At 71.5% G+C, this 56,303-nt stretch carries 57 protein-coding genes (2 of these 57 cut by a window edge); 31 read left to right on the plus strand and 26 right to left on the minus strand.

From position 1 onward, the window contains the following. The 3 genes from AW274_RS31030 to AW274_RS31045 all read left to right on the plus strand — a co-directional run. Positions 1-241: the end of an aldo/keto reductase gene (locus AW274_RS31030; protein WP_062439685.1), read on the plus strand. It extends 731 nt beyond the left edge of the window; only the last 241 of its 972 coding nucleotides appear in the window; its start codon lies beyond the left edge, outside the window; it ends in the stop codon at positions 239-241. A gap of 294 nt (positions 242-535) precedes the next feature. Further along, the gene (locus tag AW274_RS31040) at positions 536-1,537 is read left to right on the plus strand and encodes a hypothetical protein (RefSeq protein WP_062439692.1); all 1,002 of its coding nucleotides are present in this window, start codon (positions 536-538) and stop codon (positions 1,535-1,537) included. Positions 1,538-1,641: 104 nt separating this feature from the next. Continuing rightward, positions 1,642-4,263 carry an SCO7613 C-terminal domain-containing membrane protein gene (locus AW274_RS31045; protein ID WP_157520816.1) on the plus strand — a complete coding sequence of 874 codons (2,622 nt, stop codon included), beginning with the start codon at positions 1,642-1,644 and terminating at the stop codon, positions 4,261-4,263. Here the strand turns inward: AW274_RS31045 and AW274_RS31050 are convergent. Then, positions 4,226-4,621 carry a hypothetical protein gene (locus AW274_RS31050; protein WP_083975099.1) on the minus strand — a complete coding sequence of 132 codons (396 nt, stop codon included), beginning with the start codon at positions 4,619-4,621 and terminating at the stop codon, positions 4,226-4,228. The two genes, AW274_RS31045 and AW274_RS31050, sit on opposite strands and share 38 nt — an antisense overlap. Positions 4,622-4,642: 21 nt before the next feature. Here AW274_RS31050 and lhgD point away from each other — a divergent pair, with 21 nt between their 5' ends. From lhgD to AW274_RS31065, 3 genes are read left to right on the plus strand one after another with little or no spacing between them, the layout of a single operon-like run. Then, the gene (gene lhgD / locus AW274_RS31055) at positions 4,643-5,797 is read left to right on the plus strand and encodes an L-2-hydroxyglutarate dehydrogenase (RefSeq protein ID WP_062439697.1); all 1,155 of its coding nucleotides are present in this window, start codon (positions 4,643-4,645) and stop codon (positions 5,795-5,797) included. A gap of 33 nt (positions 5,798-5,830) precedes the next feature. After that, positions 5,831-6,535 (plus strand): response regulator transcription factor, encoded by a 705-nt coding sequence (locus AW274_RS31060; protein ID WP_062439699.1) that lies wholly within the window; start codon positions 5,831-5,833, stop codon positions 6,533-6,535. Between the two features lie 4 nt (positions 6,536-6,539). After that, positions 6,540-7,931: a sensor histidine kinase gene (locus AW274_RS31065; RefSeq protein ID WP_062439703.1), complete on the plus strand. Its 1,392-nt coding sequence runs from the start codon at positions 6,540-6,542 to the stop codon at positions 7,929-7,931. Here the strand turns inward: AW274_RS31065 and AW274_RS42760 are convergent. Continuing rightward, a complete protein-coding gene (locus AW274_RS42760) occupies positions 7,928-9,244 on the minus strand; it encodes an efflux RND transporter periplasmic adaptor subunit (RefSeq protein ID WP_062439706.1) in 1,317 nt (438 codons plus the stop codon). The genes AW274_RS31065 and AW274_RS42760 overlap by 4 nt on opposite strands. Before the next feature lie 119 nt (positions 9,245-9,363). Between AW274_RS42760 and AW274_RS31075 the strand changes: the two genes are divergently transcribed. The 10 genes from AW274_RS31075 (at position 9,364) to AW274_RS31120 (ending at position 20,427) form a co-directional block, all read left to right on the plus strand. Next, positions 9,364-10,413, plus strand: coding sequence for an efflux RND transporter periplasmic adaptor subunit (locus AW274_RS31075; RefSeq protein ID WP_232320536.1), 1,050 nt, complete (start codon positions 9,364-9,366; stop codon positions 10,411-10,413). Then, positions 10,410-11,138, plus strand: a complete 729-nt coding sequence (locus AW274_RS31080) for an ABC transporter ATP-binding protein (protein WP_062439713.1) — start codon at positions 10,410-10,412, stop codon at positions 11,136-11,138. Before AW274_RS31075 ends, AW274_RS31080 begins: the two co-directional genes overlap by 4 nt. Beyond that, entirely contained in the window at positions 11,135-12,391 is a 1,257-nt protein-coding gene (locus tag AW274_RS31085) for an ABC transporter permease (protein ID WP_062439717.1), read from the plus strand. The genes AW274_RS31080 and AW274_RS31085 overlap by 4 nt, the downstream gene beginning before the upstream one ends. A 20-nt stretch (positions 12,392-12,411) precedes the next feature. Next, a complete protein-coding gene (locus AW274_RS31090; RefSeq protein ID WP_157520817.1) occupies positions 12,412-12,945 on the plus strand; it encodes a hypothetical protein in 534 nt (177 codons plus the stop codon). Further along, a complete protein-coding gene (locus AW274_RS31095; RefSeq protein ID WP_062439724.1) occupies positions 12,942-13,628 on the plus strand; it encodes a response regulator transcription factor in 687 nt (228 codons plus the stop codon). The genes AW274_RS31090 and AW274_RS31095 overlap by 4 nt, the downstream gene beginning before the upstream one ends. Beyond that, entirely contained in the window at positions 13,625-15,142 is a 1,518-nt protein-coding gene (locus AW274_RS31100) for a sensor histidine kinase (protein WP_062439727.1), read from the plus strand. Before AW274_RS31095 ends, AW274_RS31100 begins: the two co-directional genes overlap by 4 nt. A gap of 375 nt (positions 15,143-15,517) precedes the next feature. Continuing rightward, positions 15,518-15,673, plus strand: a complete 156-nt coding sequence (locus tag AW274_RS40675; RefSeq protein ID WP_157520818.1) for a hypothetical protein — start codon at positions 15,518-15,520, stop codon at positions 15,671-15,673. A 51-nt stretch (positions 15,674-15,724) separates the two neighbouring features. Then, a complete protein-coding gene (locus AW274_RS31110) occupies positions 15,725-17,440 on the plus strand; it encodes a GTPase family protein (RefSeq protein ID WP_062439736.1) in 1,716 nt (571 codons plus the stop codon). After that, entirely contained in the window at positions 17,437-19,023 is a 1,587-nt protein-coding gene (locus AW274_RS31115; RefSeq protein WP_062439740.1) for a GTPase, read from the plus strand. The genes AW274_RS31110 and AW274_RS31115 overlap by 4 nt, the downstream gene beginning before the upstream one ends. Before the next feature lie 69 nt (positions 19,024-19,092). Continuing rightward, positions 19,093-20,427: a Fic family protein gene (locus tag AW274_RS31120; RefSeq protein ID WP_062439743.1), complete on the plus strand. Its 1,335-nt coding sequence runs from the start codon at positions 19,093-19,095 to the stop codon at positions 20,425-20,427. Here AW274_RS31120 and AW274_RS31125 read toward each other — a convergent pair. Next, positions 20,424-21,491 carry an SPFH domain-containing protein gene (locus tag AW274_RS31125; protein WP_062439746.1) on the minus strand — a complete coding sequence of 356 codons (1,068 nt, stop codon included), beginning with the start codon at positions 21,489-21,491 and terminating at the stop codon, positions 20,424-20,426. The two genes, AW274_RS31120 and AW274_RS31125, sit on opposite strands and share 4 nt — an antisense overlap. Before the next feature lie 83 nt (positions 21,492-21,574). Between AW274_RS31125 and AW274_RS31130 the strand changes: the two genes are divergently transcribed. Continuing rightward, complete coding sequence (locus AW274_RS31130; protein WP_083975101.1) at positions 21,575-22,417, plus strand: RNA-guided endonuclease InsQ/TnpB family protein; 843 nt, start codon at positions 21,575-21,577, stop codon at positions 22,415-22,417. A 49-nt stretch (positions 22,418-22,466) separates the two neighbouring features. Here AW274_RS31130 and AW274_RS31135 read toward each other — a convergent pair whose 3' ends face one another. The 6 genes from AW274_RS31135 to AW274_RS31160 are packed head-to-tail and all read right to left on the minus strand — an operon-like array spanning position 22,467 to position 27,731. Beyond that, positions 22,467-22,898 carry an NfeD family protein gene (locus AW274_RS31135; protein ID WP_062439751.1) on the minus strand — a complete coding sequence of 144 codons (432 nt, stop codon included), beginning with the start codon at positions 22,896-22,898 and terminating at the stop codon, positions 22,467-22,469. A gap of 44 nt (positions 22,899-22,942) precedes the next feature. Further along, the gene (locus AW274_RS31140) at positions 22,943-24,052 is read right to left on the minus strand and encodes a L,D-transpeptidase (RefSeq protein ID WP_062439753.1); all 1,110 of its coding nucleotides are present in this window, start codon (positions 24,050-24,052) and stop codon (positions 22,943-22,945) included. A 10-nt stretch (positions 24,053-24,062) separates the two neighbouring features. Then, the gene (gene fahA, locus AW274_RS31145) at positions 24,063-25,160 is read right to left on the minus strand and encodes a fumarylacetoacetase (RefSeq protein ID WP_062439756.1); all 1,098 of its coding nucleotides are present in this window, start codon (positions 25,158-25,160) and stop codon (positions 24,063-24,065) included. Continuing rightward, the gene (locus AW274_RS31150; protein ID WP_232320538.1) at positions 25,157-25,903 is read right to left on the minus strand and encodes a hypothetical protein; all 747 of its coding nucleotides are present in this window, start codon (positions 25,901-25,903) and stop codon (positions 25,157-25,159) included. The genes fahA and AW274_RS31150 overlap by 4 nt, the downstream gene beginning before the upstream one ends. Continuing rightward, positions 25,900-27,057, minus strand: coding sequence for a homogentisate 1,2-dioxygenase (locus AW274_RS31155; RefSeq protein ID WP_062440628.1), 1,158 nt, complete (start codon positions 27,055-27,057; stop codon positions 25,900-25,902). Before AW274_RS31155 ends, AW274_RS31150 begins: the two co-directional genes overlap by 4 nt. A 38-nt stretch (positions 27,058-27,095) precedes the next feature. Next, the gene (locus tag AW274_RS31160; protein WP_062439760.1) at positions 27,096-27,731 is read right to left on the minus strand and encodes a helix-turn-helix domain-containing protein; all 636 of its coding nucleotides are present in this window, start codon (positions 27,729-27,731) and stop codon (positions 27,096-27,098) included. 18 nt (positions 27,732-27,749) lie between these two features. Between AW274_RS31160 and AW274_RS31165 the strand changes: the two genes are divergently transcribed. Genes AW274_RS31165 through AW274_RS31180 form a run of 4 tightly spaced genes read left to right on the plus strand, consistent with a single transcriptional unit; the run spans position 27,750 to position 30,010 of the window. Continuing rightward, a complete protein-coding gene (locus tag AW274_RS31165) occupies positions 27,750-28,847 on the plus strand; it encodes an NAD(P)/FAD-dependent oxidoreductase (RefSeq protein ID WP_198169502.1) in 1,098 nt (365 codons plus the stop codon). Positions 28,848-28,860: 13 nt separating this feature from the next. Next, positions 28,861-29,199: a hypothetical protein gene (locus AW274_RS31170; protein WP_062439766.1), complete on the plus strand. Its 339-nt coding sequence runs from the start codon at positions 28,861-28,863 to the stop codon at positions 29,197-29,199. Positions 29,200-29,225: 26 nt separating this feature from the next. Beyond that, positions 29,226-29,564: an ArsR/SmtB family transcription factor gene (locus tag AW274_RS31175; protein ID WP_062439768.1), complete on the plus strand. Its 339-nt coding sequence runs from the start codon at positions 29,226-29,228 to the stop codon at positions 29,562-29,564. Next, a complete protein-coding gene (locus AW274_RS31180; protein ID WP_062439770.1) occupies positions 29,561-30,010 on the plus strand; it encodes an SRPBCC family protein in 450 nt (149 codons plus the stop codon). The genes AW274_RS31175 and AW274_RS31180 overlap by 4 nt, the downstream gene beginning before the upstream one ends. Before the next feature lie 54 nt (positions 30,011-30,064). Here AW274_RS31180 and AW274_RS31185 read toward each other — a convergent pair whose 3' ends face one another. Then, entirely contained in the window at positions 30,065-30,271 is a 207-nt protein-coding gene (locus tag AW274_RS31185) for an EF-hand domain-containing protein (protein ID WP_062439771.1), read from the minus strand. 73 nt (positions 30,272-30,344) lie between these two features. Between AW274_RS31185 and AW274_RS31190 the strand changes: the two genes are divergently transcribed. Continuing rightward, positions 30,345-31,013, plus strand: coding sequence for a response regulator (locus tag AW274_RS31190; RefSeq protein ID WP_062439772.1), 669 nt, complete (start codon positions 30,345-30,347; stop codon positions 31,011-31,013). Between the two features lie 100 nt (positions 31,014-31,113). Here the strand turns inward: AW274_RS31190 and AW274_RS42765 are convergent, their stop codons facing one another. The 3 genes from AW274_RS42765 to AW274_RS39640 all read right to left on the minus strand — a co-directional run bounded on the left by AW274_RS42765 (position 31,114) and on the right by AW274_RS39640 (position 35,661). Further along, positions 31,114-32,190 (minus strand): cellulose binding domain-containing protein, encoded by a 1,077-nt coding sequence (locus AW274_RS42765; RefSeq protein ID WP_269750634.1) that lies wholly within the window; start codon positions 32,188-32,190, stop codon positions 31,114-31,116. A gap of 85 nt (positions 32,191-32,275) precedes the next feature. Next, positions 32,276-33,235, minus strand: a complete 960-nt coding sequence (locus AW274_RS31200; protein WP_062439775.1) for a ketopantoate reductase family protein — start codon at positions 33,233-33,235, stop codon at positions 32,276-32,278. Positions 33,236-33,465: 230 nt separating this feature from the next. Further along, positions 33,466-35,661, minus strand: a complete 2,196-nt coding sequence (locus tag AW274_RS39640; protein ID WP_062439778.1) for a glycoside hydrolase family 5 protein — start codon at positions 35,659-35,661, stop codon at positions 33,466-33,468. Between the two features lie 389 nt (positions 35,662-36,050). Here AW274_RS39640 and AW274_RS31210 point away from each other — a divergent pair, with 389 nt between their 5' ends. From AW274_RS31210 to AW274_RS31240, 7 genes are all read left to right on the plus strand, one after another. Then, positions 36,051-37,400 carry a cytochrome P450 gene (locus AW274_RS31210; protein WP_198169503.1) on the plus strand — a complete coding sequence of 450 codons (1,350 nt, stop codon included), beginning with the start codon at positions 36,051-36,053 and terminating at the stop codon, positions 37,398-37,400. Then, complete coding sequence (locus tag AW274_RS31215; RefSeq protein ID WP_062439784.1) at positions 37,397-38,191, plus strand: terpene synthase family protein; 795 nt, start codon at positions 37,397-37,399, stop codon at positions 38,189-38,191. The genes AW274_RS31210 and AW274_RS31215 overlap by 4 nt, the downstream gene beginning before the upstream one ends. After that, positions 38,188-39,684 carry a prenyltransferase/squalene oxidase repeat-containing protein gene (locus tag AW274_RS31220; RefSeq protein WP_232320540.1) on the plus strand — a complete coding sequence of 499 codons (1,497 nt, stop codon included), beginning with the start codon at positions 38,188-38,190 and terminating at the stop codon, positions 39,682-39,684. The genes AW274_RS31215 and AW274_RS31220 overlap by 4 nt, the downstream gene beginning before the upstream one ends. Positions 39,685-39,822: 138 nt before the next feature. Then, on the plus strand, positions 39,823-42,075 hold the full coding sequence (locus AW274_RS31225) for a sensor histidine kinase (RefSeq protein WP_062439790.1): 2,253 nt from the start codon (positions 39,823-39,825) through the stop codon (positions 42,073-42,075). Beyond that, complete coding sequence (locus AW274_RS31230) at positions 42,072-42,485, plus strand: roadblock/LC7 domain-containing protein (RefSeq protein ID WP_030452108.1); 414 nt, start codon at positions 42,072-42,074, stop codon at positions 42,483-42,485. The genes AW274_RS31225 and AW274_RS31230 overlap by 4 nt, the downstream gene beginning before the upstream one ends. Then, the gene (locus tag AW274_RS31235; protein ID WP_030452107.1) at positions 42,482-42,841 is read left to right on the plus strand and encodes a DUF742 domain-containing protein; all 360 of its coding nucleotides are present in this window, start codon (positions 42,482-42,484) and stop codon (positions 42,839-42,841) included. Before AW274_RS31230 ends, AW274_RS31235 begins: the two co-directional genes overlap by 4 nt. Further along, positions 42,822-43,406 carry a GTP-binding protein gene (locus tag AW274_RS31240; protein WP_062439793.1) on the plus strand — a complete coding sequence of 195 codons (585 nt, stop codon included), beginning with the start codon at positions 42,822-42,824 and terminating at the stop codon, positions 43,404-43,406. The genes AW274_RS31235 and AW274_RS31240 overlap by 20 nt, the downstream gene beginning before the upstream one ends. Here the strand turns inward: AW274_RS31240 and menD are convergent. The 11 genes from menD to AW274_RS31295 all read right to left on the minus strand — a co-directional run bounded on the left by menD (position 43,376) and on the right by AW274_RS31295 (position 52,879). Continuing rightward, positions 43,376-45,025 carry a 2-succinyl-5-enolpyruvyl-6-hydroxy-3-cyclohexene-1-carboxylic-acid synthase gene (gene menD, locus AW274_RS31245; RefSeq protein WP_083975107.1) on the minus strand — a complete coding sequence of 550 codons (1,650 nt, stop codon included), beginning with the start codon at positions 45,023-45,025 and terminating at the stop codon, positions 43,376-43,378. The genes AW274_RS31240 and menD overlap by 31 nt on opposite strands. Next, a complete protein-coding gene (locus AW274_RS31250; protein WP_062439798.1) occupies positions 45,013-45,891 on the minus strand; it encodes a 1,4-dihydroxy-2-naphthoyl-CoA synthase in 879 nt (292 codons plus the stop codon). The genes menD and AW274_RS31250 overlap by 13 nt, the downstream gene beginning before the upstream one ends. A 6-nt stretch (positions 45,892-45,897) precedes the next feature. Beyond that, positions 45,898-47,082: an isochorismate synthase gene (locus AW274_RS31255; protein WP_063813752.1), complete on the minus strand. Its 1,185-nt coding sequence runs from the start codon at positions 47,080-47,082 to the stop codon at positions 45,898-45,900. Beyond that, the gene (locus AW274_RS31260; RefSeq protein WP_062439799.1) at positions 47,082-47,885 is read right to left on the minus strand and encodes a class I SAM-dependent methyltransferase; all 804 of its coding nucleotides are present in this window, start codon (positions 47,883-47,885) and stop codon (positions 47,082-47,084) included. Before AW274_RS31260 ends, AW274_RS31255 begins: the two co-directional genes overlap by 1 nt. 78 nt (positions 47,886-47,963) lie before the next feature. Further along, positions 47,964-49,094, minus strand: coding sequence for an amidohydrolase family protein (locus tag AW274_RS31265; RefSeq protein WP_062439801.1), 1,131 nt, complete (start codon positions 49,092-49,094; stop codon positions 47,964-47,966). 45 nt (positions 49,095-49,139) lie between these two features. Continuing rightward, entirely contained in the window at positions 49,140-49,409 is a 270-nt protein-coding gene (locus tag AW274_RS31270) for a DUF6510 family protein (RefSeq protein ID WP_062439803.1), read from the minus strand. 2 nt (positions 49,410-49,411) lie between these two features. Then, positions 49,412-50,134, minus strand: a complete 723-nt coding sequence (locus AW274_RS31275) for a ferredoxin reductase (RefSeq protein WP_157520819.1) — start codon at positions 50,132-50,134, stop codon at positions 49,412-49,414. Next, positions 50,127-50,726 carry a sulfite oxidase-like oxidoreductase gene (locus tag AW274_RS31280; RefSeq protein WP_062439805.1) on the minus strand — a complete coding sequence of 200 codons (600 nt, stop codon included), beginning with the start codon at positions 50,724-50,726 and terminating at the stop codon, positions 50,127-50,129. The genes AW274_RS31275 and AW274_RS31280 overlap by 8 nt, the downstream gene beginning before the upstream one ends. Before the next feature lie 10 nt (positions 50,727-50,736). Beyond that, on the minus strand, positions 50,737-51,537 hold the full coding sequence (locus AW274_RS31285; protein ID WP_062439807.1) for an isocitrate lyase/PEP mutase family protein: 801 nt from the start codon (positions 51,535-51,537) through the stop codon (positions 50,737-50,739). A 13-nt stretch (positions 51,538-51,550) separates the two neighbouring features. Next, on the minus strand, positions 51,551-52,465 hold the full coding sequence (locus tag AW274_RS31290) for an SDR family NAD(P)-dependent oxidoreductase (RefSeq protein WP_062439817.1): 915 nt from the start codon (positions 52,463-52,465) through the stop codon (positions 51,551-51,553). 36 nt (positions 52,466-52,501) lie between these two features. Beyond that, positions 52,502-52,879 carry a hypothetical protein gene (locus AW274_RS31295; RefSeq protein ID WP_157520820.1) on the minus strand — a complete coding sequence of 126 codons (378 nt, stop codon included), beginning with the start codon at positions 52,877-52,879 and terminating at the stop codon, positions 52,502-52,504. 155 nt (positions 52,880-53,034) lie between these two features. Here AW274_RS31295 and AW274_RS31300 point away from each other — a divergent pair, with 155 nt between their 5' ends. Then, the gene (locus tag AW274_RS31300; protein WP_062439828.1) at positions 53,035-53,931 is read left to right on the plus strand and encodes a sulfite exporter TauE/SafE family protein; all 897 of its coding nucleotides are present in this window, start codon (positions 53,035-53,037) and stop codon (positions 53,929-53,931) included. Positions 53,932-53,934: 3 nt separating this feature from the next. Here the strand turns inward: AW274_RS31300 and AW274_RS31305 are convergent, their stop codons facing one another. Beyond that, positions 53,935-55,323, minus strand: coding sequence for a PepSY-associated TM helix domain-containing protein (locus AW274_RS31305; protein WP_062439831.1), 1,389 nt, complete (start codon positions 55,321-55,323; stop codon positions 53,935-53,937). Positions 55,324-55,355: 32 nt separating this feature from the next. Beyond that, positions 55,356-55,895, minus strand: a complete 540-nt coding sequence (locus tag AW274_RS31310; protein ID WP_062439834.1) for a hypothetical protein — start codon at positions 55,893-55,895, stop codon at positions 55,356-55,358. A gap of 285 nt (positions 55,896-56,180) precedes the next feature. On the opposite strand from AW274_RS31310, the gene AW274_RS31315 reads away from it, so the two are divergent. Beyond that, positions 56,181-56,303: the 5' end (the start) of a CLIPPER-2 domain-containing protein gene (locus AW274_RS31315; protein ID WP_157520821.1), read on the plus strand. It continues 4,554 nt past the right edge of the window; only the first 123 of its 4,677 coding nucleotides appear in the window; it begins with the start codon at positions 56,181-56,183; its stop codon lies off the right edge, out of view.

A 56,303-nucleotide genomic window follows, 5' to 3' on the forward strand; every position in this document is an offset into this window, starting at 1 on the left:
CCAGATCGAGCAGTGGGAGGCTTTCTGCGACGACCTGGGCGAAGACCCCGCCAACGCGGGTCTCGCCTGGCTCCTCCACCAGAAGGCCGTCACGGCCCCGATCATCGGCCCCCGCACCGCCGACCAGCTCAACGGCTCCCTGCGCGCCTTGGAGATCAAGTTCGACGACAAGGCCCTGGCCCGCATCGACGAGATCTTCCCCGGCCCCGGCGGCACCGCCCCCGAGGCTTACGCCTGGTAGCAACAGAGTCCGGTGCGGCATCCCGCCGCACCGAACTCCGTGCGGGGCATCTGCCGCATGGACTCCGTGCGGGGCATCTGCCGCATGGACTCCGCGGGGGGCATCTGCCGCATGGACTCCGTGCGGGGCATCTGCCGCATGGACTCCGCGGGGGGCATCTGCCACATGGACTCCGCGGGGGCGCCTGCCACATGGACTCCGAATGGGCACCTGCCACACGGACTCAAAGTGGGGATTTGAGCGCCCGGCCCGCCGTGCCCGAGGGGTGGGCTCCAGACAGGGCAGGATGGTCCCATGGGGTGGACATATCGGGGGATCGGGCTCGCGTTGCTGGTCGTGGTCCTGTGGGCGGTGCCGGCGCAGGCCGACGACGATGAGCTCTTCGAGTTCGCCGATCCCCGGATCACCGAGTCGAGCGGGCTGGCCGTCTCTCCGACCCATCCCGGCATCGTCTACACCCACAACGACAGTGACGCGGGAGCCGTCTTCTACGCCGTCGACTCCAAGACGGGGAAGACCAAGGCCGCGTACACAGTCACGAATGCCGAGGCCCGCGACTGGGAGGGTATGGCGGCCTACCGCGATTCGTCGGGGCGCGGGGTGTTGTTCTTCGGTGACATCGGCGACAACCTCGACGGAGCCTGGCCCGACATCTCCGTCTACAAGGTCACCGAACCTGCCCGGCTGCGCAGTGGCAGCGTCTCGGCGGTGAGGTATCGGTTCCGGTACGCCGACCAGGCGCGGAACGCCGAAGGTCTCATGGTCGACCCCCGGAACGGCCGTCTCTACGTCGTGACCAAGGAGTTCGACGGGCTCGTCTACGCCGCGCCCAAGCAGCTGCGGACCGATCGGGTGAACGTGCTGAAGCGGGTGGGGTCGGCTCCGACCATGGCGACCGACGCCGCCTTCGCGCCGGACGGGTCGAGTTTCGTGATCCGGACCTACTTCTCGGCGACCCTCTACCGGAAGATCGATGAGGAGATCTCGGGGGTGGCGATGCCCATGTTGCGGCAGGCGGAGTCGATCACCTACGCGGCTGACGGGAAGTCGTTGCTGACGGGGTCGGAGGGTGGGCGCAGTCCGGTCGTGCGGGTGCCGTTGCCGGAGAGTGCGGTGCCCAGTCCGTCGCCTTCGCCGACGTTGTCCGAGGCGCCCGAGGCCAGTCCGGCGGCGGCGCGGCCGGTGTCGGCGGAGTCGCAGGGGGCGAACACCGGGCTCATGATCGCGTTGTGGCTCGGGGTGGCCGTGGGGGCGGTCGGGATCATCGTCGGGATCGCGCGCTGGGCTGGGCGATGAGCTTGGGATTTGAGTGCTTTTGTCAGCCACATACCGGGATACTCACCGCGAATTGAGTAGGTGCTCCATAGCGCCCGCGTGGGGTTGAGCGGGATGGTTCCCGTATGCACTCCGCCGGCTCTCCTGCCTGCCCCGACTGCGGCGCCCCACTCGACGGGTCGCCCCGCCGCTGCCCGGCCTGCGAGCTTCCGCTCCACGGTCCGATCGCGGCGGAGTTGTGGCAGCTCGACCTCGCTCTGAACGATCTACGGGGGCGCGAGGCCCGGTTGCTGGGCAGGAGGGCGGAGCTGCTCACCGCACTCCGCGCCGCCGGAGAGCACCAGCCCACCGGCGCCTGGGCCGAGGGAGCCCAAGCGCCGGTGATCGGCCCTACGGACGCACAAGAAGGCTTCGCGCGTGGCTCCTCCGACCAGGAGGCGGCGGGGCGGCAGATGGGCGTCCAGGGGCACCCGGGTTCGGAAGCGGCGGCCCCGGGGCAGCTCGCGGCCTCACAAGATCAGGAAGGTCAGCAGCTGGGGGCTGCTCAAGGGCGAGCCGGTCAGCAGCCGGAGGCCGTGCAAGGCCAGGCCGGGTGGCAGGCCGGTGCCCATGGTCAGGGCTGGCAGTCGGGCGGCCCTGGTTTCCAGGGGCCCGTTTCGGCCAAGCGGGAGATGTCGCCCTCTGCCGTTCGGAATCTGCTGCTCGGGCTCGGGGGCCTGTTGCTCGTCGTGGCGGCGTTCGTGTTCACGATCGTCAGCTGGGGTTCCGTGGGGATCGGGGGGCGGGCGGCGATTCTCGTCGGGTTCACCGCGGTGACCTTCGCGTCGCCGTTCCTGCTGGTCAGGCGCAACCTCAAGGCCACCGCCGAGACCGTCGCCCTTCTCGGGCTCGCGTTGTTCCTGCTCGACGGCTACGCCGCCTTCCAGGTCTGGTTCGAGCCGGACGTCGACGCGCTGGCCTACACCGCCGTGCTGATCGCGCTGGCCGCCGGAGTGTTCGCCCTCTACGGCGGCTACGCCCGGTTGTCGCTTCCCGTCCCGGTCGCCATCGGGCTCGCGCAGTTCCCGCTGATCATCCTCGTCGCCGACGAGACCGTGGCGCACGCCGCTGGGGCGCTGATCCTCACGGCCGCGTTCGACGTCGCCGTCTGGGCGCGGACCCGGCGGAAGGTCGCCCTGGCCGGGCTGCTCGTCACCTGGGTCGTGGGCGTCTACATCGCGTACTTCCAGTCGACGGTCTCCCTGTCTGGGCCGGCCGAGGGGGCACTCTACGGCGCGATCCTCGCCGTGGCGGCCGCCGAGGCGGGGTTCCTGGCTCCCAGGTCGAAGAGGTTCCCGCTGGTTCCGATCGTCGGCGGTGTCGTGGCGGGGGTCTTCGCGGTGCGGGCGCCGATCGCGGCGGTGGTGCCGTTGACGTGGGCCGTCCTGGTCGCTCCGGTGGCGGCGGGGGTGTTCGCGCTGGTGTTGCGGGGGCGGGCCCGGACGACCGCGCTGGTCGTGGGGGCGCTGGCGTCCATCGGCGTGCTGGCGCCGGTGCTCGTCGTGGTGCGGGGGCCGCTCGGCTGGGGGCACGGCGTCTGGTCGGCCGGTTGGAGTGCGGGGGCGGGCGAGTATCTGAGCCGGTCGCCGTGGGTGCCGGGGGTGCCCGATCTGCTGCTGCTCGGGTTGATCGCCGTCGCGCTGGCGCTGGCGGTGAAGCAGAAGGTCGTCGCGACTCTCGCGGGCGCGCTGGCGGTGGGGTTCGTGCCGCCGGTGTTCGACCTGCCCTATCCGGTCATGATCGCAGTGCTGCTGGTGCTGACCGCCGGGATCGCGGCGGTGCGGCAGCCGGCGTTCGGGCGGCTCGCCCTGGGCGTCAGTGTGATCGCCGTGGGGTGGGGGCTGGTCAGCGAGGCGGCGACGCTCGTGGTGCTGGCCGCGCTCGCTTCGATCGCCGCGGGGGTGGCGATCTGGGGCACAAAGGTCCGGGATTCGAAGGTGCGGACGTGGGCGGCGAACGTCGCGGTCGTCTACGCCGGTGGGTTCACGGCGGCTGCCTGGCTGGCGGCCGATCTCCAGCCTCGGTTCCTGCCGTTCGTGCTGCTCGCGGTGGCCGCCGTGGCGGCGCCCTGGCGGCGGACCGAGATCGGGGCCGGGATCGCCGGGCTGGCGGGGCTGGCCCTCGTACAGGACCTGAGGATGTTCAGTCTCGCCGCCGCGGCGGCGGGGGTGATCGCGGCCGGGGTGGCGCTGCGGAAGGACCGCGGGAAGGTCGGATACCTGGCCACCGCGCTGTTGCTGACGGCCTCGTGGGCTCGGCTGGTCGCCGAGGACGTCACCCTCGTCGAGGCCTACACCGCTCCCTTCTCGGCCGTTTTGCTGGTGTTCGGGTGGTGGAAGGCGCGGACCGGGTCGTCGTGGCGGGCCTACGGCGCGGGGCTGACGTTCACGCTGCTGCCCAGCCTGTTCGTGCTCTACGACCAGCCCGAGGGGTGGGTCAGGCCGCTGGCGCTCGGGGTCGTCGCGCTGGCCGTGCTGGTGGTGGGGGCGCTGCGGCGGTTGCAGGCGCCCGCCGTGCTCGGCGGGTTCACGCTGGCGGCGGTGACCGTGCACGGGATCGCGCCCTGGGTGGCCGATCTGGTGCTTTTGGTGCCCCGGTGGGTGCCGATGGCCCTGGGCGGGCTGCTGTTGCTGCTGGTCGGGGCGACGTACGAGAGCCGGATCCGGGACGTCAAGCGGGTCGGCGCGGCGATCCGGGGTCTGCGGTGAAGCGTGCGACAAACTCCTCGCCCCGCAGGGCGCGTTCGACCAGGGCGATCGACTCGGCCAGCGCCACAAGGCGAGGGCCCTCCCGGCGGTAGACCTCCAGGACCGCTTCGACCACGTGGGGCGGCAGGTGCTCCTTGAGGTCGACGGCGGCGTCGCGGTAGCCCGCCCGCGCGCCCTCGACCTGGGCGCGCACGGTGTGGCCGGCCATGCGGGCCAGCGCCAGCGGATGGCGGCGCAGCACCCCGTAGGCGCGGTAGTCGGGCGGCACCGCGTCGAGCAGCCAGTTGACGGCCGACGTCTGCCAGTCGGGGCTGCCCGGCGGGCGTACTTCGGGTGGCCATCCCGGTGGAACGTACACGTGTTCGATATTATCGAAGGCATGAAGATCGGGGTGGTCGGCGCCGGCATCCTCGGGCTCGCGGTGGCGCGTGAGCTGACCTCCCGGGGCGCCGAGGTGACCGTGCTCGAGAAGGAAGACCGCGTCGCCGCCCACCAGACCGGGCACAACAGCGGGGTCGTGCACGCCGGGATCTACTACCGGCCGGGGTCGCTCAAGGCGCGGTTGTGCCGCGAGGGGGTCGGGCTGCTGCGCGACTACTGCCGGGAGCACCGGCTGCCCTACGACGAGATCGGCAAGCTCGTGATCGCCTCGACGAGGGCCGAGCGGGCGGGGCTGCGGGAGATCGCGGCCAGGGCGCGGGCGAACGGCGTACCGGACATCACCGAGCTCGACGCCCTCGGCCTGCGCGAGATCGAACCCCATGCGGTCGGCGTCGGCGCCGTTCATTCGCCCCGGACCGCCGTCGCGGACTTTCCCGCCGTCGCCCGGCATCTCGCCGCATCTTTGGATGTACGGCTCTCGCACCCCGTCCCGGCCATCCACGAGTCGGCCACGGGTGTGGCGGCGGGCGGCCTGCGCTTCGACCGCCTGGTGGTCTGCGCGGGCCTGGGCACCGACGCCCTGGCGGGCCGGGGAGAGGTGCGCATCGTGCCGTTCCGCGGCGAGTACTTCCGGCTGACCGATCAAGCGAAAGACCTGGTCAAGGGCCTGATCTATCCCGTGCCCGACCCGCGTTACCCCTTCCTCGGCGTCCACCTCACCAGGCGGGTCGACGGCGAGGTGCTGGTCGGACCCAACGCGATCATGGCCCTGGCGCTCGAAGGCTACTCGTGGCGCGACGTGCGGTTCGGCGAGCTGGCCCGCATCCTCGCCTGGCCCGGCACCCGCAAGATGGCCCGCCGCCACTGGCTGACCGGCCTGCGCGAGCTCAACGGCTCGCTGCGGCCCTCGGCCTTCCTCCAGGCGGCCCGCCGCTACGTGCCCGAGCTCTCGCCGGGCGACCTGGTCAGGGCGGGCAGCGGGGTGCGGGCCCAGGCGGTCGGCCGCGACGGCGCGCTGATCGACGACTTCGCGATCGACCGCCACGGCCGGGTCCTGATCGTGCGCAACGCGCCCTCTCCGGCGGCCACGTCGAGCTTCGCCATCGCCCGGCATGTGGCTGATTTGACGGCAACCTTAAGCGATTCTTCATAAAGTGCTCAGGTACGCCCCCCATCGTCCGAGAAGATGCTCATGGTGACTCCCGAAGCCCGACTGCTGATCGTCGAAGACGAGCCGAACATCCTCGAACTGCTGGCCGCGAGCCTGCGGTACGCCGGCTTCGACGTCAGCACCGCGTCCAGCGGCACCGAGGGAGTCGCCGCGGCCACCCGTCACCGGCCCGACCTGATCGTGCTCGACGTGATGCTGCCCGACATGGACGGCTTCGACGTCGTCCGCCGGTTGCGCGGCGGCGGCACCTTCACCCCCGTCGTCTTCCTGACCGCCCGCGACGCCACCGAAGACAAGATCCGGGGCCTGACGCTGGGCGGCGACGACTACGTCACCAAGCCGTTCTCCCTCGAAGAGGTCATCGCCCGCATCCGGGCCGTGCTGCGCCGCACCGCCGGCGACCCGACCGCCCCGCCGCCCCGGCTGACCTTCGCCGACATCGAGCTCGACGAGGAGTCCCACGAGGTCTGGCGGTCGGGCCACCCGGTGCCGCTGTCGCCGACCGAGTTCAAGCTGCTGCGCTACTTCATGGCCAACGCCGGGCGGGTGCTGTCGAAGGCGCAGATCCTCGACCACGTGTGGGACTACGACTTCCGGGGCGACGCCGGGATCGTCGAGTCCTACGTGTCGGTGCTCCGGCGCAAGATCGACAGCCGGTCGGCGCCGAGGTTGATCCACACCCTCCGTGGTGTCGGCTACGTGATGCGAACCTCGGCCTGACGACATGAGCCGGGTCTCGCTGCGCACCAAGCTGATCGCGGCGATGCTCGCCCTGGTCGCCTGGACGCTGCTCGTCATCGGCGCGGCCAGCGTCTCCCTGTTACGCAGTTATCTGATCGACCGCGTCGACGAGCAGGTGGCCAAGCTCAGCGTCCAGACGCTCGCCCGGCTCGCGCACAGCGGCGACCTGACCTACTCGATGCAGCGGCTGCCGCCCGAGGGCCTGGTGCAGGTCGTCGAGGCCGACGGCTCGATCGGACCGACGGCGGCGGGCGACTCGGTGTCCGGCGGCCCGAGCCCGGCCGACCTGCCGCCTCCCGGCGAGATCGCGACCCGGTCGTCCGACGGCGTGTCGTGGCGGGTCAAGACGGTGCCGCTGGCGAGCGGCCGGACCCTGGTGACGGCCATCGCGCTCGGCGGGGTCACCCAGATCACCAGCCGGCTCGGCCTGATCGTCATCCTGGGCGGCGCGGTGGTGCTCGCGCTGGCGGGCGCGATCGGGATCCTGCTGGTCAGGCGCAGCCTGCGGCCTCTTGCCGAGATCGAGCGCACGGCCGGGTCGATCGCCGCCGGCAACATGAGCAGCCGCATCCCCGACCGCGACCCGCGCACCGAGGTCGGCCGCCTCGCCCACTCGCTGAACGGCATGCTCGCCCAGATCGAGAAGGCCTTCGACGACCGGTCGCGCTCCGAGGCGGCGGCGCGGGAGTCGGAGGAGCGCATGCGCCGCTTCGTCGCCGACGCCTCCCACGAACTCCGCACTCCGCTGACCTCCATCCGCGGGTACGCCGAATTCCACCGCCAGGCCCCGCAGACCGACGTGACGCGGCTGATGCGGCGCATCGAGAGCGAGGCCGAACGGATGAGTCTGCTGGTCGAGGACCTGCTGCTGCTCGCGCGCCTCGACCAGCAGCGCCCCCTCGCGTCGAAGCCGGTCGACCTGCTGGCCATCGCGGGCGACGCCGTCCAGGACGCGCGGATCCTGTCGCCCGGCCGGTCGATCTCCCTCGCCGTCGAGGGCACGACCGCGCCGATCGTGTCGGGCGACGAGGTGCGCCTGCGGCAGGTCGTCGGCAACCTGATGTCGAACGCGCTGGCCCACACGCCCGACGGGGTGCCGGTGATGGTGACCGTCGGCGCGGGCGGCACCGAGGCGTTCGTCGAGGTCGCCGACAAGGGGCCCGGGATGACGTCTGACGAGGCGGAGCGGGTCTTCGAACGGTTCTACCGCGCCGACCCGGCCCGGACCCACGACGAGTCGTCGGGCGCCGGGCTGGGTTTGTCGATCGTGTCGTCGCTGGTCAAAGCCCATGGGGGGACGGTGACCGTGACGACGTCGCCGGGGGCGGGTGCGGCGTTCCGGGTGGTGTTGCGCCTCGAACCCGAGCAGGACTAGAGGCCAGGGAAGGCGCCGTCGGGGAAGCCGCCGTTGAGGGCCGAGGCTCCCGGGAGCTCGACCTTCTCGCCTTCGGCCAGGCCGCCGGTGATCTCCACCGTGGTGTCGCTGCGCACGCCCGTGGTGACCTTGCGCCTGGTGCCGCCCGACAGGGTGACCGTGTCGTCGCTGACGGCCCTGGCCGGGACGTAGACGACGTCCGGGGACCGGCCCGTGACGACCTGGACGGTGGCGGTCTGGCCCAGGAGGAGGCCGGCGGGCTGGTCGTCGAAGGAGATGGTGACGCCGTATCGGACCAGGCGGTCGGTCGTGGTGGCCATCGGGTCGATGTGGGAGACGGTGCCCTGGTAGGCGCCCTCGGCCAGGGTGATGACGGCCCGCTGGCCGGTTTTCAGGGTGCCGATGTCCGACTGGGTGAACAGGGCCTTGACCTGGAGGTCGGTCAGGTCGCCGAGGCTGACGAAGGCCCCTTCGGTGTAGGGGTCGCCCGCGACGCCGTTGACCTGGAGCACTGTTCCGGCCGCCGGGGCCTTGATGACGACGCCCTTCAGGGCGTCTTTGGCGGCGGTCAGCTCGTTCTCGGCCTTGGTGACGGCCGCTTCGGCTTCGGCCTCGGTCATCTGCGGGCCACCGGCCTGCTGCCGGGTTCCGCCGCCCTGGGGCCGCTGTTGCTGCTGGGGCTGTTGCGTCTGGTCGCACGGCTGTTCTTGCGGCCGCGGGGTCGGAGACGGCGTCGGAGACGGGGACGGGGACGGGGACGGCTCGATCGTGGGGTCGAGGTGGACTTCAGGCTTTCCCTGATCCCACGGCCTGGGGGCCTTGGTGAACGACACCGCCGCAGCTCGGACGCCCGTGGAGGGCGATGGTGAGGTGGAGGGCGATGGTGAGGGTTGTGGGCAGCTCGCCTGAGGTTGGGGACTCGGGGGTCCGGAGGGGCCGCCTGAGGAGCCTGAGCCGTCGAGTTCGTCGAGTTGTTCCTCCGCCGCGTCGAGGTTCGCCTTGGCCGCCTCGTAGTCCTCGCGGGCGATCGTGTCGTCGACGCGCGCCAGCAGGTCGCCCTTGCGGACTCGGTCGCCGATCTTGACGTACACCTTCTCGACTGTTCCGGCCGTCGAGAAGGCCAGGTCGTGGATGCCGTCGTCGACGGTGTTCCCGGCGGCGGAGGCGACCGAGGTCACGTCGCCGCGGGCGGCGGCGACGAGTTCCACGTCAGGGAGGGCCGGCGGGTCCTCCGAGAGCAGGATCACGCCGGTGGTCGCCAGGGCGACGGCGGCCAGGGCGAGGCCGCCGGCGCGGAGCCGGGTAGGAGTCATGGCTCGTCATCCTGGTGACCGCGCGTCATGTTCCGCTGAGCCGAAACTGCGAGTTGCCTGTGGACCCTTGACAGGAAACGTTCAGGGGCGGCGGAGGGCGCTCCAAACCTGGACCGGCAGTGTCCATCCCTGTGAAGTTGTCGACGAAGCGCAGAGCGCTGATCGTGAACGCCTCGCTGGGGGTGCTGCTGCTCGGCGGGGCCGGAGCGGCCTGGGCGTCCCTCGGGGGCGGGGGCGAGCCGGCGGCGTCGGGGAACGTGCTGACCACCAGGGTCACCCGCGGGACCGTCGAGTCGGCCGTGACCGCCTCGGGGGCCGTGGAGAGCTCCCGGGCCCGTTCGTTGAATTTCGCCACCCAGGGCACCGTCGCGTCCATCTCCGTCGAACCCGGCGAGAAGGTCAAGAAGGGCCAGGTGCTGGCCCGGCTCGACGACGCGAGCGCCCGCGAAGGCGTGGACGCCGCCAAGGCGAGCCTCGACGCCGCCGAGGACGGCGACACCGGCTCCGCCGCGAGCCACGCGCAGTACGTCACCGCCAGGAACGCCTACCAGGCCGCCAAGCGCACCCTCGCCGGCACCGTCCTCAAGGCCCCGTTCGCCGGGACCGTCACGGCGGTCGGCGGCACGGTCGGCGGGCCCTCGCAGGTTCAGGAGGGCGGCTTCGTCGACGTCGCCGACCCCGGCAGGCTCCAGATCGTCGGGAACTTCACCGAGTCCGACGTGACCAGGCTGAAGGTCGGCCTGGCGGCCCAGATCACCTTCGACGCCATCCCGGGCGTGACCGCCACGGGCGAGGTCGCGCTCATCGGGGCGCAGCCCCAGACGGAGGACAACGTGGTGTCCTATGCGGCCACGATCGCGCTGACCGACATCCCCGACCAGGTCAGGCTCGGGCAGACGGCGTCGGTCAGCGTCGTCGTCGACCGGGCCGACGACGTGCTGACCCTGCCGTCGGCGGTGATCACCACGGCCGGCGGGCGCAGCACGGTGACCGTGCTGGAGAACGGGCGGCAGACCGTGAAGGTCGTCGAGACCGGGGTGAAGGGCACGACGGGCACCGAGATCGTCTCGGGTCTCCAGGAGGGCGAGCAGGTGGTGCGGCCGGTCGTCGCGCCGACCGGTCAGACCGGCGGGTTCCTCCGCGGCGGCGGGTTCGGTGGGCGGCCGTGAGCCTGGTGCTGGACGTACGGGACGCCACGAAGGTCTACGGCGCGGGCGAGACGGCGGTGCACGCCCTGCGCGGGGTGTCGCTCCAGGTCGAGCCCGGCGACTACGTGGCGATCATGGGGGCCTCCGGCTCCGGCAAGTCGACCCTGATGAACATCATCGGCTGCCTCGACGTGCCGACGGCCGGGGAGTTCCACCTCGACGGCGTCGACGTCGGCGCGCTCGACGACCGGCGGCAGGCGGTGGTGCGCAACCGCAAGATCGGGTTCGTCTTCCAGTCGTTCAACCTGATCCCGCGCATGACCGCGCTGATGAACGTCGAGCTGCCGCTCGCCTACGGCGGCGTCAAGCCGGCCGAACGCCGCCGCCGGGCGCTGGCCGCGCTCGACCTGGTGGGCCTGGCCGACCGGGTCGGCCACCAGCCGAACGAGCTCAGCGGCGGCCAGCAGCAGCGGGTCGCCATCGCCCGCGCGCTGGTCACCTCGCCGACCCTGCTGCTGGCCGACGAGCCGACCGGCGCGCTCGACAGCACCTCCACCTTGGACGTGCTGGGCATCTTCGACCGCCTGTCGGCAGCCGGCCGCACGATCGTCGTCATCACCCACGAGGCCGACGTCGCCGAACACGCCAAGCGGGTGGTCCGGCTGCGGGACGGCCGCGTGATCGAGGACACCCGGCTCGCCCCCGTCGACGGGCTGCCGCCCCGGCTCAAGGAGGTGACCGCGTGAGCGCCGTGGAGATCGTCCGGTTCGCCGTCAGGGGGCTGGCGGCCAACAAGATGCGTTCCGCGCTCACCACGCTCGGCATCCTGATCGGGGTTGCCGCGGTGATCCTGCTGGTCGCGGTCGGCGAGGGCTCCTCGCGGTCGATCCAGCAGAACATCCAGCAACTCGGCGCGAACACGCTCACCGTCAGCTCCTCGACCGGTGGGGGCGGTGGCGGCGGGGGCTTCCGGATGGCCCGGCAGCAGCAGGACACCGGGCCGCGCACCCAGGCCAGGCCGCTGACCGTGGACGACGCCAGGGCGCTCGCCGACAGGGCCGCCGCGCCCCACGTGAGCTCGGTGTCGCCGGTCGTCTCGGCGAACGCGCAGGCGGCGTCGTACGACGGGGCGTCCCACCCGATCCAGCAGGTGATCGGCACCTATCCGAGCTACTTCGAAGCCTCCAACAAGCCCGTCGCGCAGGGCACGTACTTCTTCAACGACGACGTGCTGGCCGCCCGCAAGGTCATCGTGATCGGGCAGACCGTGGCCGAGAACCTGTTCGGCGCGCTCGACCCGGTCGGCCGGCAGATCACCCTGACCGGGGTGCCGTTCACCGTGGTCGGGGTGCTGAAGGAGGCCGGGTCGACCGGCGGGTTCCAGGACGCCGACGACGTCGCCATCGCGCCGCTCACCTCGGTGCAGCAGAGCCTCACCGGGTTCGGGCCGCTCAACCAGATCCTCGTCAAGGCCGGGTCGGCCGGCGACGTGGCCGCCGCCCAGGCCGAGATCACCTCGGTGCTCGACCAGCGGCACGGCGTCGGCGGCACGGTCGCGGCCGACTACCAGATCCTCAACCAGGCCACCCTCCAGGAGACCGTCAGCGCGGCGACCTCGACGTTCACGGTGCTGCTGGCGGCCGTCGCGGCGATCAGCCTGCTGGTCGGCGGTATCGGGATCACCAACATCATGCTGGTCACCGTCACCGAACGCACCCGCGAGATCGGCATCCGCAAGGCGATCGGCGCCCCGCGCGGCGCGATCCTCGGCCAGTTCCTCGTCGAGGCGACCCTGCTGAGCCTCATCGGCGGCCTGCTCGGGGTCGCCATCGCGGTGGCCGGGGCGCAGTTCACCATCGCCGGCATCACGCCCGTGGTCGTGCCGAGCTCGGTCGTGCTGGCGCTCGGCGTCTCGGTCGCCATCGGATTGTTCTTCGGCAGCTATCCCGCCAACCGCGCCGCCCGGCTGCGGCCGATCGAAGCCCTGCGCTTCGAGTAGCTTCGAGTTAAGGAGTCACGGTGCCCAGGCGCATGACCGCCGACGAACTGCTGGAGACCTCGCCGTTCCGCGGCGAGCTCACCGAGCGGCTGACCGCCCGCCCGCAGCGGGCGAAACTCCCCAGACTGACCCTGTTCCTGGCCGCCGGGGTGGTGCTGGTGGCCGGGATCCTCATCGGGATCCAGGCCCAGAAGACCTTCGGCGCGGCCGACGACCGGACGGCCATGATCGGCCAGCTGATGGCCGGACGAGGCGGTCAGTTCGGCGGCCAGGCCGGCGGTCAGGCCGGGGGCCAGCCGGCCCGGCAGGGCACGGTCGGTACCGTCAAGCTGGTCGACGGCGACAAGGTCTACGTCGAGGGCTCCGACGGCACCACCACTGTCGTCACCACCAGTGACGACACCGAAGTACGAATCTCCGAAGAGGGCAAGCTGTCGGACCTCAAGCCGGGCGCGTCGGTCGTCGTCCAGGGCGCGAGGGACGCCGACGGGAACGTGGCGGCCACCAGCGTGACCGAGGGCGGTGGCGTGCCGAGAATGCGAGCGAACCAATGAGTGAGGCCAGGCTCCTGATCGTCGACGACGAACCGAACATCCGGGAGCTGCTGTCGACCAGCCTCCGCTACGCCGGATTCGAGGTGATCACTGCCTCCGACGGCAGGGAGGCGGTCGAGGCCGCCGAACGGTTCCGGCCCGACCTGATGATCCTCGACGTCATGCTCCCCGACATGGACGGCATCGCCGTCGCCACCCGCCTCCGCGCAGCCGGACGGCGGGTTCCCGTCGTCTTCCTGACGGCCCGCCAGTCACACGACGACAAGCTCGCCGGCCTGGCCCTCGGCGACGACTACGTCACCAAGCCCTTCTCCCTCGACGAGGTGCTGGCCCGCATCCGCGCCGTGCTGCGCCGCGCCGGGGCCGCCGACCCCGCGCCCGTCCGGCTGCGGGTGGCCGACCTGGAGATGGACGAGGACGCCCACCAGGTCTGGCGGTCGGGCCGCCCGGTCCGGTTGTCGCCGACGGAGTTCAAGCTGCTGCACTACTTCATGGTCAACCAGGGCCGGGTGCTCTCGAAGGCGCAGATCCTCGACCACGTCTGGCGCTACGACTTCGGCGGCGACCGGAACGTGGTCGAGTCGTACGTGTCGTACCTGCGCAAGAAGATCGACACCCGGGACCCCAAACTGATCCACACCCTGCGCGGCGTCGGCTACGTGCTGCGCGCACCCCGCCGATGAGGCGGGTGCCGCTCTGGGCGCGGCTGGTGGCCGGGACCCTCCTCCTGGTCACCCTCGCGATCACGCTCACCGGCGTGTTCGCGGTCCGGCTGCTGCGCGGCTACCTGGTCGAGCGCATCGACCAGCAGCTCACCGCCGCTGGGCCGCCGCTGCGCGAGGTGACCCTGAAGCCGGCGCTGCCGCAGGTGCTCAAAGCCCGGCCGCAACGGCTGCCGGGCCTCTTCCACGTGCTCATCCTCGAAGCCGACGGCAAGGTCGCCGATCAGATCGCCACCTCGACCACGCCGGAGGAGCCCGCGCTGGCCGGCCTCGACCACACGAAGGTCGCCGCGCTCGGCGGGCGCCCCTTCACCGTCGGATCGGCCGGCCCGGCGGGCCCCGAATGGCGGGCCATGGCCGTGCCCACCAACGACGGGCGCACCCGCGTGGTGGCGGTCAGCCTGGGCGACATCGAGCACACGGTCTCCCGGCTGACCGTCATCGTGGCAGGGGTCGGCGCGGCCGTGCTGCTCGCCCTCGGCGTCGCCTGCTATTGGCTGGTACGTCGCAGCCTGCGTCCACTCGGGGAGATCGAGCACACCGCCGCCGCCATCGCCGGGGGCGACCTGTCGCAGCGGGTGCCCGAACAACCCCGCAGCACCGAGATGGGCCGGCTCGGCGGGGCGATCAACGGCATGCTGCACCAGATCGAGCTGGCCTTCCGCGACCGGGAGCAGTCGGAGACGGCCGCCCGCCGGTCGGCCGCCGAGGCACGCGGTTCGGAGGAGCGCATGCGCCGCTTCGTCGCCGACGCCTCCCACGAGCTGCGCACCCCGCTGACCTCCATCAGGGGCTTCGCCGAGCTCTACCGCCAGGAGGCCGACCCCGACACCGAGAAGCTGATGGGCCGCATCGAGGGAGAGGCGTCCCGCATGGGCGTCCTGGTCGACGACCTGCTCCTGCTGGCCCGCCTCGACCAGCAGCGCCCTCTCGAACGTGAACCGGTCGACGTGCTCAGCCTGGCCGCCGGGGAGGTCCTCGACGCCCGGCTCCTGGCTCCGGAGCGCGAGATCGATCTGGTACGTCTGGACGACTCCGACGACCCCCTGACGATCGTCGGCGACGAGGCCCGGCTGCGGCAGGTCCTCGGCAACCTGGTGGGCAACGTGCTCAAGCACACCCCCGAGGGCACCGCCTTCACCGTCGCGGTCGGCGCTACGGGGACCGACGTCGTGATCGAGGTCGCCGACGAGGGCCCGGGGTTGCGCTGCCCCGAGCGGGTCTTCGAGCGCTTCTACCGCGACGACCCTTCCCGGACCCGAGGGGCCAGGAACGGCGGCGCCGGGCTGGGCTTGTCGATCGCGGCGGCCCTGGTCGAGGCGCACGGGGGGCGGATCTGCGCGGCCAACGGGAAACGAGGCGCGGTGTTCCGGGTGGAACTGCCGGTGGGGTCCCAGGCGGGGTCGCAGGCGGGGTCGCAGGGGGAGTCGCGGGCAGGGTTGCAGGCGGGGTTGCCAGCATCCTCACAGGAGTGACTCAACGGCCTCATATTCCGGGGCCCTTCGATGGATCCCGTGCAGAAGACCGCCTTCGCCGCCCTGACCGCGGCCCTGCTCCTGACCCTGACCGCCTGCGACGGAGGAGAGACGACCGCGGCCCCCGCGCCGTCTTCGCCGGGCGGACCCGGCGACCGCACCGCCATGGCAAAGTGCCTCAAAGAGCACGGGGTCGCCCTGCCCGAGGGCGGCTTCCGGACCAGGCCGTCGGGGGCGCCTAGCGATGGTGGCCGATGGGGCAACGGGGCCTCAAGTCGGCCTTCCGGGGAGCCGAGGGCGCGGCCTTCGGGTTTTCCGTCCATGGACGGGAAGATGCGGGAGGCTTTCGAAGCCTGTGGTGGTGGCGGCCGCCGGATGGATGATTCGGCCCTCAACGCCTTCCGTACCTGCATGAAGGACAACGGCGCCGAGGTGACCGGCTTCCGGGACGTGGACCGGGACGACCCGGCGATCAAGAAGGCGCTGGAGAAGTGCCGCCCCCTGATGCCGTCCGGGTCGCCTTTGCGGTGAATTGGCGCATCCGCCACGTTGCGCACGCTTCTTTGAGGGAAGTCGGACCATATGTCCGATGGGTTGGCGACCGCGCTGAAGAGCCTGCGTGCGCAGCTCGGCCGTGACCTGTTCCCGCTCGCCATCGGGAACGTCGAGGCCGACCGGCACGCCCAGAAGGAGCTGGCCGGGCAGCTCGACGACTACCTCATCCCGCGCCTGGCCGCCATCGACGCGCCCCTGCTGGCCGTCGTCGGCGGCTCCACCGGGGCCGGCAAGTCGACCCTGGTCAACTCCCTCGTCCAGGACGACGTCACCGCCCCGGGCGTGCTGCGCCCGACCACGCTGGCCCCGACCCTGGTGGCCTCCCCGGCCGACGCGCCCTGGTTCACCTCCATGAACGTGCTGCCCGGACTGCCCCGATCGACCGGCGACGGCCAGCCCGGCACCCTCAAGATCGTCACGTCTCCGCAGGTCAAGCCGGGTCTGGCGCTGCTCGACGCACCCGACATCGACTCGGTGGTGACCGCCAACCGCGAGCTCGCCGCCCAGCTGCTGGCCGCCGCCGACCTGTGGTTGTTCGTCACCACCGCCAGCCGGTACGCCGACGAGGTCCCCTGGGGCTTCCTGCGCATCGCCAGCGAACGCAGCACCGCCATGGCCGTGATCCTCCAGCGGGTGCCCGAGGAGGCCCGCGTGCCGGTCGCAATGGACCTGCGCCGCCTGCTCCAGGAGAACGGCCTGTCGGGCACGCCCCTCTTCGAGGTGCCGGAGCTGCCGCTGCCGAGCGAACGCGCCCGGTTGCCCGAGACGGCGGTCAGGCCGATCAAGCAGTGGCTCGACGGCCTTTCCGCCGACCACGAGGCCCGCGCCGACGTCGTCCGCCGCACCCTGTCGGGCGCGCTCGACAGCCTGGCCGTGCGGGTCCCGGCGCTGGCCGAGGCGGCCGACCGGCAGTTGCTCGGCGCCAACGAACTGCGTGGCCTGGTCGAGAAGGGCTACGACGTCGGCATGGCCGACTTCGACGAGGCCATGCGCGACGGCACCCTATTGCGCGGCGAGGTGCTGAACCGCTGGCAGGACTTCGTCGGCACCGGCGACCTCATGCGCTCCCTGGAGACCCGGGTCGGCTGGTTGCGCGACAAGCTGGTGGCCGCCTTCACCGGGCGTCCCGCCCCGGACAAACGGCTCAGGGTGGCCCTGGAGAGCGGCGTCGAGTCGCTGATCAGGACCACCGCCGACGGGTCGGCCGAACGATCCGTGGACGCGTGGCTCTCCACTCCGCAGGGGCGTGACCTGCTGGAACGTACCGGAATCGAAACCGCGGGGAAACTCGGCCGGGTCTCGGCCGATCTGCCGCCGAAGGCCGCCAAGGCGGTGCGCGACTGGCAGGGCTACGTGCTCGACCTGGTCCGCGACGAGGGCGCCGACAAACGCAGCATGGCCAGGGCCGCCTCGTTCGGGGTGAACGGCCTGGGCCTGCTGATCATGCTGACGGTGTTCGCGTCCACGGGCGGCCTGACCGGCATCGAGATCGGCGTCGCGGGCGGCACCACGGTCCTGAGCCAGAAACTCCTGGAGGCGGTCTTCGGCGACCAGGCCGTCCGCCGCCTCACCGACGCCGCCCGCGCCAACCTCAGACAGCGGGTCAGGGACCTGTTCGACGACGAGGCCGGCCGCTTCTACGCCCTGCTCGCCGGCATGGAGACGACCGACACGCACGCCCTGCGGGCCGCCGCCGAGGCCGTCGAAAGCCGCAAGAGCGACATCCCGGGCGGTGCCGTGTGAAGCTCCTGCGGCGCCGTTCCCACATCTCCCTGGACGACCGCCTCAAGGCCCTCGGCGCCGCCGCCGACCTGGCCGACGGCAGGGTCGCCAGGGAACCCGTCGAGCACGCCCGCGCCGTCGTCGCGAGAGCCGGCGCCCGCGCGGGCCTCTCGGTCGACCACACAGCAGTCGCCCTGGCCGGGGCCACCGGCAGCGGCAAGTCGTCGTTGTTCAACGTGCTGGCCGGCGGCGACGTCGCCACGGTCGGGGTGACCCGCCCCACCACCTCCAAGGCCCAGGGCGCCCTCTGGTCGCCGGAAGGCTCGGGCCCGCTGCTCGACTGGCTCGACGTGCCCACCCGGCACGTCGTCCACTCCGACGACCTGCCCGGCCTGATCCTGCTCGACCTGCCCGACCACGACAGCATCGAGCTCTCCCACCGCCTGGAGGTCGACCGCCTGGTCGCCGTCGTCGACCAGCTCGTCTGGGTCATGGACCCCCAGAAGTACGCCGACGCCGCCATCCACGAGCGCTACCTGCGCCCCCTGGCCCGGCACGCCGACGTGACCCTGGTGGTGCTGAACCAGATCGACCGCCTGCCCCCGGAGGCCGTCCGCCGCTGCCTCGACGACCTACGCCGCCTGCTGGCCGAAGACGGCCTGCGCGACGTGCCGATCCTGCCCGTGTCGACGGTGACGGGAGAGGGCGTACAAGAACTGAAGGACCTGCTCGCCGAACTGGTCGGCCGCCGCCACGCGTGGTCGGCCCGGCTGGAGGCCGACACGGCCGGAGCCGCCGACCACCTGATCGCCGCCTCCGGCGGCCTGCCGAAGTCAGACCCCCGCACCCCCGACCACGACGCCCTCGACGAGGCGCTGGCCGAAGCCGCCGGGGTGCCCCTGGTGGTCAGGGCCGTCGCCAAAGCCCACCGCCACCGCGCGGTGGCGGCGATGGGCTGGCCGGTCACCCGCTGGCTGCGCCGCTTCCGCCCCGACCCCCTGCGCCGCCTGCACCTCCAGCGCCCCACGACGGGCCGCACCTCCCTGCCCCAGGCGTCGGCCATCCAGACGTCCCAGATGGACGCGGCCGTCAGAGCCGTCGGCCTGGAAGCGGCGGAAGGCGTCCCGGAACCGTGGGCCGCCGCCATCCGCCGCTCGGCCCGCGAACACCACGACGGCCTCGCCGACGCCCTCGACCAGGCCGTGGGCCGCAGCGACCTCGGCATGGAACGCCGCCCGCTGTGGTGGCGCGCCGTGAACGCCCTCCAATGGTTGCTGTTCGTGACGCTGCTGGCCGGGCTGGGCTGGCTGGTGGTTCTGTACGTGCTCGGCTTCCTGCAACTGCCGAGCCTCTACACGCCGACGGCCGGAGACGTGCCGTGGCCGACGACGCTGCTGGTGGGGGCGGCGGTCATCGGGGTGGTGGTGGCCCTGCTGACACGGGGGCTGGCCTGGATCGGCAGCCGGAGGAAGGCGCGCAGATCGGCGAAGATCCTGCGGCAGAACGTCTCCGACGTGGCCGACCGGATGGTCATCGCCCCGATCGACCACGAACAGACCCGCTATACGACCTTCGTCGAACAGGCCACGACAGCGAGCAGCTAATTCTGGCGAACTTAGCAGTTAATTAGCTGCTAATCTGAACAGAATTAGCAGCTGGCGGTCGGAGGTCCGGTGCGCATTCCCCAACCGCCCCCGCCGCTGTCGCCCATCCTGGCCTCCCTCCAGGGCGATCGTCTCGTCGAGGTGATGCGCCACGGCATGTCGATCGCCGGCGAGCGATACCTGCCCTGGGACGAGTTCCGCTGGCGTCCGGTCCCCGAAGGGCTCACCCTCGACGAATGGTGGGCGGCCACGAAGATCGCCCGCTCGGTGGTCCGGCGGCGGTTGCCGTTGCGGTTCCAGGACGACGTCCCCTTCGCCTACGCCCTGCCCGACGAGGTGCTGCGCGGCATCGAGAACGTGGCCAAGCAGACCAGCGGCCGCATCGGGGTGCCCGAACCCGTCACCCACGACGCGCCGACCCGCGACCAGTACGTCGTCAACTCGCTCATCGAAGAGGCCATCACCTCCTCCCAGCTCGAAGGCGCCTCGACGACCTACCAGGTCGCCAAACACATGCTGCGAAGCGGCCGCAACCCCCGCACCCGCGACGAACTGATGATCCTCAACAACTATCTGGCCATGCGCCGGGTGGGCGAACTGAGAGGCGAGCGCCTGACACCGGCGCTGATCGCCGAGATCCACCGCATCGTCACCGAGGGCACCCTCGACGACCCCGCCACGGCGGGCCGGGTGCAACTGCCCGGCGAAGAACGGGTCGTCGTGGTGGACGTGGAGGGCAACGTCCTGCACACCCCGCCGCCGGCGGAGCAGTTGCCGGAGCGGATGGAGGCGCTCTGCGCCTTCGCCAACGGCGAGAGCGGCACCTCCTACGTGCCGCCGGTCGTGCGCGCCATCGTGGTCCACTTCATGTTGTCCTTCGACCACCCGTTCGTCGACGGCAACGGCCGCACCGCCCGCGTGCTCTTCTACTGGTCGATGCTGAACCAGGACTACTGGCTGACCGAGTTCCTCTCGATCTCCCGCCTGATCAAGCAGAAACAGGCCCAATACGGCCGCAGCTTCCTGCACTGCGAACAGGACGAGGGCGACCTCACCTACTTCATCGCCGCCCAACTCGCCATCATCAGCCAGGCCATCACCGACCTGCACGAATACCTCGATCGCAAGGTCGGCCAGACCCGCAATCTCCAGCGGGCCGTGCCGGCGCTCGCCGGTCACCTCAACCACCGCCAGATCGCGCTCCTCCAGAACGCGATCAAGAAGTCCGACGCCCGCTACACCGTCCGGTCGCACTCACGCAGCCACAACATCACCGTGCAGACCGCACGCACCGACCTGCAGGCCCTGGAGACCCGGGGCCTGCTGAACAGGGTGCCCGAAGGCCGGGGCTTCGCCTGGTTGCCGGTCGGCGACCTGCGGAAGGTCCTCGGCCTCGGGAGCTAGGCCCGGTCGCGAGACCGGTTGAGGTCGCCCAGCGGGTCGGGCACCGCCTGGCCGCGCTCGATCGACCTCGGCAGCGAATCGGCCTCCGCCTCCGCCTTGGCCTCGGCGGCCGCCGCCTCCGCCTCGCGGACCGCCTCGGAACCGGCCGGGCGGTCGCGGTCGGGCTGTTCCCGGGTCGCCGCCGACTGCGGCAGCGCCTCGGTGAACGCCTTCGACACGCCCTGGAGCGCCGACGTCACCTCCGACGGGATCACCCAGAACGTGTTCCCGGGGCCCGACGCGAGCTGCGGCAACATCTGGAGGTACTGGTAGGCGAGCAGCTTCGGGTCGGGGTCGTTGCGGTGGACGGCCTGGAACACCTCGTCGATCGCCTGCGACTGGCCCTCGGCCTTCAGGATCTGGCTGGTGCGCTCGCCCTCGGCGCGCAGGATCGCCGACTGCTTCTCGCCCTCGGCCGTGAGGATCTGCGACTGCCGCAGGCCCTCGGCCGTCAGGATCGCCGCGCGCTTGTCGCGTTCGGCGCGCATCTGCTTCTCCATCGCCTCCTTGATGGTCTTGGGAGGGTCGATGGCCTTGATCTCCACCCGGTTGACCCGGATGCCCCACTTGCCGGTCGCCTCGTCGAGCACGCCCCGCAGCTGGCTGTTGATCGTGTCTCGGCTGGTCAGCGTCTTCTCCAGGTCCATGCCGCCGACCACGTTGCGCAGCGTCGTCACGGTCAGCTGCTCGACGCCCTGGATGAAGTTCGCTATCTCGTACGCCGCCGCGCGCGGGTCGGTCACCTGGAAGTACAGGACCGTGTCGATGTCGACGACCAGGTTGTCCTCGGTGATCACCGGCTGGGGCTTGAAGCTGACGACCTGTTCCCGCAGGTCTATCAGCGGGCGCACCCGGTCGATGTACGGGATCACGAAGTTCAGGCCGGGATCGAGGGTGCGGCTGTAACGGCCCAGGCGCTCGACGTTGGCGGCGCGCGCCTGAGGGACGATCCGCACCGTACGGAAGACGGTGACGACCGCGAACATCGCGACCAGGATCAGGATGACGAGCAGCGCGACTTCCATTGGTGTCACCAGATTCCTTCTATGGCGGGGCGGGAGCGCGGAACCACCCCTGTCTTCCGGCGGATTTGCGTAATCTTCTGGCCGTGTCCCGCTATCGGCTTACTCCGACGCCTACCCAGGAGGCGGCGTTGCTGGAGCACTGCGGGCACGCACGATATGTATGGAATCTCGCCGTCGAGCAGCATTCGTACTGGAAGCCCGGCCGGGAAAGCGCTCCCGGATTCGCCGAGCAGTGCCGGCAGCTCACTGAGGCGCGGGCCGAGAACGCCTGGTTGAGGGCGGGTTCCGTGGTCGTCCAGCAGCAGGCGCTCAAAGACTTCGCGCAGGCCATGGCGAACGTGTACAGAGGAACGCATAGGCGGCCGAAATGGCGTCGGCGAGGTCGGGACGAAGGATTTCGGATCGTCGCCGTGCAAGGCGATGACATCCGCCGGCTCTCTCGGAACGTCGGCGAAGTCAAAGTTCCCAAGGTCGGCTGGGTGCGATTCCGGGTCGAGAAGACCAGCACCGGCCTCGCTCGCCGCTTCGACGTGATCGCCGTCGAAGACCTGAAGATCGCCGGCATGACCCGGGCGGGGTCCGCGAGGAACGTCCGGCAGAAGGCCGGCCTCAACCGGGGGATCTTGGCCGCCGGCTGGGGTCGGCTGGTCGAACGGCTGGAGCACAAGGCGCCCGGCCGGGTCGTCAGGGTCAGCCCCGCGTTCACGTCGCAGACCTGTAACGCCTGCACGCACGTCGCCCGGGAGAGTCGCGAGAGCCAAGCTCTCTTCCGCTGCGTCGCCTGCGGGCACCAGGACGACGCCGATGTCAACACGGCCAGGAACATTCGAGATCTCGCCGCGGGGCACGCGGTGAACGCGCGTGGAGGCGACCGGGGCACCGGGCCGATGAAGCGCGAACCTCAACTTGTCCTCCTCTCCGCGTGAGACGACGTCAGACGAGTTGGAATCCCTTCCCTGCCGGGAGCGGAGGATGTCAATCCCGTGGATAGACGAGCGCGGTGGCGCCCTCGATCTCGAACACGTCGACGGTGGCGCCCACCGGGATGACGAGGGTCTCGTCATAGGCGCGGGCCGACCACTCCTCGCCGCCGATCTTGACCCGGCCGCCTCGGCCGGTGACCTCGTGGGTCACGTAGGCCGGTTTGCCCACCAGGGCCGAGACGCCGAACTTCTGGGCGGGGGCCTGCTTCAGGTGGCGCATCGCCAGGGGGCGCAGGCCGAGGAGGCCGCCGCCGGACGCCAGGACGAACACGAGCAGTTGCAGGCCGGGCGGCAGCCCTATGGCGGCCACGCCCGCCGTCAGCAGGGCCGCGACCGAGATGATGCCCATGGCGGCGGTGAGCGTGAAGAGCTCGGCGACTCCCAGCGCCGCCGCCAGGATCAGCCACACGATCCACGAGTCCATTGCACCGCCCTATCTATAGGGGGTTCTTAATATCAACCTACCCGTCAGGAAGCGAGAGCGCTGCCCGCCTTCCATGCGTTCCAGGCGAGTTGCCAGAATCCCCACCCGTTGGCCGGTTCGAGTGGTCTGTCCGTTCCGACGATGACCACCGGGTCGCCCCGCAGGGAGTTGTCGAAGAACCACTTGGCCTGGTCGGGGCGGGCGTTGACGCAGCCGTGGCTGACGTTCAGGCGGCCCTGGGCCCAGGTGTTGTCCTTGGCGTGGACGTACTCGCCGCTGTTGGAGATGCGGACGGCGTGGTCGATCATCAGGTCGTAGTATTCGGGGTCGCCCGGTTTGCGGCGCGGGGAGACCATGCGGACCTTCTCCTTCTTCTCCATGGTCAGGTGGACGCCGCTGGTCGTGGTGTATTCCCTGGTGGTGGCCATGCCGGCGCTGATGGCCAGCTCCTGGGCGAGCAGGCCGTCGCGGTGCACGGTCATGCGGTGGTTGGCCGTGTCGACGTAACTGGTCATGCTGCGGCCGACGACGAAGGTGGCCGTGGGGTCGGTGGTGCCGTACACGCCCGGAGCGAAGCGCAGACCCGTGAGGTGGGCGGTGAAGCGGACGCGGGTGCCGGGTTGCCAGTAGTAGCGGGGGCGCCAGACGGCCTGGGTGTCGGAGAACCAGTGCCAGCCGCCTTCGACGGGGCGGTCGGGCACGACCTCGAAGGCGCGCTCGACGACCGCGCGGTCGGGGACGGGCACCTTGAACTCGACCACGATCGGCATGCCGACGCCCACGGTCTCGCCGGGTTCCGGGTCGACCTTGGGGGGCGTGGCGGGGGTGGCGGTGAGGGTGCGGAATCGGCCGCTGACGCGGCGGTCGGTGGTGACGGCGGTGACGAGGTGGTCGGTGCCGGGGCGCAGCGACCACGAGGAGCGCCATTCCTTGCGGTCGCGGCTGTATCTGCCCGGGACGGGCAGGCCGGCCGCGGTCACGGTGACCGACCTGAGGGTGCCGCCGAGGGCCCTGATCGTCAGGCCCCGGTCGGGGACCGCCCGCTTCTCGCCCAGGGCGGGGGAGATCGCGACGCCGACGGGTGTCAGGGCGGTCACGGGGGAGCAGGCGACGAGCATGGTCAGGGCCGTGAACAGGCAGAAGAAGCGCGGCACCGCGCCAACGCTACCGAACGGTAGCGGGCAGGATACGCCCGGTTACCTCCCCGAGGGACAGCCCTGACGGGGTCGTGGCGGTGATGGTGACCGTGTCGCCGTCTTCGAGGAACGACTGGCCGCTCTTCATGGGCCGGGCGCCGTTCCAGGTGAGCTCGATGAACGACCCGGGGGCGTCCGCGCCCGAGACGGTGCCGCTGGCGTAGAGGTCGCCGGTGCGCAGCGACGCGCCGTTGACGGTCATGTGGGCGAGCATCTGGTCGGGGGTCCAGTACATGTCGCGGTAGGGCGGGGTGGAGACGACCTCGTCGTTCAGCCGCACCTCCAGGGCGAGGTCGAGGCCCCATTCGGCGTTGCGCCGCAGGTAGTCGAGCGGCGCCGGATCCTGTTCGCGGCCGCCGACGCGGGCGTGCTCGAGGGCGTCGAGCGGGGTCACCCAGGCCGAGATCGAGGTGGCGAACGACTTGCCGAGGAAGGGGCCGAGGGGGACGTACTCCCAGGCCTGGATGTCGCGGGCGCTCCAGTCGTTGACCAGCACGACCCCGAAGACGTGTTCCTCGAACGCGCCGGCCGGCTGGCACAACTGGGTGCCGGCGCCGACGACGAAGCCCACTTCGGCCTCGATGTCGAGCTTGGCCGAGGGGCCGAACGAGGGCCGCTGGCCGCAGGGGCGGCGGATCTCGGTGCCCGAGACGACGACCGTGCCGGCCCGCCCGTGGTAGCCGACGGGCAGGTGCCGCCAGTTGGGCTTCAGCGGCTCCTCGTCGGGGCGGAACATGCGGCCGAGGTTGGAGGCGTGTTCGAGGGAGGCGTAGAAGTCGACGTAGTCGGCGACGTCGACGGGGAGGTGGAGCCGTACCCGGTCGAGGGGGATGAGGTGCTCGTCGCCGCGGTCGTCGGCGAGCAGGTCCTGGACGCGGCCCCGGGTGGCCCGCCACGCGCCGCGCCCGCGGGCCATGAACGGGTTGAGGGTCGGCTCCCGGAACACGTCGTCGCCGAGCAGGGGCGCCAGGTCGACGACCTGGTCGCCCAGCCGCACCCCGACGCGGGGAGGGCCGCCGTCGACGGAGAACACGCCATAGGGGAGGTTGTCGAGCCCGAAACTCACGCGTCTTCTCCGATCAGGCCGAGTTCCCGCAGGTCCTTGAGGGGTTGGGAGGTGCTGCAGGAGCCGTAGGAGACGAAGGTCTCCCGGGTCTTGAGAGCTTCTCCGTCCGGTACGGCCACCGCCAGACGCGCCAGCCGATCCGCGTCGGCCGAGGCCAGAATCGGCAGCGGGTCACCCCCGTGGAGGGCGGCGTGGGTGGCGAGCAGCAGGTTGAGGAACCCGTGCCGCCACACGCCCAGCGTGGGGTCGTAGTGCCGGACGGCGTGGTGCAGCCCGGCGGTCGCCTTGAACGGGATGCCGTGCCGGGTGCAGAACGTGATGAACCGGGCGACCTCCTCGGGAGAGGGAAACGCCTCCCGGGTCAGCCCGCCGCACCTGATCTTGAACCCGGCCCCGGTCGAGGGGTGCGGATGCGCGACGGCGTCGAGCCCGTCGAGCTCGTCGGCGGTCACCTCGACGAACAACCGGGCGTCGCTCCGGGGCACCGGCTTGCCGAGCCGCACCTCGATGAGATCGACGTCGGGGAGGGCGACCAGCGGGTCGTCCACGATCACCCCGATCTTCGCGGGCCGGGGCGCGGTGATCTCGTGGAGGCGGCTGGCCAGGCACAGGAAGCGGTGGCTGAGCACCCGGCTGCCGGCCGCCCGGTCGCTCTCGTGGCGGGCCAGCGCCTCGGCCATCGGCAACGAGGTCGGCGGGAACAGGCCCGCGTCGTCGACGAGGGCCGCCAGCAGCGGGCTCACCGGGCCCAGGTCCAGGCGTAGTCGCCGTCTTCGCAGGCCAGCGCGCCGGGACCGAGGTCGAGCGGCCGGAACGTGTCGACCATCACGGCCAGCTCGGAGGTCTGGGTCGCCCCCGAGGCGATGACCGCCTCGACCGCGCCCGGCTGCGGCCCGTGGGTGAACCCGGCCGGGTGCAGCGACACCGACCCGACGTCGATGCCCGAACCGGCCCGCGCCGAGTAGTCGCCGCCGACGTAGAACATGAACTCGTCGGAGTCGACGTTGTGGTGGTTGTACGGGATCGGCACGGCCTCGGGGTGGAAGTCGAGCGGCCGGGGGCAGAACGAGCAGATCACGAAGCCCGGCCCCTCGAACGTCTGGTGGACGGGCGGCGGCGCGTGGGTCTTCTTCACCACGGGCTCGAAGTCGTCGATGTTGAAGACGTACGGGTAGAGGCACCCGTCCCAGCCGACCACGTCGAACGGGTGGTTGCGGTAGGTGAGCCGGGTGAGGCCGCCGCGGGTGCGGACCAGGACCGGCACGTCCTCCCCTTCGACGATCAGGGGCTCGCTCGGGGCGCGCAGGTCGCGTTCGGAGTAGGGGGCGTGCTCCAGGAACTGGCCGAACTGCGAGAGGTAGCGCTTGGGCGGCCGGATGTGGCCCGACGCCTCGATCGTGAGGGCCTCGACGGGGCCCGAGGGCACCCAGCGGTGGATGGTGCCGGTCGGGATGACGACGTAGTCGCCCGCGCCGACGTCGAGCGCGCCGTAGGCCGACTCGAACCGGGCCCGCCCCGACTTGACGTAGACGCACTCGTCGCCCATGGAGTTGCGGTAGAGCTCGCTGGGCCGGTCGGTGGCGGCGTAGCCGAGGCGTACGTCGCCGTTGCCCGCCAGCAGCCGCCGCCCGGAGACGAGGTCGCCTTCGGGGCCGAGGTCCTGCGTGCGGAAGTGGCGCGGCGACAGCGGCAGGTTGGGTTCGAGGGGGCGGTGGCCGTTCTGCACGGCCTCGGCCTTGGTGATGGCCGTGGGGGCGTAGCGGTGGTAGAGCAGCGAGGCGTCGGAGGAGAAGCCCTCCTCGCCCATCAGCTCTTCGGCGTAGAGCCCGCCGTCCGGACGGCGGAACTGGACGTGACGTTTCCGGGGAACCTCTCCCACGGTGCGATAGTGCGGCATCGTCGCCTCCCTGTACGCATACCGGACGCTGACGTCCACTATACGTCAAGCGCCTCCCCGAGCTCCTTGGCGGCCTCCGACACGAGCGGCCCGGCGACCGAGACGTCGAGATCGCCGAACGAGATGATCCCGACCGACGCCTCCAGCCACCCGAGCCCCGTGATCGGCGCGGCCACCCCGCGGGCTCCCTCCTGAAGCTGCCCCTCGGTGGCCTGAATACGCGGCTTGCCCTCCCGCGCCGACAGGATGGCCAGCCCGGCGGCCCCCTTCGACAGCGGATGCCGGGATCCTGCCCGGTAGGCGACGTGCAGATTCGTCCACGACGGCTCGACCACCGCGATGGCCAGCCCCTCGCCGCCCTCGGCCACGGTCAGATGGGCGGTCGCCCCCGACGCCTCCGCCAGCCGCCGCAGCGCCGGCACGGCCGTCGCCATCAGCAGCGGCTGGACCGCCTGCGCCAGCTTGACCACCCCGAACCCGAGCAGCACCCGCCCGGCGGCGTCGCGCCGTGCGAACCCCTCGTTCTGCAACGAGGCGACCAGCCGGTAGACGACGGGCCGGCTGACGCCCAGCGCGGCGGCCAGCTCCGTCGGCGTCATCCCGGTGGGGGTCTCCGCGAGGAGACGCAGCAGTCTCAGCCCGCGCTCAAGGGTCTGTGCCGACTCAACAGCCATGGGGACGATTATGAAACGGTGCAGAACGTGATTGTGGTGGGCGCGGGGATCTGGGGTGCGTCGCTGGCCCTCCGGCTGGCGGAGTCGGGCCGCCGGGTGACCCTCATCGAGCGCCTCGACGGAGACGACCCCCGCCGGGCCAGCGCGGGGGAGACCCGCCTGGTGCGCTCGGCCCACGGGACCTCGGAGTTCTATTCGACGATGGCCTGGGAGTCGACCCGCGCGTGGCTGGCCCTCAACGAGCGGGCAGGCGAGCAGATCTTCCTGCCGCAGGGCCTCATGTGGTTCGGCCGCGAGGCCGACGGCTGGGAACTGCGCAGCGCCGAGGTCCTGAAGTCGCTCGGCATCCCCTGTACGCTGCTCGACCCCGCCGAGGCGGCGAGGTTCTACCCCGAGATGCGCCACGACGACCTGGCCACGGTCCTCTACGAACCGGAGGCGGGCGTGGTCCGGGCCCGGCGCGCCACCGAGGTGACGACGGCCCTGGCCGTGGACGCCGGGGTGACCCTGGTCAGGGGAACCGCCCGTCCCGCCGGGCGCGGGGTCGTCGTCGACGGCGAGCGCATGAGCGCCGACCGGGTCGTCTGGGCGTGCGGGGCCTGGTTGCCCGGCCTGTTCGAGGGCCTGCCGATCACGGTCACCCGCCAGGACACCACCCACTTCGCCGCCGACTGGACCGGCGTGCCCGCGTTCTGCGACTACAGCGCCTCCGCCTACGGCCATGGCGACGTCGGCGGCCACGGCATGAAGATCACCAGCGACGTCGAGGGGGAGCCCGGCTTCGACCCGGAGACGCCGCGCGGCGAGATCCTGGCCGAGAGCGAGCGGCGGGCCCGCGACTACCTGGCCCGTCGTTTCCCGTCGCTGGCCGGGGTCCCGCTGGGCCTCACCCAGGTCTGCCAGTACGCCGGCACCCCCGACGCCGAGTGGGTCATCGCCGAGATGGAGGAGGGCGTGTGGGTGCTCGGCGGCGACAGCGGCCACGGCTTCAAGCACGCGCCGGTCCTGGCGTCGTACCTGGCCTCGATCCTGGACGGGGAGACGGCCGTCGACCCGAGGTTCGGCCTCCACCCGAGGGAAAGCGCCCGCGGCCTGCGGACCAGCGGCGAGACATGATCTACTGCCCGGCATGGCGGATTTCGGGACGAGCGAGGAGATCACCGTCGAAGGAGACACGGTCGGGCGGACGGCCTCGTTGCTCGGCAAGCTCGTCGTGGCCCTGCTGTCGGCGGCGGTCCTGACCGCGTCGGCGGCTCCCGTCGCGCCCGTGATCTCGCCCGGCATGGAGGGCGCCACCCCCATGGAGGCCCCGGAGGTCGACCTGGTCTGCGAGGGCGGCTGCCCGACCGGCGACGGAGGCGAACTGGGCGACGGGACGTCGCCGTTCCCCGAGGGCTACCGGGAGGAAGACCAGGAGTGCGCCGGCGCGGGCTGCGCGGTCGCCCCCGAGGCCCCGGTCGACAAGTAGGAGATTTCCTACGTATAGTGCCTGACATGCACATCTTGTCAGGCGAGGAACGGGTGTTCGGCGCGTTGGCCAGCCCCGTCCGCAGGGAGGTGCTCCGGCTGCTGCGCGACGCGGGCCCGCAGCCGGTCACCGATCTGGCCGCCCATTTCGACATGGCCCGCCCGAGCTTCTCCGAACACCTGCGCGTGCTCCGCGAGGCTGGTCTGGTCAGCGAGTCCCGCGCCGGCCGGCAGCGGCTCTACCGCCTGGAGGGCGCGGCCCTCTACGAGGTCCAGGAATGGCTCAACCCGTTCGAACGCTTCTGGCGCGACCGGCTCACCGCCATCGGCGACGTCCTCGACTCCCTGGAAGGTGACGAGCCGTGAGCGACGACGATCTGACCACGATCAGGGTCGACCAGTTCCTGGCGCATCCGCCCGCGAAGGTGTGGCGGGTGCTCACCGAGCCCGACCTCATCGCCAAATGGCTGATGCCCGGCGACTTCCGGCTGGAGGTCGGCCACCGCTACACCATGGAGACCCGCGCCATCCCGGCCACCGGCTTCTCGGGGCGGGTGCAGGCCGAGGTGCTGGCCTTCGAACCCCTGAGCATGCTGCGCATCGGCTGGGACGACGCCGCCGCGCCCGGGAAGGCCGGCTGGACCATCACCTGGACGCTGGTCCCCGAAGGCGGGGGCACCCGCCTCTTCCTCACCCACGAGGGCTTCGACCCCGACGACCCGATGCAGATGCAGGCCCGCACCATCATGGGCGGCGGCTGGCGCGGCATGGTGACCCGCCGCCTCGGCGAGCTCCTCGCCGAGCAGGCGTGAAAAAGCCGGGGTGAACGATCGCCCGCACCCCGGCCGAGTCGTCGCTCTGCGCGCCTAGCGGGAGGACTCCAGCCAGGCGCCGAACTCCGACAGGTTGATGAGGCCGTCGCCGTCGCCGTCGACCTTGGCGATCACCGCGGCGGCGCCCGCCTCACCGAGGGGCTGGCCGAGCAGATCCGCCAGGCGGGTCAGCTCCTCGGCCGAGATGAGGCCGTCGCCATCGGCGTCGACGAGGGCGAAGGTGGGAGCGTACTCGCTCATGATTTCCTCCTCAGATACGCGATCAGCACCCTAGCGGGATATCTCTGCCCAAGAGCGGCGTAGCCTCGCATTCATGACGCGGATCCTCGTTGTCGACGATGAGCCCCAGCTGCTGCGCGCGCTGCGGATCAACCTGGCGGCCCGCGAGTACGACGTGGCCGTGGCGGCCGACGGCGCCGCCGCGCTGCGCCTGGCCGCCGACTGGCACCCCGACCTGGTCGTGCTGGACCTCGGCCTGCCCGACCTCGACGGCGTCGAGGTCATCCACGGCCTGCGCGGCTGGACGAAGGTGCCGATCATCGTGCTGTCGGGCCGGTCGGGCAGCCTCGACAAGGTCGGCGCCCTCGACGCGGGCGCCGACGACTACGTGACCAAGCCCTTCGGCATCGACGAACTGCTGGCCCGCATCCGCGCGGTCACCCGCCGCAGCGCCTCGGCCGGGGCCGAACCCGTGACCGTGAAGATCGGCGACCACGTGGTCGACCTGTCCGACAAGACCATCTCGGGCGGGGTGCGCCTGACGCCCACCGAGTGGCACCTCCTGGAGATCCTGGTCCGCAACCCCGGCAAGCTGATCAGCCAGCGCCAGCTGCTGACCGAGGTCTGGGGCCCTGCCTACCTCAAGGAGACCCACTACCTGCGCCAGTACTTCGCCCAGCTCCGCCGCAAGCTGGAGTCGGACCCGGCCCACCCGGTCCACCTGGTCACGGAACCCGGGATGGGTTACCGCTTCCAGCCGTAGCCCTTCCGGAAGGGCAAAGCCCGGCCGCGCCCAGGGGGTTGGCGCGACCGGGCTTCGATTACCTCGCGGGTGCCGTTCCCGGGGCGGGCCCGCGAGGGGGTCAGCCTGCCGTGCAGGTGGGCACGGGGGCGGTGTTGGCGCCGTTCCAGGAGCCCAGGAAGCCGAAGGTGGTGGTGGCGCCCGCGGCCAGGTTGCCGTTGTAGCCGGCGTTGCGGACCGTCACCTGGCTTCCCGACTGGGTGTGGGAGCCGCTCCAGAGCTGGGTGATCTGCTGGCCGTTGGCGAAGGTCCACCGGACCGTCCACGCGGTGATCGCCGCGCTGCCCGCCTTGACGGTGACCTCGCCCTGGAAGCCGCCGCCCCACTGGCCGCCCGCCGTGTAGGTCGCGGTGCAGCCCCCGGGCGTCGGAGAAGGTGAGGGCGAGGGTGAGGGCGTGGGGGTCGGTGACGGGGTGGGGGTCGGCGTGGGGGACGGGGTCGTGCCGTTGATGGCGGCGGTCAGGGCCGGGTACCAGGCGTTGGCCATCTTCTGGTCGCCCGAGGCGTTCGGGTGGACGCCGTCGTAGGTGTCGGAGGCGGTGCTGAAGCCCGTCCACTGGTCGACGACCACGATCGGGGACTGGGCCGTGGTGCGGGCGGCGGCCCAGGCGGGGATCGCGGCGTTCAGGTCGATCGTGCGCTGGGCGCAGGCGCCGCAGGTCGACGGGTTCATCGGGATGATCTTGGCGACCAGGATCTTCATCGCGGGGTTCTTGGCCCGCATCTGGGTGACCAGGGTCGAGTAGGCGTCGAGGATCTGCTGGGTCGAGCGGTTGCTCCAGACGTCGTTGGTGCCGAAGTGCATGAGCACGATGTCGGGGCTGGTCGCGTTGAGCCAGCCGACGAGCTGGTTCTGCGCCGCCACGTTGGTCACCAGGTAGCCGCCGTGGCCCTCGTTGTCGCCGTCGTAACTGAAGCCGCACCCCTGCGGGCCGAGTGTGCCGACCATGTCGACCGACGTGTAGCCCGTCTGCTGGAGGCGCTGCCACAGCAGGGCCCGCCAGCAGCCGGGCGAGCCGGTGATCGAGTCGCCCAGGGGCATGATCCGCACCGTGGCCGCCTCGGCGGGCCGCGTGACGAAGAACGCGGCGAGTAGCACCAGAGTCGCCACCAGGGCGCTCATCTTCGACGTCTTCACGGGCGGATGGTAAGAAGTCGAATCGGTCAGCTCCTAGAAACTTCTTCTGACTCAGAGCTCTGACCTGGGATGACGCATGTACGTTTCAGATCAGGGCGGTCAGCTCGGCCACGGAGAGCGAGCCGGGCGGGCGCGCCTCGCGGGCGGCCCGGTTGGCCTCGCGCTGGAGCGCGGCGTTGACCGGGGTCGCGACCCCGTGGACGCGGCCGAGCAGCACGATCTCGCCGTTGAGGTAGTCGGCCTCGATCGTGCCGCTGCCCTTGGCGAGGCTCTGCCACGACGAGCCGCCGGGCCGGGGCACCCCTTCGATCTCGCCGTGCTCGACCAGCTGCCCGCGCCGGGCGTGTTCCTCGTCGGGGGTGGTCACGTCGACCCCGGCGGCGGTGAGCGCCGCGACGCCCTCCTCGCGGGCCCGCCGGGCCAGGTCGAGCCCGGCGGGGTCGGGGCCGGTCAGGGCCTCGACGGCGTTGCCGAGGTTGCCGAGGAGCTTGCCGTACTTCCAGCGCATGATCGCGGGGTCGGCCCAGGAGGCGAAGCCGCTGCGGTCGAGGTCGGCGGCGATCGTCTCGGACAGTTTGTCCACACCCTGTGGATAACGTCCGACGGGCAACATGCCGGACTTGGGGGTGCCGTAGGCGACGATCGTGCCGGGCTCCAGGTGCAGGGCGGGCATCCAGACCAGCATCCCGTAGACGTCGGCGAACAGCCGCAGGGCGAGGCGCTCGTTCTCGACGGCGTTCTGCGCGCAGACCACCGGCAGGCCGTCGGCGTGCGGGGCCCACGCCCCCAAGGCCGCGGCGGTGTCCTGGGTCTTGGTCGCGACGACCAGCACGTCGCCCTCGCGCAACTCCAGGTCGGCCGGGCCGCCCACGGCCGGGATCCGAAGTGTTTCCGTTCCGTTGGGAGTGACGAAACGCAGCCCGGTTGAGCGGAGCGCGGCCAGATGAGACCCTCGGGCGGACAATACGACGTCGTGGCCGGACTGGTGGAGACGGGCGCCGATGGTGCCCCCGATGCCGCCGGCCCCGATGATGATGTAACGCATACGCCCGATTCTGCCCGGCTTTACAGTCACGGAGAGTTCTGTCACCGTGACCGTGGAACGTTGACTTCGGCGGATTTCGGGTCACCCAATATGCTGCCCAAACGAAACCGCGGCCCTCAAGGAAGGAAGGCTCATGTACAAGGAGTTCGCGATCGAGGTCGTCGTCTGGCTGATCCCGGTCGTCATCCTGCTGGGCCTCGCCTGGCTGGTCACCGCGACCGCCTAGGTCCCTAACGCAACTCCAGCGCGAAGTCGCCCGCCGGGCAGCCCGAGAGCCGCCAGCCGCCGGGCACCTGCCGGAAGGCCACGCTGGAGATCCCCGAGGTCGTCACCGCCGGGCGGGTCGGGCCCGGCGCCCAGACGTCGAGGTCGCACCGCCCGGTCCCCTTGGTTCCGGTCAGCCGCAGGTGGCGACGCTCCGGATCCGACCACAACGAGGCGAGCCGCCCCGGCACCGCCCTCGGGTAGGCCCTGCTCACCGCGTTGCTCACGGAGCGTGACGGTCCCCTTTCCCTACCGGTGAGGCAGTCGACGGTCACCAGGTTCCCGGCGGTGGCCGGGTCGGCGCCGGCGAGGTGCGGATCGCCGCAGGCCTGCTTCCAGACCCAGAAGGCCCCGCCGATCATGGCGCTGTCCTCGGCTTTCGCGTACGCCGCCAGCCGCCCCCCGCCCCAGGCGCTGGTCCACAGGGGGGTGCCGTAGCGGTCGGCCATCCGGGCCGAGAGGGCGACCGCGCGGGCCGGGTCGATCGGCAGGTCGGCGGGCTTGACGGCCAGCACCAGCCGGGGGTCGGCGGCGAAGCCGGGCCAGGGCGCCCACAGCGGGCCCGGCTCGAAGAAGATCAGGTGCCGGTGGCCGCCCGCCGCGCGTTCGGCCTCCCTGATGGCGGCGACGGCGCGGGCGTAGAAGCGGCCGAGCGCGGCCGAGGAGGTCAGCGGCGGGGTCTCGCCGAGGCCGGGGCTGTTCATCAGGTCGAACCCGGCGACGGCGGTCGAGTCGGCGAACTCGCCGGCCAGCCGTCCCCAGGTCGCCACCAGCCGGGTCTGCACGCCGCCCCGGTCGGCGTAGAAGTCGCCGAAGGCCCGGTTGACCACCGGGGCCAGCTCCTTGACCAGGAACTGGCAGCGTTTGCTGCCGTCGAACGGGGTGGCCCAGCCGGGCGCGCCGTCCCAGCCGATCATCGGGGTGGTGCCGGTCGGGCAGGTGGAGCCCATCGGGGCCACCACGCCCCGGCCCCACGCGTCTTGGTGCAGGTCGATGACGGTGACCATGTCGTTGGCGGCGGCCTGGTCGACGGCCCGGCGGATGCGGGCGACGTAGCCGGCGTCGAGGGCGCCGGGGGTGGGTTCGAGCAGCGACCACGAGACGGCCAGCCGGACCACCGAGAAGCCCATCGCGGCCATCTGGCGGAAGTCGTCGTCGGTGAGGGGGCGCACGGTCTCCTTGGTCGAGTCGCCGCTCCAGTAGTCGACGAGCTGGTTCACCCCCACCCCGCGTAACAGCACCTGGCGGCCCTGACCGTCGGTGATGGCCCGGTCGGGCAGCGCGGAGGCCTCGGGCGCGAGCGTGATCGCCAGGGCCAGGACGGGCACGGCCGCCTTCTTCCTCCCGGGCAGCAGGATCGTGGCCGTGGCGGCGAACAGGCCGATCACCGCGCCGTAGGAGGCCCCCACGGCCATCCTGATGAGCAGGGCGAACAGCGGCCAGGCGTCGCCGGAGAGGGCGTCGGCGGGTCCGTACGCGAGAAGTGCCGTGACACTCTGGGCGAAGCCCAGGAAGAGCCCGCCGCAGAGGCACGCGAGCCAGCACCCGACGAACCGGCCGGGCCCCGCGACCAGCCGCGCCGAGGCGAGGTGGACGGCGGCCAGGAACACCCCGAGGCCGATCAGCCCGCCGACGACCCCGGCCCCGGCGGTCGGCGCGAAGAACCACCAGCCGCCCCCGAAGGCGTAGCCGACGGGGGAGTGCGTCCACCACCCGGGCCCGAGCACGATCAGCCCGCCGACCCCCGCGAACGCGGCCATGACCGTGAACTCCGGCACCGGCCGTCCCCAGGCCCGCTTGGTGCGGCGTGTCACGATCCAAGCAGGGATCGCGGCAGGCCAGCAGAGAACGCCCAGGTAGACCCCGGTGAAGCCGGCGGACCAGGCGGTCGTGAACGGTCCTTCGCCCAGCGGAACGGTCCCGAGGAAGCGCCCGGTGACGGCGGCCAGCACCAGCACGCCCCAGGCGGTCAGGAAGCCCCGCCGCAGCAGGTAGCAGCCGCCGAAGAAGGCGGTCACGGTCAGCACCGCCTCGGCGCGGCCGGGGGCGAGCAGGCCCGTCGGATCGGCGAGGTCCAAGGTCAGCAGCAACCCGGCGAGCACGGCGGACCCGGCGCCGGCGGCGCGGAGGGCGGTGGGGTCCACGGCGGCGAGACGGGGCACCCCGTGATCCAACCAGCCCCACTGGCCTCCCGACTAGGGGTGTCCACCGCTGGTCAGATTGCGCATTTCACCGTAAAGCACAGCAAATTAGGACCGATCCCGGTATTTCGGTCAGGTGCCTACAAAAGTGTCACTCCACTGCAATCTTGATCATCATCATTTGATCATGTGATACTGCGCCGGTGGTGCCGAAGTTACGGCAAAACATCACAGGTGCGACATACAGCTAGTGAAGTGAAAAATCGGGAGGTAACCGGCATTCAACAGGCCGTCGAAACCGGTCGCCGTTCCTGGTCACGTACGCACGATCTCCTGGACCCTCCAAGCGCTCCTCCGCCATGGGCGCTGACTGTGCTGCGCAAATCCTTCACTGTGGGGAGCACCGAGAAATGTCCGTCGAGACACCCGCGAGACCTGCCCGCCCCCCGCGCAACCTGCCGTTACGCCGGTTGCTGCCCATGGTCGTCAAAGCCCCCCTCGAAGGTCTGACCGACGTGGCCAGAGATGCCCGGGGGGAGATCGTCCGGCTGGACGTCGGCCCCTTCCGGCCCTACCTGCTGAGCCACCCCGACCACCTCCAGCACGCGCTGCGCGGCGACTGGACCAGCTTCCTGCGCAAGGGCATGTTCTGGAAGCCCGTCGAACGGCTGCTCGGCGACAGCGTCATCGGCGACGGGCCCGGCTGGGCGGCCAGCCGCAAGGTGCTCCAGCCGCTCTTCACCGCGCGCTACGTGGCCTCGCTGACCGACGACATGGCCGCCACGATCGACCGGGGGCTCGACGAGCTCACCCCGGGCGTGCCGATCGACGCCATGGACGAGATGAACCGCATCGTCACCCGGGCGGTCGTCTCGGTGCTCTTCGGCGACCGCATCTCCCCGAGTGAGGCGGAGGTCCTCGGGCCGGCGTACACGACCGCGAACACCGCGCTCGGCTTCCGGATCGCGCTGCCGTTCGTGCCCGACCGGGTGCCGCTGCCGGGCGACAAGAAGTTCATGGGTGCGCGCAGGACCATCGACGACGTGCTCTACCCGCTGATCCGCCAGGCCCGCAAGGAGCGCAGCGACGGGCCCGACATCATCTCGGCGCTCGTGCGCGCTCGCGACGACGAGGGTCGCGAGCTCACCGAGCGCAAGCTCCGCGACGACCTGGCCAGCATCTACGGCGCCGCCACCGAGACCGCCGCCGTCGCGCTGACCTGGTTGTGGCCGATCCTGCACGAGCACCCCGACGTGGCGGCCCGGCTCTACGCCGAGATCGACGAGGTCACCGGCGACGGGCCGGTCGGCGCGGACACGCTGCCGAGGCTGCGCTACCTGGACATGGTGCTGCGCGAGACGATGCGCCTCTATCCGGCCGGCTGGGCCATGCCGCGCCTGGTGACCAGAACCCACGAGGTCGGCGGGGTCACGCTCAGGGCCGGGTCGCAGGTGCTCATCAGCCCGTACATCACCCACCGCCTGGACGAGTTCTGGCCCGACCCGCTGACCTTCGACCCCACCCGGTTCGAGGGCGACCGCGACAAGCGGCACCGCTACTCCTACCTGCCGTTCGGGGCCGGGCCGCACCTGTGCCTCGGGCAGCACCTGTTCTTCATCGAGGCGCCGCTGCTGATCGCCGGGCTGCTGAAGCGGTTCCGGCCGGAGCTGGTCACCGAGGCCCCGTTCCCGGTGCAGCCCGCCGGCACGCTGCGCAGCCGCAAGAAGATCGAGATGATCCTGCGCCCGGTGACCCCGTGATCGACGCCTACTCCGCCGGCCGGGCGAGCGGGCTGGCGGCGGGTTCCGCGCGCGATCTGACCGCCCGCGCCGCCGCGTACCCCGATCTGTTCCCGGCCCGGCCGTTCGACGCGACGCTCTTCACCGCCGTCTCGCTGGCCAACGCGTTCGGCTCGCCCGACGCGACGGTGGCCGAGCTCCGGGTGGCCAACCGGCTGTCCCTGTGGATCTTCGCGGTCGACTGGCTGATCGACCACCGGGCGACGGAGCCCGGCGAGGTCGACGCGATCGTCGACGAGTGCCTGGGCGGCGGCGCCGCGAGCCCGCTGACCGCCTTCCTCGGCGAGATCCGCGAGGAGGTCGCCGACACCCGGGGGTTGTTCGAGGCCGAACTGGCCCGGATGCTGCACGCCATGCGCCGCGAGTTCGCCTGGAAGGCGGCCGGCGAACGGCCGACGCTGGAGGTCTATCTCGGCAACGCGGCCAACTTCGGCTCGACCTTCGTCAACGTCGCCCACTGGACCAGGAACAACGTGGCCGACATCCCCGGCCTGCTGCCGGCCAGCGACGAGGTGCAGAAGGTGCTGCGGCTGCTGAACGACCTGGCCACCCACCACCGCGACGTCAGCTGGGGCGATTTGAACGCGCTGATGCTCGGCCCCACGCCCGATGAGGTCCGCTCGCACATCACGCACCTGGTCGGCACCGCGCGCAAGCTCATCGGCGACGGCCCCCAGGCCGGTTACCTGGGCCGGCAGATCGGCTACAGCTCCGGCTTCTACGGCGTCGCCGACTACTGGGGGAACCGGTGAACGCCGACGAACTCGTGCGCGACCTGATGTCGCGGCCGTGGGGCGACGTGTCGCCGTCGGTCTACGAGACCGGCCGCCTGGTCACCCTCGCGCCCTGGCTCGTCGGGCACGCCGAGCGGATCGAGTATCTGTGTGCCCGGCAGCGGCCCGACGGCGGCTGGGGCGCGCCCGACGGCTACGACCTGGTGCCCACCCTGTCGGCGACCGAGGCCCTGCTGTCCGCCGTCGACCGGGGTGATCCGGCGCCGCGCCGAGGCGATCCGAAGGCCGCCGCGCGGCGCGGGCTGGCCGCGCTGGCCCGGCTGCTGGGCGGCGAACCGTGGCGGCCGCTGCCCGATATGCCGGCGATCGAGCTCATCGTGCCGCACCTGATCGGCCTGATCAACGTACGTCTCGGTGATCCGGGCCTGCCGATCCCGCCCGGCATGAGCACGGCTCCGCTCGGCCGAATTCGCGGCTGGTTGAAATCGGGTGCGCAAGTTCCAGAGAAATTGCTTCATGCTCTGGAAATAGCGGGAGATTCCGCGACTTTTGCGCAAACGGGCGTTACTTCTATTGGTACGGTCGGAGCCTCCCCGGCCGCCACCGCGGCCTACCTCGGAGACCGGGGACTCATGGACGCCGGCAACCCGGCCCGCCTGCACCTGGAGGCGGTCGCCCGGCGGTTCGGCGGGCCGGTCCCCGTGGGCCTGCCGATCACCGTCTTCGAACGTGGCTGGGTGCTGAGCACGCTGGTCAGAGCCGGTGTGCCGGTCGATCCCCCGGCCGAGATGCTGGCCGATCTGGTGGCCGCGATAGGCCCCTCGGGCAGCCCGGCCGGCCCCGGCCTGCCGCCCGACTGCGACACCACCTCGGTGGCCCTCTACGCCCTTGGGCTGTTCGGGATCCCGTACGACCCCGAGTGCCTGCTGGCCTACGAACTCGACACCCACTTCTGCACGTGGCAGGGCGAAGAAGGGGCCTCCATCAGCACGAACGCCCATGTGCTCGACGCGCTGGGCCGCCATTTAAAGCTGGCGCCGGAGGCCCGCCGCTACCGCCCCCGCGTGGAGAAGGCCGCCGCGTGGCTCATGGCGAAACAGCTGCCCGACGGCTCGTGGCGCGACCGCTGGCACGCCAGCCCCCTCTACGCCACCGCCTGCGCCGCCCTGGCGCTGCGCGAGTATGGCGGCCCGGCCGCGGAAGAGAGCGTGGACAGGGCGCTGACCTGGACACTCGCCAACCAGCGGGACGACGGATCGTGGGGCAGGTGGACCGGCACCCCGGAGGAGACCGCCTACGCGTTGCAGATCTTACTGCTCATCGGAGGGCTCCGGCACCGCGAGGCGGTGGCCCGCGGACACGCCTTTCTGACCGATGACGACGACGTCTCGGAATGGCCGCCGCTGTGGCACGACAAGGACCTGTACCTGCCCGTTTCCATCGTCAGAGCGGCCATGATCGCGGCGCGTCATCTTACGCAACAGAATGCAGCGACCTATCTTCAGATATGAGTACATAAAGGGACACGTGTTGAGTGTGTTTCCCGGCATTGCTAAGGTTCCCCGGGGCGCCTGCGGCTTGCGCCCCGGAAATCCCCGCTAAGCGGTGACGAGTTAGTAATCGCCGGGAAACGTCCCAGGGTGGTTGATATGCGCTTCCGCAATTCCCGAGTGCGCACCAAGGTGGTGGCACTGCTGCTGTCCCTCGCGGCCCTTTGGGGGTTCGCGGCTTGGGTCACGCTCCGGGAAGGCGTCAACCTCCTGTTCGTGAACACCTTCGACCAGGGTGTCGCGCAACCCAGTGACGCGCTCGTGCTGGCCCTCCAGGACGAACGGCGCGCGTCGGTCGTCCAGCTCGCCGGCCGCCGCCCGCTGGCCGCCATGTCTGGTCTGCGGGTCAAGACCGACCAGACCAGGACCCATTTCGAGAGCCTCGCCAAGGGCGACGACGTCAGGTTCGCCTCCAGCCCCGACACCGTCAAGCGCCTCGACGAGCTGTTCGGCCTGCTGTCGGGGTTGACCGACATCCGCAAGGCGGTCGACCAGGGCCGGATCAACCGCGACCAGGCCGCCGACGGCTACACCAAGGTGCTCGACGCCATCTTCCGCACGTATTTCTCCGTCGCGACCCTCGACGACGACGAAATCGCGAAGGATGCTCGCACTTACATCAGTCTTCAGCGCGCACGTGAAGTTCTTTCGCAAGAGGACGCGCTGCTCGCGGGCGCCATCGCGGCCGGCCGATTCGGCGCGGCCGAACACGCGAAATTCGTCCAGATCGTCGGAGCCCAGCGATTCCACACGGCCGAGCAGGTCAGCGAATTGCGGCCGACCGACCGGGCCTACTTCGACACGCTGCTGGAGAGCGACGCGTTCACCCGCCTCCGCCAGACCGAGAACGCGGTGATGGAGCGCGGCCGGACCCTGGAGGCGCCGCCCGTCACCGCCGACCAGTGGCAGCAGACCACCTCGGTCGCCCTCGGCCGGATGATGGACGAGGTCCTCGCGGGCGGCGACCGGGTCGTCGAGCGGGCCACGCCGGTCGCGCTGGGCGTCATCATCCGCCTCGTGCTGGCCGGCGGCCTCGGCCTGGTGGCGGTCGTCGCGTCGGTCATCCTGTCGATCACCACCGCCCGGCGGCTGGTCGCCCAGCTGGAGAAGCTCCGCGACGCCGCCCACCAGCTCGCCGACGAGCGGCTGCCCGGCGTCGTCGAACGGCTCGCCCACGGCGAGAAGGTGGACGTCGCCAAGGAGGCGCCGCCCCTGGAGTTCGGCGGCGACGTCATCGGCCAGGTGGGCCAGGCGTTCAACGCCGTGCAGGAGACCGCGATCCGGACCGCCGTCGAGGAGGCCGAGCTCCGGCAGTCGATCCGCGACATCCTGCTCAGCCTGGCCCGCCGCACCCAGTCGCTCGTGCACCGCCAGCTCACCCTGCTCGACGTCATGGAGCGCCGCGAGACCGACGCCGACGAGCTCAGGGACCTGTTCCGGGTCGACCACCTCGCCACCCGCATGCGCCGCAACGCCGAGAACCTCATCGTCCTGTCGGGCGCGAGCCCGGCCCGCGCCTGGCGGCGCGCGGTCCCGATGGTCGACGTGGTGCGCGGCGCGCTCGCCGAGGTCGAGGACTACACCCGGGTGACGATCATGCCGATGGGCCAGGTCGACCTGACCGGACGGGCCGTCGGCGACGTCATCCACCTGCTCGCCGAGGTGATCGAGAACGCGGTGTCGTTCTCGCCGCCCTACACGGTCGTGCAGGTCGGCGGCCACCAGGTCGCCAGCGGCTACGCCATCGAGATCGAGGACCGGGGTCTGGGCATGACCCAGGAGGACCTCGACGAGGCCAACGCCCGCATCCTGAACCCGCCGGAGTTCAACCTGTCGAGCACCGCCCGGCTCGGCCTCTACGTCGTCAGCCGCCTGGCCGAACGCCACGGCATCCGCGTCTCCCTCAAGAGCTCCCCCTACGGCGGCACGACCGCCGTCGTACTGCTGCCGAGTGAGCTGGTCATCGACGACCGGCCCGCCGACATCCCCCCGGCCGAGCAGCTGCCCGAGGCCCTTCCGAGACTGGCCGAGGTCACGATGCTCGCCGCGCCCGTGGCGCAGCTCACCCAGCGCCGCCCAGAGCCCGAGCAGGACACCCCTGTCGCTCCGCGCGTCCCGGAGGCCACCGTGACCGAGTTCACCCCGTCTGGTCTGCCCTTCCGTGTTCCCCAGGCGAGCATCGCCCCGTCGCTGCGCGACGCGGTCGACGACCTCGCCGAACCGGAGGACGAGGACGACGAACGGTCACCCGAAGAGATCCAGCGCATCATGGGCTCGTTCCAGTCGGGCACCCGGCGGGGCCGGTCCGATGCGGCCCGCAAACTCCAACAGAACGAAGGGGACGATCGGTGACCGCCGCCGACCTCGCCTGGCTCCTCGACGACCTGGTCAGCAACGTCCGGGAGGTGCGGCACGGCATCGTGCTCTCCTCCGACGGGCTGCTGCTCGCGAGCTCACGGGACCTGGAGATATCCAGCGCCGAGCACCTGTCGGCGGTGGCCGCCGGAGTGCAGTCGCTGGCCCGGGGCGTGAGCGAACGTTTCGAGGGCGGAGCCGTCCGGCAGACCATCATCGAGATGCGGTCGGCCTACCTGGTGGTCACCGTCGCCGGCCACGGCGCCTGCCTGGCCGTGCTCTGCGAGGAGGACGCCGACGTCGGCCTCGTCGCCTACGAGATGGCGATGCTCGTCGTCCGCGTCGGGCAGTATCTGACGTCTCCCGCACGGTCGGTGTCGTCTTCTACGGGCAGGAGCGACCCGTGAACCCAGACGAGCAGCTGTACGACGAGCAGGTCGTCCGTCCCTACGTCATCTCGCGCGGCCGGACCGAGGCCCGCGCCAACCTCGACCTGATCTCCCTGGCGGTCGCCATCAGGCAGCCGACCGGGCTGGAGGTCGGGCTCGACCCCGAGCACCTGGCGATCGTGCGGCTGTGCCGCCGGCCGCTGTCGGTGGCCGAGATCGCCGCCGCCCTCGACCTGCCCGCGGGCACGGTCAGGGTGCTGCTCGGCGATTTGCTCGACTCGGGCTTCGTGGCGGTCCAGGACCCGCAGCCCGAGGTGGACGTACTCGACGAGCGAATGTATAGGGCGGTGCTCGATGGCCTCCGTGCCCTCTGACAAGCCACGGATGCCCACCCCCGTGAAGCTGCTCATCGCGGGCGGCTTCGGGGTGGGCAAGACCACCATGGTCGGCGCGGTCTCCGAGATCAAGCCGCTGCGCACCGAAGAGGTGCTGACCGACCGCAGCGTCGGCGTCGACGACCTGTCGGGCGTCGAGCGGAAGACCACCACCACGGTGGCGATGGACTTCGGCCGGATCAGCGTCGGCGACGACTACGTGCTCTACCTGTTCGGCACCCCCGGCCAGGAGCGGTTCTGGTTCGTCTGGGACGAACTGGCCAGGGGCGCCCTGGGCGCCGTCGTGCTCGCCGACACCCGCCGGCTGTCCGACTGCTTCCCGTCGGTCGACTACTTCGAGCGGCGCGGCACCCCGTTCGTGGTCGCGGTCAACTGCTTCGAGGGCGCCCCGGTCTACGACCTGGCCGAGGTGAAGCTGGCGCTCAGCCTGCCGCCGGACATCCCCGTGCTGCTGTGCGACGCCCGCCGCCGCGCCTCCGGCAAGGAGGTGCTGATCACCCTCGTCCAGCACGCCTACAGCAGGCGGCCGGTCGCCAAGGTCTGAGACACCGCCTCCTGGATGCGCCGCCGGACGGCCGCCTGTTCGTCGCGTTCGGTGACCACCTCGACCACCCACAGGCCGGTGCTGGGCTGCATCTCGTTCACGCCGTTGACGCGCGCGTACGGGATCTGCGCCATCGCGGCGACGTCGCGGGCGCTGACGCCGTGGGGCGTGCCGAAGAGGCGCTCGAACTCCGGCCGCCCGGCCGGTTCGAGGGTCGAGAAGATGCCGCCGCCGTCGTTGTTGACGACCACGATCGTCAGGTCGGGCCGGGGCTCCATCGGGCCCATGACCAGGCCGTTCTGGTCGTGGATGAGCGACAGGTCGCCGATCAGGGCATAAGAGGGGCCGTCGTGGGCCAGCGCCGCGCCGATCGCCGACGACACCAGGCCGTCGATGCCGGACGCCCCCCGGTTGGCCAGGATCCGCACGCCGTCGCGCGGCCGCATCGCCAGGTCGAGGTCGCGGATCGGCATGCTCGACCCGGCGAACAACAACGCGTCCGACGGCAGCGCCGCGACCAGGTCGCGGGCCAGCCTCGGCTCGCTCACCGGAGTGGCGTCGAGCAGCAGGTCGATCGCGTCGCGGGCGCGTTTCTCGGCCTCGTGCCAGGTGGCCGTCCACTCGGTCGGGCCGGTCGACTCGCCCGCGCGCACCGACGGGACGACCGCCATCGCGGTGCGGGTCGGGTCGGGATGGCGGGCGGCGCGGGAGACCACGACGTGGCGTTCGGCCGACCGGACGTAGGCCAGCGCCGCGCGTGACAACCCCACCCGGCCGGAGGTGACGACCAGGCCGGGCCGGAACACCCGGGCGAACGCCGGGTCGCCGAGCAGGCTGCGGTAGGTCGAGACGGCCGCCGGGCCGCTGCGGTGGCCGCTGGTGGGCTCGGCCAGGATCGGCCAGCCGGTGGCCTCGGCCAGGCCCTCCCAGTCGTCGTCTTCGGCCCCGTCGCCGAGCACGATGACCCCGCGCTCCTCGGCCGGCAGCTCGAAGGGGTCGGCCGCGATCGAGGGCGGCGTCATCGACGTCCAGGGACGGCGGTCGGCGCGGCCCTCCAGCAGCTTGTCGGCGTCGCCCGACGGGATCAGCGGGTCGCGGAAGGCCAGGTTGAGGTGGACCGGGCCCGGGTCGGGATGGAGCATCGCCGACCACGCCCGGTCGACGGTGGTCCGCCAGTAGGGCATCTGGCCCGGTTCGGCCGCGCCCATCTCGCAGAACCAGCGCACGTGGCCGCCGTAGAGCTTGATCTGGTCGATCGTCTGGTTGGCCCCGGTCGCCCGCAGCTCCGGCGGCCGGTCGGCCGTCAGCAGCAGCAGCGGGACGCCCGATTCGGCGGCCTCGACCACGGCGGGCAGGTAGTTGGCGGCGGCGGTGCCGGACGTACACACGAGAGCGACCGGGCGGCCCGAGCGCCGGGCCAGGCCCAGCGCCAGGAACGCCGCCGAACGTTCGTCGACCCGGACGTGCAGCCGCACGTGCTCGTTGTTGTGGAAGGCCAGCGCGAGCGCCGTGGAGCGCGAGCCGGGGGAGACGACGACCTCGGCCAGCCCGCAGCGGGCCAGTTCGTCGACGACCACCCCGGCCAGCGCGGTAGAGCCGTTCCCGCTCAGAAGTGCCATGGGAACGGGCTCCAATCGGGTGAACGTTTCTCCAGGAACGAGTCGCGGCCCTCGGCCGCCTCGTCGGTCATGTACGCCAGCCGCGTCGCCTCCCCGGCGAACACCTGCTGGCCGACCAGGCCGTCGTCGATGAGGTTGAACGAGTACTTCAGCATGCGCTGCGCCGTCGGGCTCTTGGCGTTGATCTTGCGGGCCCATTCGAGGGCGACGACCTCGAGCTCCTCGTGGGGCACCACCGCGTTGACCATGCCCATCCGGTGGGCGGCCTCGGCGTCGTAGGTGTCGCCCAGGAAGAAGATCTCGCGGGCGAACTTCTGGCCCACCTGGCGGGCCAGGTAGGCGCTGCCGAAGCCGCCGTCGAAGCTGGCGACGTCGGCGTCGGTCTGCTTGAACCTGGCGTGCTCGCGGCTGGCGAGGGTCAGGTCGGCCACGACGTGGAGGCTGTGGCCGCCGCCCGCCGCCCAGCCGGGCACCACGCAGATGACGATCTTGCCCATGAAGCGGATCTGCCGCTGCACCTCCAGGATGTGGAGGCGGCCGGTGGCCGGGGTGCCGTCGGCGTACTGGTAGCCGTCTTTGCCCCGGATGCGCTGGTCGCCGCCGGAGCAGAAGGCCCAGCCGCCGTCGCGCGGCGAGGGCCCGTTGCCGGTCAGCAGCACACACCCGACGTCGACCTGCTGCCGGGCGTGGTCGAACGCCTGGAACAGCTCGTCGACCGTCTGCGGGCGGAACGCGTTGCGCACCTCGGGACGGTTGAAGGCGATCCGAACCGTGCCCTGGTCAACCGCGCGGTGGTAGGTGATGTCGGCGAAGTCGAAGCCCTCGACGGGGCGCCACGCCTTCTCGTCGAACAGTTCAGAAACCATGCTGTCTCACTTTACGCAAGTGGGGTCGGCGAACAGATCCCGGATGGCGCCGAGCTTCGCCTCGGTCTCGTGCCACTCCGACGTCGGGTTCGAGTCGCCGACGATGCCGCATCCGGCGAACAGCCGCAGGTCGGGGCCCTTCACCTCGGCGCACCGCAACGCGATGCACCATTCGCCGTCGCCGCGCGCGTCCTGCCAGCCGACCGGGCCGGCGTAGCGTCCCCGGTCGAGGTTCTCCAGTTCGCGCAGCAGCGACAGGGCCTCCCGGAACGGGGTGCCGCAGACGGCGGCCGTCGGGTGGAGCCGCGAGGCGAGGGTGAGCGCGTCGACGTTGTGGCTGAGCGTGCCGCTGATGCGGGTCGCCAGGTGGGTGACGTTGGCCAGCTGCAGTTCGTGCGGTTCGTGGACGTCGAGCTGCGAGCAGTGGGCCCGCAGCACGTCCTCGGCGGAGTCGGCGGCCAGTTCGTGCTCGACCGCGGTCTTCTCGGTGCCGAGGCCGATCGCGCCGCCGGGCCAGTCGGTGCCGGCCAGCACCAGCGACTTCACCATGCGCCCGAACCGGCCGGTCAGCAGCTCGGGCGAGGCGCCGACGAGGCCGTCGACGGCGAACGTCCAGCAGCCGGGGAACCGGTCGTGCAGCCGCGAGACCGCCATGCGCGGGTCGAACGGCCCGCCGAGCAGCCCCCGCACGTCTCTGGCCAGCACGACCTTGTGCAGCCGCCCGGCCCTGATGTCCTCCACCGCCCGGGAGACCTGCTTGTGGAAACGTTCCTCGGCGTCGGGCTCGGCCAGCCACCGCACGTTCGGCAGCGGGTCCGGGACCGTTCCAGTGGGATGGCAGGGGTCGCCCACGGTCGTCATCCAGGACGCGCCGTCGCGCCGGGCGATCAGCACCTGCGGGATGACGAACACCGACCGTCCGGGCCCGTGGTCGAAGGTGAAGCTGCCGAACGCGACCGGCCCGGAACCGGGCAGGCCCACGCGGTCGTCGACGTTGCGCCTGGCCAGCCACTGCCGGAACCAGCGGCGGGCGTGCTCGAACCGGCCGGGCCCGCTCACCTCGAACCGGGCCGCGATCCCCCATCCGGCCATGCCCTCGTCGCCGTGCAGCCAGAGCAGGCTGTCGGCGAACGGCGCGGCGTCGATGAGCGGTCCGGGGTCCGGGATCGGGACCGTCCGCACCAGCTCCATCAGGTCTCCTCTGGCCGGCGCGCCAGCACCGAGTGGACGGTGAAGGACACCGCGCGGAACCCCGGGTCGGCCATGACGCCGCGCACCTCGTCGAGCTGGTCCTTCGTCAGGCCGGTGGCCAGGAAGTGGTCCTCCAGGTGGAAGCTGTTGCTGGTGAGCAGCTCCAGGCCGGGCGACTTCGGCCCCCACACCTCGACGTGGCACCACGGGTCGATCTGGGTGAACCCGGCCCCGGCGATCTCCTGCGCGGCCGAGCGGCCCCACGTCGGGTCGCTGCCGACGCCGACCAGCACCGAGGCCATGGCGCGCAGGAACGTCTCGTAGAGCTCCCGGGAACCGTGGTCGGGGGCCAGCAGGGCGGGCCAGTGGGTGACGTCGATCTCGTCGATCTGCAACCACCCGCCGGGCCGCAGCGCCTCGCGCAGCCGCGCCAGCACCGCCGCCCGCTCGGGCAGGTGGCTCAGCACCAGCCGGGCGTGGACGAGGTCGAACGCGGCCGGCGGCAGCGGGTCGTGCACGATGTCGTGCCGGGTGACGGTCAGCCTCTCGTAGGCCGGGATGAGGCCCGGCTTGATGTCGGTGGCGAACACGTGGCCGCGGGGCGCGACCCGGTCGGCCAGCCACCGCGCGACGCTGCCGCCGCCCGCTCCGATCTCCAGGCAGTTCCAGCCGTTGCCGACGCCCGTCTGGGCGAGCCGGCCGAAGGTCAGCGGGTCGAGCAGGTCGGCCAGGCAGCGGTGCTGGTCGGCCGAATGGTCTCCGTCGTTGTCGAAGACGTACTGATGCGCGAGCGCATGCGTCACTGGATTTCCCCCCCGGGAAAGACGAACAGTCCGGTTCCGCATGCTAGGGCGTGATTACATCAGGACATCGGCAGACACTCAGAGTGATGCGCCCTTCCGGAACACGGCGGCGGTCTCGCGCAGGGCGGTGTGATCGGTCGTGGGGTCGCCGCGCACCGCGAGCAGGTCGGCGTCGAAGCCCGGCGCGATCCGTCCCTTCCGGTCGTCGACCCGGCACACCTTGGCCGCGTCGGAGGTGAACGCGCGCAGGATCCGCACCGGCGACATGCCGGCCGTGGTCAGCATCTCCCCGCCGTGGGTGAGGATCCCGTGGGGCTTGGGCGGGCCGATGCCCGCGTCGCTGCCGCCGACGATGGTGACGCCCGAGGCGTACAGCAGGCGCAGGCTGTGGCCCAGTTTCGGGAGCAGCGCGGCGATCCTCGGCGGCGGGACCATCCCCGGCCGGACGCCGACGGTCAGCGAGGCGGCGACGCCGTTCGCGGCCATGGCCGCCATGGTCTCCGGGTCGGGCACGACGTCGTCGGCGGTCAGGAAGGTGACGTGCTCGACCGAGTCGAACCCGGCGGCGACCGCCGCCGCGATGCCGGGCCCGCCGTGGGCGTGCCCGGCGATCGGTAAGCCGTGGCGGTGCGCCTCGTCGGCGGCCGCGTCGATCTCGGCCTGGGTGAACTGGTTGACGTGGGAGCGGGTGCCGGGGGTCATCTCGCCGCCCGTGATCATCATCTTGATCGCGTGCGCGCCCTTCGCGGCCCGTTCGCGGACGGCCGCCCGCACGCCCTCGACCCCCTCGGCCTCGCCGCCGAGCCACCAGCAGTGCCCCTTCACCGAGGTGATCGGGGCGCCGGCGCTGAGGATCTCCGGCCCGTCGGGCATGTCTCCGGCCAGCCGGAGGGCCAGGTAGCCGCGGTCGCCCAGGTCGCGGACCGTGGTGACCCCGGCGGCCAGCTGCTGCCGGGCGTGGGCGCGCATCCGGTCGTACAGGCCCTCGCGGTCGAGCGCGGTCACGGGGTCGGGGGAGGCGTCGAAGGCGAGGTGGACGTGGGTGTCGACGAGACCGGGCAGCAGGGTGACGTCGCCCAGGTCGCGGACGTCGCCGTGCTCCGGCGCGTCGTCGAGCAGCTCGACGACCTTCCCGCCGGAGACGACGACGGCCCGCTTGGCGGTCAGCTCTCTGCCGTCGAAGACGCGCCGTGCGCGAATGATGAGCATGGCCCGAATATCCGCCTGTTTCCGGGCTTTGGCATGAGTATGGGGCTACTCAGTGATGGGAATCCGCAACGAGACCGAGCCGCGCAGGTCGAGCCAGGCGTCCTTCGGCCCGCGCACGAGGGTCAGCACGACCTCCTCGCACCCCGGGCAGCGGGCGACCAGACCGGGCTCGGGCCCGTAGACGCGCAGCTCGGCCAGGGTGCCCCGGCGGCCGCAGCCCGCGCAGGTGCCCACCGCCGTGGTGACGTCGAGGGTGAAGATCTCGCTCAGCGGCCCGGCGAGGGCGTTGCCGTCCTGGTAGTCCAGCTGGTCCATGGTCAGCCTCCGGTGGGTCCGAAACGCTCGGTCTTGATCTTGGCCGGGTCGTGGCCCAGTTCGATCAGCAGGTCGGCCGTGGCCTCGACGAAGCCCGTCGGCCCGCAGACGAAGACGTCGGGGGCGGTGTCCGGCGGCCAGCCGTAGGCGACCAGGTCGGCCGCCCTGATCCGCCCGGCGGCGCGGCCCGCGTCGGGCGGGGCGGTCCGGGTGTAGAGGTAGGCGACCTCGATCCCGGCCGTCACCTTCTCCAGCTCGCGGGCGTAGAACAGCTGGCCGGGGTCGCGCAGCGAGTAGAGCAGCCGGAACGGCGTGTCGGACTTCCCGCGGGAGCGGATCATCGCCATCAGCGGCACGATGCCCGACCCGCCGCCGATCAGCAGCACCGGCGGGGAGGAGTGGGGACGCCACACGAACCAGCCGCCGACCGGGCCGCGCAGCTCGATCTGGTCGCCCACCTCCAGCACCTCGGTCAGGTAGGGCGACACCTCGCCGTCGCCGACCAGCTGGACGGTGAGCTCGACGCGCTCGCCGTCGTCGCCGTTGGCGACCGAGTAGCTGCGCTGGGCGCTGTAGCCGTCGCCGGCGGTGAGCTTCACGTCGACGTGCTGGCCGGGGAGGTGGCCGGGCCACCCGGGCACGTCGAAGACCAGCGTCCGGGCCGTCGGGGTCTCCTGGCGGATCTCGGTGAGCGTGGCCACCCGCCAGGCGAGTCGCCTAATCACCCTGGTAGCGCTGCTCGCGCCACGGGTCGCCGTAGTTGTGGTAGCCAGCCGTCTCCCAGAAGCCCGGCCAGTCTTCGTTGAGCAGCCGGATCCCCTTGATCCACTTGGCCGACTTCCACAGGTAGAGGTGGGGCACCAGCAGCCGGGCCGGGCCGCCGTGGGCCGGGGCCAGTTCCTCGCCGTCGTACTCGTGGACGATCCAGGCCTTGCCGTCGAGCAGGTCCTCAAGCGGCAGGTTGGTCGTGTAGCCGCCGTAGCTGTAGGCCAGGGCGTACTCGGCGGCCGATTCGACGTCCTCCATCAGGACGTCGAGGCTGACGCCCTTCCAGCCGGTGCCGAACTTCGACCACTTGGTCACGCAGTGCAGGTCGACGGTCGGGGTCTCCTGCGGCAGGGCCTGGAACTCCTGCCACGACCAGCGGTGGACCTCGCCCTCGGCGGTGTCGATGGAGAACTCCCACCGGTCGAGCGGGACCCGGGGGGTGGGCCCGGCCGACAGGACCGGGAAGTCGTGGACCAGGTACTGGCCCGGCGGGAGGTTCTCGTCGTGGTCTCTCGGGCGGCCCTGGAAAGCGCGCGAAATGATCCCCATAACTGGCGTCCTACCCCTTTTGCAGGAGGTTGTTGAGCTCACCATAGGGGAGGCCCCCGGCGATCGAGTCGTACGTGCCCCCGGCCAGCAGCTCCTCGGTCGCGGCCTTGGCCACGGCGTAGGCGGCCGCGGCGACCGACGAGCCCAGGCTGACGCGGGCCACCCCGGCCTCGGCGAACACGCCGATCGGCGGCGCGCCCGGCCCGAGCAGCATGTTCACCGGCGCGTCGATCTCCTTGACGAGCTGGGCGGCCAGCTGAGGGTCGCGCACGCCCGGGACGAAGATGCCGGTCGCACCCGCCTCCAGGTAGGCCGACGCCCGCCGCAGCGTGTCGGCCAGGTCGTCGCCGCCCCGGAGGTAGGTGTCGATGCGGGCGTTGATGTAGAGCGGGACCCCGAAGTCGTCGGCGGCCCGCCGGGCGGCGGCCAGCCGGGCGGCCGTGTCGCCGGGGTCGCGGGCGCCGTCTTCGATGTTGACGCCCACGGCGCCCGCTTCGAGGATCCTGGTGACCGTCACGGCGACCTCGTCGGGCGTGGCGCCGAAGCCGCCCTCGATGTCGGCGGTGACCGGCACCCCGACCGCGCCGGCGACCCGCCTGACGGCCTCGGCGGCGCGGTCGCGGCCGAGGTTGTCGCCGTCGGGCACGCCCAGGCTCCAGGCCACGCCCGCGCTGGTGGTGGCGACCGCCTTGGCCCCCGCCGCCTCGGTCAGCAGGGCGCTGGCCACGTCCCAGGCGTTGGGCAGCAGCAGCGGGTCGCCGGGCACGTGCAGCGACCGGAAGAGACGGGCTTTCTCGGTGAGAGACGACATAAGGGTCAGTAGATCAGGTTCCGAGCATCTCTTGTGAGACGTACCAGAGCCGCATCGCGAGCTCCGGGTCGACGGCGTAGGGCGCGTAGCCGCGCCTCGGGCCGGTGCCCGGGTAGGGCTCGGCCTCGTTGCAGTCTTCGAAGTAGCGGCCGGTGACGCCGTCGAGCAGCGGCGAGGTCGCCACCAGCACGCTGGTCGCCGCGCCCTGCGGGATGGTCTTGCCCTCCGGGCGGCCGGTGTTGTCCATGAGGGACTGGAAGCCCTCCTTGGTGAAGTAACGCTGGATGCCGGTGGGGATCACCCCGGGCATCACCGCGTTCACCATGATCCCGTCGCCCGCCCAGCGCCCGGCCGCGCCGACCGCGAACAGCGCGTTGGCGGTCTTCGACTGGCCGTACGCCTCCATCGGGTCGTACTCGCGGCGCAGGTAGTGGATGTCGTCGAAGACGACCGGCGACCGCAGGTTCGCCACCGAGCTGAGCACCACCACGCGCGCGCCCGGCCGCATGGCCAGCGCCTCGTGCAGGCCCGTGACCAGCGTGAAGTGACCGAGGTGGTTGGTGGCGAACTGCAGCTCCCAGCCCTCGGGCGTGCGGGTCAGCGGGGGCGCCGACACGCCCGCGTTGGCGACCAGGATGTCGAGCGGACCGGCCCACCCGGCGACGAAGTCGCGGACCGAGGTCTGGTCGGTGAGGTCCAGGTGCGCGATGGCGACCTTGCCGCCGATCTCCTCGGCGGCCCGGATGCCGGCGTCGACGTCGCGGACCGCGAGCATGACCTCGGCGCCGGCGTCGGCCAGCACCCGCGCCGTCTCCAGGCCGATGCCGGAGTTGGCGCCGGTGACGATGGCGCGCTTGCCGCCCAGGTCGATGCCTTCGATGACCTCACTCGCCGTGGAATCAGCCCCAAAAGGCGTTTTAACGGTCATAACTCCGAAACTAGCGAGCTCGCCGTCAACGTCGGGTCAAGGCATCGGCACGGCCACCGGTTCCCGCTGCCCCTCCCAGGTCAGCCAGATCACCGACGGGTGCCGGGCCGCCGGGCGCAGCAGGAACTGCCAGCTCGACCCCGGCCCGATCGCCACCTGCGCGGGCAGGTCGCCGAGGCCCGGACCGGCCTTGCGCCAGTCGGCCGTCACGGACATGGCGCGGTCGGTGCCGGTGTTGGTCAGCCAGCAGAGCGACTGGGTGCCGCGCACCCGCGCGATGCGCCACGCCACCGGGGGCGGGCCCGGTACGTCGAGGGTGCGCCGGTTCACCCAGAGGCCGACCATGCTCAGGCCCAGCCCGCCGACCCCGACGGCCGCGCCGAGGGCGAGGTCTCCGCTCGTCAATGCGTTCACACGGCCGACATTAGGAAGGCGCGGGAGGGCGGGCCGGGCGAGTGGCGAGACCCTTACCGCTACCTGGCCTTATGTAGATGGCACAGAACGGCTGTTTCATCGCAGAAAGCTCATCATTTAACCTAGGGGCAAAGTAGGAATCGAAGGGAGATGCCGTGCGGTCACTGATCTTGCTCGGGCTCGTCGGGTTCGCCGCCCAACTCGTCGACGGCAGCCTCGGCATGGCGTACGGCGTCACCTCGACGACCCTGTTGCTGGCCGTCGGCGTCAACGCCGCCGCCGCGTCGGCGACGGTGCACCTGGCGGAGATCGGCACCACCCTCGCCTCGGGGGTGGCGCACTGGCGCTTCAACAACATCGACTGGAAGGTCGTCGCGAAGATCGGCATCCCGGGCGCCGTCGGCGCGTTCGCGGGCGCGACCTTCCTGTCGAACCTCTCGACCGAGTCGGCCGCGCCGATCATGTCGCTGATCCTGCTGACGCTCGGCCTCTACATCCTGATCCGCTTCACCGCGTTCGGGCTGCCGAAGAAGAACCTGGGCAAGCCCATGCGCAAGCGCTTCCTCGCGCCGCTCGGCCTGCTCGCCGGGTTCGTCGACGCGACCGGGGGCGGCGGCTGGGGCCCGGTCGGCACCCCGGCGATCCTGGCCAGCGGCCGGATGGAGCCGCGCAAGGTCATCGGCTCGATCGACGCCAGCGAGTTCCTGGTGGCCGTCGCCGCCTCGCTCGGCTTCCTGTTCGGCATCGGCTCGGAGAACATCGACTTCGCCTGGGTCGGCGTGCTGCTGCTCGGCGGCGTCATCGCCGCGCCGATCGCCGCCTTCATCGTGCGCTACGTCGCGCCGCGCATCCTCGGCTCCGCCGTCGGCGGCCTGATCATCCTCACCAACGTGCGCACTCTCCTGCGCAGCGACTGGATCGCCGCCTCGGGCGCGGTTCAGACGGTCGTGTACGTCGTCCTCGCGCTCGTCTGGGCGGGAGCGATCGTCTACTCGGTCGGCGAACACCGCAAGACCAAGGCCGCCGAGGCCGAACTGACCCCGGCGGCCTAGCGCCTAGGCGGTCACCCTCCGCACCACGCGGTCGACCACCAGCATCACCACCATCGTCAGCCCGGCCAGCGGGAACAGCAGGCCCAGCACGGCGAGCAGGGCCACCACGCCCCACGTGGTGCGCCCGCTCGCCGGGCGGCGGGGGGCGCCGACCGAGCCCTTCGGACGTCGCTTCCACCACATCCACACGCCGGTCACGATCAGCCCGATCAGGGCCAGGCACGCCGCGAGCATCACCAGCAGGTTCACGATGCCGTAGCGGCGGCCCTCGTGGATCGCGATGCCCAGCTCGACGGCCTTGGCCATCACGCCGTACTCCTGCCAGCCGTAGTCAGTGAGGATCTTGCCGCTGTACTGGTCGACGTGCAGGGTCTGGCCGGCCGACGGGTCGCGGTGGTGGTCGGTGACGACCGTGTAGACGCCGGTCGGCTCACTGGGCAGCAGCATCTTCAGGTCACACTGGCCGGGCGGGCAGTCGCGGATCGCCGGGCGGGCCGCCGCCAGCGCCGCCTCCAGGGCGATGGCGCCCGGCTGGAGCACCCCGCCGCCACCGCCGTGGTGCGGCTCCGACTCCGGTACGGGCAGGTTCTCGGCCGCCCACGGCACCTTCGCGTCGGGGTGGTGCGACAGGTCGCCGCTGAGCGTGGAGGTCGAGGTCACCTCGGGGTAGCCGGAGTCGAAGTACGCCTGGGCCTTGTTCACGTAGTCGCCCCAGAAGCCCGACCAGGGCAGGCCCGAGAGCACCAGGAACACGATCGCCACGCCCGCGCCGACGCCGGTCCACATGTGCAGGCGGCGCAGCGAACCGCGGGTCCGCTTCTTGGGGGCGACGCGTCTCCTGGTCGTCCACCACATGTAGGTGCCGGTCGCGATCAGGATCAGCGACCAGCACGCGGACGTCTCCACGATCCGGTCGCCGACGACCCCGGCCATCAGCTCGCCGTGGATCTTGCGGACCGCCGCCATGAACGTGCCGGCGTCGTCGACCACGCCGAGGACCGTGCCGTCGCCCGGGTTCACGTAGACGGAGATCCCGTCGGCGAACGGGCCCGGGTCGGCGCCCTGGAAGATGATCCGGGTCGACCGGTCGGGGCCCGAGGGCGGGATCACCGCCCTGATGCCGACGCCCGGCTTGACGGCCTGGGCCGCGGCGACCTGGTCGGCGAGCGGCACCGGGTCGGCGACGGCGGCCACCTCCCGCACGTCGCGCTGCGACCACGCCTCGAAGGGCTGCTTGAACAGGTAGACCGCGCCGGTCACGGCCATCACGAACAGGATCGGGGCGACGAACACCCCGGCGTAGAAGTGCCATCGCCACAGCAGGCGGTAGTTGTGGGTTGACGCTCTGGGGTCGCTTTCGGGCGTCGTCGGACGCACGTCGGTCGTGGTCATGTTTCTTCTCCGGGGTGAGAGGTCGACGGGGTTCAGCGGGCGGGCTGAACCGGTGGACCTCTCCGCCGGACGACCGAGGCGAGCAGACGCCCGTCGGGCCGGGCCTCGGCCGCGCCGCGGAACACCGCGACCCCGACGGCCGGGATCCTGGGCCGCACCAGCACGAGCAGCCGGGCCACCAGCAGGTGCAGCAGCTCCGCGAGGGCGCTTTCGCCCCGCGACAACCAGGCCGCCGAGAGCACCGCGACCACGCCGTGGGCGACCGCCATGCCGAGCGTGGCCGCCGCGCCTCCGGTGTGGTGGTCGGCCGGCGGGGTCACCGCTCCCAGGGCGAACAGGTGGTGCATGCCGTACTGGAACGGGAAGCAGAACGCGAGCAGGACCGGGCCGGAGAGACGGCGACGGGCCAGCGCGAACGCGACGCACCCGGTCGCGAAGGCGGCCGCGCCGACGAGCGGGAGACGGACGGGGGAGCCGCCGGCGAGCAGGTGCATGGCCAGCGAGGCGAGCGCGCAGACGACGGCGAACAGCGCCGCGCGTGCGACGCGTAAGCCGGGCCCGCTGATGTCCACGACCGCAATGCTCCCAGGAACGATCAGAGAGGCAAGGGCCCAAGCGAGACGCGGACGGCCGGAGGCCGGCTGTGGCTCGCGCTCTGAATCTGCCGAAAGGAAACGCTCATGACCGGAGATACGCGACAGACACCCCGGCCGTTCTATTACCGGCACATCCGCCGATTGGTGATCGTTGACCGAACACGAACGGTTGCGCTCCGTAGTTATACGAGGTCACACTCTTAGCGTGAATGCGTGATCTTCGCATCAAGGTCGCTAGTGCGGCCTTTTTCCGTCGCCACTTTGGCGCTTTTCATAGCAGGGACGGCCGGTTCGACCGTCGCCCTCGCAGAGCCGGGGGACAAGAGCCCCTCCGGCGTCCGGTCGCAGGTCAGCCGTGCGACCGTTTCGGCCAAGCCCGTCAAG

Source organism: Herbidospora daliensis (genome assembly GCF_001570585.1).
Lineage (GTDB): Bacteria > Actinomycetota > Actinomycetes > Streptosporangiales > Streptosporangiaceae > Herbidospora > Herbidospora daliensis.

Coding starts and splice junctions, on each gene's coding strand:
- menD (WP_083975107.1), bottom strand. CDS start 45,025: ATGGCACTTCTGAGCGGGAACGGCTCTACCGCGCTGGCCGGGGTGGTC.
- AW274_RS31160 (WP_062439760.1), bottom strand. CDS start 27,731: ATGGCTGTTGAGTCGGCACAGACCCTTGAGCGCGGGCTGAGACTGCTG.
- AW274_RS31190 (WP_062439772.1), top strand. CDS start 30,345: ATGACGCGGATCCTCGTTGTCGACGATGAGCCCCAGCTGCTGCGCGCG.
- AW274_RS31285 (WP_062439807.1), bottom strand. CDS start 51,537: ATGTCGTCTCTCACCGAGAAAGCCCGTCTCTTCCGGTCGCTGCACGTG.
- AW274_RS31305 (WP_062439831.1), bottom strand. CDS start 55,323: ATGACCACGACCGACGTGCGTCCGACGACGCCCGAAAGCGACCCCAGA.
- AW274_RS31125 (WP_062439746.1), bottom strand. CDS start 21,491: ATGGAAGTCGCGCTGCTCGTCATCCTGATCCTGGTCGCGATGTTCGCG.
- AW274_RS31200 (WP_062439775.1), bottom strand. CDS start 33,235: ATGCGTTACATCATCATCGGGGCCGGCGGCATCGGGGGCACCATCGGC.
- AW274_RS31045 (WP_157520816.1), top strand. CDS start 1,642: ATGCACTCCGCCGGCTCTCCTGCCTGCCCCGACTGCGGCGCCCCACTC.
- AW274_RS31265 (WP_062439801.1), bottom strand. CDS start 49,094: ATGCTCATCATTCGCGCACGGCGCGTCTTCGACGGCAGAGAGCTGACC.
- AW274_RS31255 (WP_063813752.1), bottom strand. CDS start 47,082: ATGGAGCTGGTGCGGACGGTCCCGATCCCGGACCCCGGACCGCTCATC.
- AW274_RS31110 (WP_062439736.1), top strand. CDS start 15,725: ATGTCCGATGGGTTGGCGACCGCGCTGAAGAGCCTGCGTGCGCAGCTC.
- AW274_RS31250 (WP_062439798.1), bottom strand. CDS start 45,891: ATGGTTTCTGAACTGTTCGACGAGAAGGCGTGGCGCCCCGTCGAGGGC.
- lhgD (WP_062439697.1), top strand. CDS start 4,643: ATGAAGATCGGGGTGGTCGGCGCCGGCATCCTCGGGCTCGCGGTGGCG.
- AW274_RS31290 (WP_062439817.1), bottom strand. CDS start 52,465: ATGACCGTTAAAACGCCTTTTGGGGCTGATTCCACGGCGAGTGAGGTC.
- AW274_RS31210 (WP_198169503.1), top strand. CDS start 36,051: ATGTCCGTCGAGACACCCGCGAGACCTGCCCGCCCCCCGCGCAACCTG.
- AW274_RS31270 (WP_062439803.1), bottom strand. CDS start 49,409: ATGGACCAGCTGGACTACCAGGACGGCAACGCCCTCGCCGGGCCGCTG.
- AW274_RS31135 (WP_062439751.1), bottom strand. CDS start 22,898: ATGGACTCGTGGATCGTGTGGCTGATCCTGGCGGCGGCGCTGGGAGTC.
- AW274_RS31175 (WP_062439768.1), top strand. CDS start 29,226: ATGCACATCTTGTCAGGCGAGGAACGGGTGTTCGGCGCGTTGGCCAGC.
- AW274_RS31185 (WP_062439771.1), bottom strand. CDS start 30,271: ATGAGCGAGTACGCTCCCACCTTCGCCCTCGTCGACGCCGATGGCGAC.
- AW274_RS31225 (WP_062439790.1), top strand. CDS start 39,823: ATGCGCTTCCGCAATTCCCGAGTGCGCACCAAGGTGGTGGCACTGCTG.
- AW274_RS31240 (WP_062439793.1), top strand. CDS start 42,822: ATGGCCTCCGTGCCCTCTGACAAGCCACGGATGCCCACCCCCGTGAAG.
- AW274_RS31280 (WP_062439805.1), bottom strand. CDS start 50,726: ATGGGGATCATTTCGCGCGCTTTCCAGGGCCGCCCGAGAGACCACGAC.
- AW274_RS31065 (WP_062439703.1), top strand. CDS start 6,540: ATGAGCCGGGTCTCGCTGCGCACCAAGCTGATCGCGGCGATGCTCGCC.
- AW274_RS31095 (WP_062439724.1), top strand. CDS start 12,942: ATGAGTGAGGCCAGGCTCCTGATCGTCGACGACGAACCGAACATCCGG.
- AW274_RS31155 (WP_062440628.1), bottom strand. CDS start 27,057: ATGCCGCACTATCGCACCGTGGGAGAGGTTCCCCGGAAACGTCACGTC.
- AW274_RS31100 (WP_062439727.1), top strand. CDS start 13,625: ATGAGGCGGGTGCCGCTCTGGGCGCGGCTGGTGGCCGGGACCCTCCTC.
- AW274_RS31170 (WP_062439766.1), top strand. CDS start 28,861: ATGGCGGATTTCGGGACGAGCGAGGAGATCACCGTCGAAGGAGACACG.
- AW274_RS40675 (WP_157520818.1), top strand. CDS start 15,518: ATGGATGATTCGGCCCTCAACGCCTTCCGTACCTGCATGAAGGACAAC.
- AW274_RS42760 (WP_062439706.1), bottom strand. CDS start 9,244: ATGACTCCTACCCGGCTCCGCGCCGGCGGCCTCGCCCTGGCCGCCGTC.
- AW274_RS31040 (WP_062439692.1), top strand. CDS start 536: ATGGGGTGGACATATCGGGGGATCGGGCTCGCGTTGCTGGTCGTGGTC.
- AW274_RS31060 (WP_062439699.1), top strand. CDS start 5,831: ATGCTCATGGTGACTCCCGAAGCCCGACTGCTGATCGTCGAAGACGAG.